The organism is Pseudoalteromonas rhizosphaerae (genome assembly GCF_902498845.1).
Lineage (GTDB): Bacteria > Pseudomonadota > Gammaproteobacteria > Enterobacterales > Alteromonadaceae > Pseudoalteromonas > Pseudoalteromonas rhizosphaerae.
In genome coordinates this window covers 1-57,671 of record NZ_CABVLM010000019.1, presented here as the reverse complement: position 1 = coordinate 57,671, position 57,671 = coordinate 1, and the positions used below count along the sequence as shown (strand labels likewise).

General features: G+C 40.0%; 47 protein-coding genes and 1 rRNA gene (1 of these 48 running past the window's edge). 30 read left to right on the top strand and 18 right to left on the bottom strand.

Annotated features, from left to right (window positions below):
• The 7 genes from PSR9079_RS21385 to PSR9079_RS21355 form a co-directional block, all read right to left on the bottom strand.
• Nucleotides 1-38, bottom strand: the 5' end (the start) of a protein-coding gene (locus tag PSR9079_RS21385) for an EF-hand domain-containing protein (RefSeq protein ID WP_145241750.1). The gene continues 181 nt to the left of window position 1, outside the view; 38 of the gene's 219 nt are visible here — the first part of the coding sequence; it begins with the start codon at nt 36-38; the stop codon falls past the left edge of the window.
• A gap of 77 nt (nt 39-115) precedes the next feature.
• Entirely contained in the window at nt 116-328 is a 213-nt protein-coding gene (locus PSR9079_RS21380; RefSeq protein ID WP_145241748.1) for an EF-hand domain-containing protein, read from the bottom strand.
• Between the two features lie 452 nt (nt 329-780).
• The gene (locus tag PSR9079_RS21375) at nt 781-1,461 is read right to left on the bottom strand and encodes a flagellar brake domain-containing protein (protein ID WP_149983181.1); all 681 of its coding nucleotides are present in this window, start codon (nt 1,459-1,461) and stop codon (nt 781-783) included.
• 50 nt (nt 1,462-1,511) lie between these two features.
• Nucleotides 1,512-2,963: a TrkH family potassium uptake protein gene (locus PSR9079_RS21370; protein WP_145241744.1), complete on the bottom strand. Its 1,452-nt coding sequence runs from the start codon at nt 2,961-2,963 to the stop codon at nt 1,512-1,514.
• A 51-nt stretch (nt 2,964-3,014) separates the two neighbouring features.
• Nucleotides 3,015-3,629 carry a YigZ family protein gene (locus PSR9079_RS21365; RefSeq protein ID WP_149983180.1) on the bottom strand — a complete coding sequence of 205 codons (615 nt, stop codon included), beginning with the start codon at nt 3,627-3,629 and terminating at the stop codon, nt 3,015-3,017.
• A gap of 68 nt (nt 3,630-3,697) precedes the next feature.
• Nucleotides 3,698-5,020, bottom strand: coding sequence for a Xaa-Pro dipeptidase (gene pepQ, locus PSR9079_RS21360; RefSeq protein ID WP_149983179.1), 1,323 nt, complete (start codon nt 5,018-5,020; stop codon nt 3,698-3,700).
• Nucleotides 5,021-5,108: 88 nt separating this feature from the next.
• Complete coding sequence (locus PSR9079_RS21355; protein WP_149983178.1) at nt 5,109-6,995, bottom strand: transglycosylase SLT domain-containing protein; 1,887 nt, start codon at nt 6,993-6,995, stop codon at nt 5,109-5,111.
• Nucleotides 6,996-7,189: 194 nt separating this feature from the next.
• On the opposite strand from PSR9079_RS21355, the gene fadB reads away from it, so the two are divergent.
• From fadB to tusA, 3 genes are all read left to right on the top strand, one after another.
• Complete coding sequence (gene fadB, locus PSR9079_RS21350) at nt 7,190-9,349, top strand: fatty acid oxidation complex subunit alpha FadB (protein WP_145241736.1); 2,160 nt, start codon at nt 7,190-7,192, stop codon at nt 9,347-9,349.
• A 4-nt stretch (nt 9,350-9,353) separates the two neighbouring features.
• Nucleotides 9,354-10,523 (top strand): acetyl-CoA C-acyltransferase FadA, encoded by a 1,170-nt coding sequence (gene fadA, locus PSR9079_RS21345; protein WP_149983177.1) that lies wholly within the window; start codon nt 9,354-9,356, stop codon nt 10,521-10,523.
• Nucleotides 10,524-10,723: 200 nt separating this feature from the next.
• Nucleotides 10,724-10,963: a sulfurtransferase TusA gene (gene tusA / locus PSR9079_RS21340; protein WP_149983176.1), complete on the top strand. Its 240-nt coding sequence runs from the start codon at nt 10,724-10,726 to the stop codon at nt 10,961-10,963.
• Between the two features lie 30 nt (nt 10,964-10,993).
• On the opposite strand, the gene PSR9079_RS21335 is transcribed toward tusA, so the two are convergent.
• From PSR9079_RS21335 to dnaA, 9 genes are all read right to left on the bottom strand, one after another.
• Nucleotides 10,994-12,805 (bottom strand): Lnb N-terminal periplasmic domain-containing protein, encoded by a 1,812-nt coding sequence (locus tag PSR9079_RS21335; RefSeq protein WP_149983175.1) that lies wholly within the window; start codon nt 12,803-12,805, stop codon nt 10,994-10,996.
• Nucleotides 12,806-12,842: 37 nt separating this feature from the next.
• Nucleotides 12,843-13,310, bottom strand: coding sequence for a DUF3015 family protein (locus PSR9079_RS21330; RefSeq protein WP_149983174.1), 468 nt, complete (start codon nt 13,308-13,310; stop codon nt 12,843-12,845).
• Nucleotides 13,311-13,512: 202 nt separating this feature from the next.
• Nucleotides 13,513-13,962 (bottom strand): early set domain-containing protein, encoded by a 450-nt coding sequence (locus tag PSR9079_RS21325; protein WP_149983173.1) that lies wholly within the window; start codon nt 13,960-13,962, stop codon nt 13,513-13,515.
• A 61-nt stretch (nt 13,963-14,023) separates the two neighbouring features.
• Entirely contained in the window at nt 14,024-16,093 is a 2,070-nt protein-coding gene (gene glyS / locus PSR9079_RS21320; RefSeq protein WP_149983172.1) for a glycine--tRNA ligase subunit beta, read from the bottom strand.
• Nucleotides 16,094-16,095: 2 nt separating this feature from the next.
• A complete protein-coding gene (gene glyQ / locus PSR9079_RS21315) occupies nt 16,096-16,998 on the bottom strand; it encodes a glycine--tRNA ligase subunit alpha (protein WP_145241722.1) in 903 nt (300 codons plus the stop codon).
• 143 nt (nt 16,999-17,141) lie between these two features.
• Nucleotides 17,142-19,568 (bottom strand): DNA topoisomerase (ATP-hydrolyzing) subunit B, encoded by a 2,427-nt coding sequence (gene gyrB, locus PSR9079_RS21310; RefSeq protein WP_149983171.1) that lies wholly within the window; start codon nt 19,566-19,568, stop codon nt 17,142-17,144.
• A 12-nt stretch (nt 19,569-19,580) separates the two neighbouring features.
• On the bottom strand, nt 19,581-20,675 hold the full coding sequence (recF, locus tag PSR9079_RS21305; RefSeq protein WP_145241717.1) for a DNA replication/repair protein RecF: 1,095 nt from the start codon (nt 20,673-20,675) through the stop codon (nt 19,581-19,583).
• Nucleotides 20,676-20,681: 6 nt separating this feature from the next.
• On the bottom strand, nt 20,682-21,785 hold the full coding sequence (gene dnaN / locus PSR9079_RS21300; RefSeq protein ID WP_149983170.1) for a DNA polymerase III subunit beta: 1,104 nt from the start codon (nt 21,783-21,785) through the stop codon (nt 20,682-20,684).
• Nucleotides 21,786-21,798: 13 nt separating this feature from the next.
• Entirely contained in the window at nt 21,799-23,190 is a 1,392-nt protein-coding gene (dnaA, locus tag PSR9079_RS21295; protein ID WP_145241713.1) for a chromosomal replication initiator protein DnaA, read from the bottom strand.
• Between the two features lie 507 nt (nt 23,191-23,697).
• Between dnaA and rpmH the strand changes: the two genes are divergently transcribed.
• The 22 genes from rpmH (at nt 23,698) to glmU (ending at nt 47,421) form a co-directional block, all read left to right on the top strand.
• Complete coding sequence (rpmH, locus tag PSR9079_RS21290) at nt 23,698-23,832, top strand: 50S ribosomal protein L34 (protein WP_004335215.1); 135 nt, start codon at nt 23,698-23,700, stop codon at nt 23,830-23,832.
• 7 nt (nt 23,833-23,839) lie between these two features.
• Complete coding sequence (gene rnpA, locus PSR9079_RS21285; protein ID WP_145241711.1) at nt 23,840-24,265, top strand: ribonuclease P protein component; 426 nt, start codon at nt 23,840-23,842, stop codon at nt 24,263-24,265.
• Nucleotides 24,266-24,391: 126 nt separating this feature from the next.
• Nucleotides 24,392-24,667: a membrane protein insertion efficiency factor YidD gene (gene yidD / locus PSR9079_RS21280; protein WP_064668255.1), complete on the top strand. Its 276-nt coding sequence runs from the start codon at nt 24,392-24,394 to the stop codon at nt 24,665-24,667.
• A gap of 8 nt (nt 24,668-24,675) precedes the next feature.
• Nucleotides 24,676-26,310, top strand: a complete 1,635-nt coding sequence (gene yidC, locus PSR9079_RS21275) for a membrane protein insertase YidC (RefSeq protein ID WP_145241709.1) — start codon at nt 24,676-24,678, stop codon at nt 26,308-26,310.
• Nucleotides 26,311-26,436: 126 nt separating this feature from the next.
• A complete protein-coding gene (gene mnmE / locus PSR9079_RS21270; protein ID WP_145241707.1) occupies nt 26,437-27,801 on the top strand; it encodes a tRNA uridine-5-carboxymethylaminomethyl(34) synthesis GTPase MnmE in 1,365 nt (454 codons plus the stop codon).
• Between the two features lie 564 nt (nt 27,802-28,365).
• Entirely contained in the window at nt 28,366-31,662 is a 3,297-nt protein-coding gene (locus PSR9079_RS21265; RefSeq protein WP_149983169.1) for a VPA1262 family protein, read from the top strand.
• A 431-nt stretch (nt 31,663-32,093) separates the two neighbouring features.
• Nucleotides 32,094-32,882 (top strand): isocitrate lyase/PEP mutase family protein, encoded by a 789-nt coding sequence (locus PSR9079_RS21260; RefSeq protein ID WP_179959236.1) that lies wholly within the window; start codon nt 32,094-32,096, stop codon nt 32,880-32,882.
• A gap of 637 nt (nt 32,883-33,519) precedes the next feature.
• Nucleotides 33,520-33,969: a flavodoxin domain-containing protein gene (locus PSR9079_RS21255; RefSeq protein ID WP_145241703.1), complete on the top strand. Its 450-nt coding sequence runs from the start codon at nt 33,520-33,522 to the stop codon at nt 33,967-33,969.
• Nucleotides 33,970-34,397: 428 nt separating this feature from the next.
• On the top strand, nt 34,398-36,287 hold the full coding sequence (mnmG, locus tag PSR9079_RS21250) for a tRNA uridine-5-carboxymethylaminomethyl(34) synthesis enzyme MnmG (protein WP_145241701.1): 1,890 nt from the start codon (nt 34,398-34,400) through the stop codon (nt 36,285-36,287).
• Between the two features lie 15 nt (nt 36,288-36,302).
• The gene (gene rsmG / locus PSR9079_RS21245) at nt 36,303-36,923 is read left to right on the top strand and encodes a 16S rRNA (guanine(527)-N(7))-methyltransferase RsmG (protein ID WP_149983167.1); all 621 of its coding nucleotides are present in this window, start codon (nt 36,303-36,305) and stop codon (nt 36,921-36,923) included.
• Nucleotides 36,924-36,937: 14 nt separating this feature from the next.
• Complete coding sequence (locus PSR9079_RS21240; protein ID WP_145241697.1) at nt 36,938-37,723, top strand: ParA family protein; 786 nt, start codon at nt 36,938-36,940, stop codon at nt 37,721-37,723.
• Nucleotides 37,724-37,740: 17 nt separating this feature from the next.
• A complete protein-coding gene (locus tag PSR9079_RS21235) occupies nt 37,741-38,658 on the top strand; it encodes a ParB/RepB/Spo0J family partition protein (protein WP_145241695.1) in 918 nt (305 codons plus the stop codon).
• A 142-nt stretch (nt 38,659-38,800) separates the two neighbouring features.
• Nucleotides 38,801-39,181 carry an ATP synthase subunit I gene (locus PSR9079_RS21230; protein WP_145241693.1) on the top strand — a complete coding sequence of 127 codons (381 nt, stop codon included), beginning with the start codon at nt 38,801-38,803 and terminating at the stop codon, nt 39,179-39,181.
• A 15-nt stretch (nt 39,182-39,196) separates the two neighbouring features.
• Nucleotides 39,197-40,039 (top strand): F0F1 ATP synthase subunit A, encoded by an 843-nt coding sequence (gene atpB / locus PSR9079_RS21225; protein ID WP_145241691.1) that lies wholly within the window; start codon nt 39,197-39,199, stop codon nt 40,037-40,039.
• A gap of 68 nt (nt 40,040-40,107) precedes the next feature.
• The gene (gene atpE, locus PSR9079_RS21220; protein ID WP_009838908.1) at nt 40,108-40,341 is read left to right on the top strand and encodes a F0F1 ATP synthase subunit C; all 234 of its coding nucleotides are present in this window, start codon (nt 40,108-40,110) and stop codon (nt 40,339-40,341) included.
• Nucleotides 40,342-40,393: 52 nt separating this feature from the next.
• Nucleotides 40,394-40,864 (top strand): F0F1 ATP synthase subunit B, encoded by a 471-nt coding sequence (gene atpF / locus PSR9079_RS21215; RefSeq protein WP_145241689.1) that lies wholly within the window; start codon nt 40,394-40,396, stop codon nt 40,862-40,864.
• Between the two features lie 15 nt (nt 40,865-40,879).
• Nucleotides 40,880-41,413, top strand: coding sequence for a F0F1 ATP synthase subunit delta (gene atpH / locus PSR9079_RS21210; RefSeq protein WP_145241687.1), 534 nt, complete (start codon nt 40,880-40,882; stop codon nt 41,411-41,413).
• Between the two features lie 14 nt (nt 41,414-41,427).
• Nucleotides 41,428-42,969, top strand: coding sequence for a F0F1 ATP synthase subunit alpha (gene atpA / locus PSR9079_RS21205; RefSeq protein ID WP_145241685.1), 1,542 nt, complete (start codon nt 41,428-41,430; stop codon nt 42,967-42,969).
• 60 nt (nt 42,970-43,029) lie between these two features.
• Nucleotides 43,030-43,890 carry a F0F1 ATP synthase subunit gamma gene (atpG, locus tag PSR9079_RS21200; RefSeq protein WP_145241683.1) on the top strand — a complete coding sequence of 287 codons (861 nt, stop codon included), beginning with the start codon at nt 43,030-43,032 and terminating at the stop codon, nt 43,888-43,890.
• Nucleotides 43,891-43,923: 33 nt separating this feature from the next.
• A complete protein-coding gene (gene atpD / locus PSR9079_RS21195) occupies nt 43,924-45,309 on the top strand; it encodes a F0F1 ATP synthase subunit beta (RefSeq protein WP_145241681.1) in 1,386 nt (461 codons plus the stop codon).
• Between the two features lie 13 nt (nt 45,310-45,322).
• Complete coding sequence (locus tag PSR9079_RS21190; RefSeq protein ID WP_145241679.1) at nt 45,323-45,745, top strand: F0F1 ATP synthase subunit epsilon; 423 nt, start codon at nt 45,323-45,325, stop codon at nt 45,743-45,745.
• Nucleotides 45,746-46,062: 317 nt separating this feature from the next.
• Nucleotides 46,063-47,421 carry a bifunctional UDP-N-acetylglucosamine diphosphorylase/glucosamine-1-phosphate N-acetyltransferase GlmU gene (gene glmU, locus PSR9079_RS21185; RefSeq protein ID WP_145241677.1) on the top strand — a complete coding sequence of 453 codons (1,359 nt, stop codon included), beginning with the start codon at nt 46,063-46,065 and terminating at the stop codon, nt 47,419-47,421.
• A 59-nt stretch (nt 47,422-47,480) separates the two neighbouring features.
• Here the strand turns inward: glmU and PSR9079_RS21180 are convergent, their stop codons facing one another.
• On the bottom strand, nt 47,481-48,224 hold the full coding sequence (locus PSR9079_RS21180) for a siderophore ferric iron reductase (RefSeq protein WP_149983166.1): 744 nt from the start codon (nt 48,222-48,224) through the stop codon (nt 47,481-47,483).
• 15 nt (nt 48,225-48,239) lie between these two features.
• The gene (locus PSR9079_RS21175; protein ID WP_149983195.1) at nt 48,240-50,327 is read right to left on the bottom strand and encodes a TonB-dependent siderophore receptor; all 2,088 of its coding nucleotides are present in this window, start codon (nt 50,325-50,327) and stop codon (nt 48,240-48,242) included.
• 129 nt (nt 50,328-50,456) lie between these two features.
• Here PSR9079_RS21175 and PSR9079_RS21170 point away from each other — a divergent pair, with 129 nt between their 5' ends.
• The 5 genes from PSR9079_RS21170 to PSR9079_RS21150 all read left to right on the top strand — a co-directional run.
• A complete protein-coding gene (locus tag PSR9079_RS21170; protein ID WP_246175628.1) occupies nt 50,457-52,043 on the top strand; it encodes a pyridoxal phosphate-dependent decarboxylase family protein in 1,587 nt (528 codons plus the stop codon).
• Nucleotides 52,036-53,352 (top strand): lysine N(6)-hydroxylase/L-ornithine N(5)-oxygenase family protein, encoded by a 1,317-nt coding sequence (locus PSR9079_RS21165; RefSeq protein ID WP_149983165.1) that lies wholly within the window; start codon nt 52,036-52,038, stop codon nt 53,350-53,352. The genes PSR9079_RS21170 and PSR9079_RS21165 overlap by 8 nt, the downstream gene beginning before the upstream one ends.
• Nucleotides 53,349-54,545, top strand: coding sequence for an MFS transporter (locus tag PSR9079_RS21160; RefSeq protein ID WP_149983164.1), 1,197 nt, complete (start codon nt 53,349-53,351; stop codon nt 54,543-54,545). The genes PSR9079_RS21165 and PSR9079_RS21160 overlap by 4 nt, the downstream gene beginning before the upstream one ends.
• Nucleotides 54,545-56,947 carry a GNAT family N-acetyltransferase gene (locus tag PSR9079_RS21155; RefSeq protein ID WP_149983163.1) on the top strand — a complete coding sequence of 801 codons (2,403 nt, stop codon included), beginning with the start codon at nt 54,545-54,547 and terminating at the stop codon, nt 56,945-56,947. The genes PSR9079_RS21160 and PSR9079_RS21155 overlap by 1 nt, the downstream gene beginning before the upstream one ends.
• 607 nt (nt 56,948-57,554) lie before the next feature.
• Nucleotides 57,555-57,671, top strand: a 16S ribosomal RNA gene (locus PSR9079_RS21150); the annotation flags it as partial.

Below are 57,671 nucleotides of genomic sequence, written 5' to 3'. Positions count from 1 at the left end.
AATGCAATAAGTACTATCGCTTTATTTAGTATGTTCATTGGTTATCTCCTTTCACCTGAGATGATGAATAGTGTGTTACGAAGTCCTTTTCATTTTTCCCTGTCAAAAAGCGACATTAAGCTTTTGAAAACTCTGCTTTTGAAAGTTCGCCGTTACCGTCAGTATCAAGCTCTGCAAATTGGCTCATAAGCTCAGCATCAACTGAAGCTTCACTTTGGCTAATTGCGCCATTACCATCAACATCTAATGTGTCAAAGTCTGTTGCAGCAAATGCGGCTGAAGAAGATGCTAGAGCAATAAGTGCCAACGTTTTATTTAATGTGTTCATAATAAATATTCCTTCAATGTTTATGGTTTCGAACGATGTGCTAATCACATTTTCGTTCTGTACAACTAGACTATTACAACTTCGGTGCCACATTTTAAAAAACGTTTAAAATCAAATTGTTAAAAATAAATTTTACTTTTGACTGGCTATTTACGGTGTTTTTTGTTGCTTTTTAGCAACACGTAAACCACCTATGAAATATAGTTTATAAAAATCAATCAATTAGGTTTAATAGAAAAGACACAGATCCGTACTTACAGTGTTCGTATTTATATTTTTATAGGCAAGAAAAGTGACAGGCGCTGAAATTAACCAGCTGAAAATTAGCAACTGAAATAAATAAAAAGCCTATGTTACTGATAATTAATAACAATAAAAATAAATTTAGAGTTCTTTAAGGTGGGTTACGGTATATCCGCTATTTTGTCGCAAAACAGCGAATATGCACAAATTTACACCAGTGGCTCAAGCACTGAAAGGTCAATAAAGTGGTCTTTCATGAAAGTTTTCATCTCGTCTTCACTTGCAGTTAGTTGAATACCAAACTGGGCGCTAGTGGCATGGCTTTTAACACTGCATATTTGTCCGCTAAACTCAGTAACACCTTTATTGTTTTTATCGAGCATAATATGACACTGAGTATTCTTTAATTCACTGAGATCAGCTTTACTTTTTACATCAAACATTACCCCAGTTACTGAGATATCTTTAATAACTCCTTGCATCTCGCGTTCGTCATTAAACTTTATTTTTGCAGCTAATAATGTGGGAATACGAGTTTGTGATCGCAAACTAAATAATTGCACTTCAGTTGGGAAATTTAAATAAATAAGCCGTGCCGGGTGCGACGACACTGACATAACCTGCTGACGAAATGCTATAACTTGCCCGCCACCGGTTTCAAGCACCGCTCTGACGATCACCACAACACCATCTTTTAAATATTCACCCGCGTTACTTAAGCGCTTGGCTGATGGATAATTTAAAATCACAAAACGCTCATGCAATAAACCAACAAATTCAGTTTTAATTCGCTTACTGGCTGTGGGTGTTAATATTTCGACATCAACAATGCTACCAGCACTAATGTAGGCAAGGTTTTCTAAGTTTAATTGTTGTCTTGTTTTTGCCATTTCCTTTCCAACTATAAATAACCTTGTACAAGTGCTCGCTTTTATACAAACTAACCACGCCAGAAGGTCGGTGTAAACAACACTAATAAGGTGAATATCTCTAATCGCCCGAACACCATCGCAATGGTTAATAGCCATTTAGCGCCATCACTAATAGCGCCATAATGCGACGCAACATCCCCCAAACCAGGGCCGAGGTTATTTAAGCAAGCTGCGGTGGCTGAGAACGCCGTTATGTTATCCATACCGGTCCCCATTAACGCTAACATAATAATGACAAATACCAACGCATAAGCAGAGAAAAATCCCCATACGGCTTCAACTACTTTATCTGGTAATGCCTTACGACCAAGTTTAATAGAGTAAATAGCACGAGGATGCACTAACCGATTAAGCTCACGTATTCCTTGCAGATAAAGTAAAAACACTCGGACTACTTTCATACCGCCGCCAGTGGAACCTGCACAACCACCAATAAAGCTCGAAAATATCAGTAAAATAGGCAAGAATAAGGGCCATGCTGAAAAATTATCGGTGGCAAAACCCGCAGTAGTACTAATTGATACCGCTTGAAATAATGCCTGATCGAGCGTTTCGTCACCGTTTGCATATATGTTATTGGACGACAGTACCGTAAAACACACTATCACCAGCGCTAGTTGAATAAACAAAAACACTTTAAACTCAGGGTCGCGGATATACACTCTGAGATTTCGACTCGAAACAGCTGCGTAATGCAAGGTGAAATTAACGGCAGCGATGATTAGAAATATCACGCAAATAAAGTTGATTAATGGACTGTCAAAATGTCCCATAGAAGCATCGTAAGTAGAGAATCCGCCTATTGCAACAGTAGAAAATGAATGACAAATAGCATCAAACCAATTCATTCCGGCAGCCCAGTACGCTAAAGTACACGCGATAGTTAACGACACATAAATATACCAAAGATGTTTTGCGGTATCGGCAATACGTGGCGTCATTTTGGAATCTTTTACAGGCCCTGGAGTTTCAGCTCGATACAACTGCATACCACCAACGCCAAGCATGGGTAGCACTGCAACCGCTAATACGATTATCCCCATACCGCCTAACCATTGCAGTTGTTGGCGATAAAACAATACCGATTTAGGGAGATATTCAATGCCTGTTAACACTGTAGCACCGGTTGTAGTTAGCCCTGAAAACGCTTCGAATACCGCATCCGCTAATGATAAATTAGGTTCTTGTAAAAAAATCAGCGGTAAAGATGCGAATGCCCCTAGAACTAACCAAAATAGCACCACAATTAAAAAACCTTCGCGAGCTTTTAAATCTCCCTGCTCGCGTCTATTTGGATAGTATGCAAGTAAACCAATAATGACACTGAATATAAATGCGAGAACAAATGGCACGCCACCACCATCTTTATAAATGAGCGATACAATTGCCGGCGGCACCATAGTGATACTGAACAGTACAACCAGTTGGCCGAGAATTTTTATGATGGTACGAAATTGCATTGAGCTATCGCTTTTTTATTAAGTAATGATTAGTGCGTGAATGCTATTGTCTTACTCTTTAATACTTAACTCAACCGCGCCATGGCTCAAATCATAAATATCTTTTATGGCTTGTGTGGCTTGGCGGCTATCTATAGTAATAACCCATTCTATATTAGCAGTAAATTGCTTTTCTATGTTAAGTACTTGAAATTGCGTTTTTAGTAACTGCTCTATCGCTCCTTGCGCGCTGTAATCACTACAGCCCACCAGCTCAACACTAGGAACTTTTAATGTAGTTGTTAAATGTGCCAAGGCATTATTTAGCGAGCCGCCATATGCTCTGACTAACCCGCCAGTACCCAGCTTTATACCGCCAAAATAACGAGTAACTACCGCGGTGACTTCTCCAAGCCCAGATCCCATTAATACATTAAGCATAGGTTTGCCTGCAGTACCATTTGGTTCACCATCATCAGAGAAACCATAAACATGACTACCACCAGGATTACCTGCAACATGCGCCCAACAGTTATGACGAGCATCGCTATATTTACTTTCAATCTCACGGATAAACGCTTTTGCCGAGGCTAAATCTGGCGTATGAGCAATATGCACAATAAAGGTGCTTTTTTTTATTTCTTCTTGATGAAAAACGGTTGCTGCTGGGTACTTATATTCTGACATTCTTTGATAAACCCAAATAATGAAGCAAAAAATGGGGCCATATGGCCCCAACTTTTAACACCGGATGATTAATCTAATGCTAAATCACGGGTCATATTTTCTAAGCTATCTTCGTGAACAATAATATTGTCCTCGATACGAATACCACCAAATGGTTTAAACGCTTCAACCTTTTCCCAGTTAATAAACTGTTTGTTGTCAGTTTGCGCTAAATCGCCAAGTAATGAATCGATAAAGTACAAACCAGGTTCAATCGTGAATACTTGGTTTTTCTCAATCAAGCGCGTGCAACGCAAGAATGGATGACCTTCAGGTGGGGCTTGATGTGTACCCTTTTCATCAGCCATAAAACCACCCATATCATGTACTTGTAAACCAAGATGATGACCAAGTCCATGCGGGAAGAAAGTCGACGTAATACCGCGCTCAACGATCTCAGCAGCTGGTAACTTAACAATATTAAAATCACTAAGCACCTGAGCAATACGTTGATGGCAATCTAAGTGCAGTTCACCGTATAACAAGCCTGGTTTCAATGCTTTACCCAATGCAATTTGATGTTGCGTCATTGCGGCAATTAATTCGGCAAACTCGCCCGACTTTTTAAAATCATAAGTACGAGTTATATCTGCAGCATAACCATGAAAGTTAGCGCCAGCATCAATTAAGAACGAATGATGTGCCTTTGGGGCTTGAGGCTCAAAATGAGTGTAGTGCAAAATAGCGCAATTTTCGTTAAGCGCAACAATATTGCCATACGGCATTTCGTTTTCGCTTTGGCGAGTGGCCATTAAATACGCTTGCTGAATATCAAATTCAGAGCCACCGTTAAAAAAGGTATCACGCGCAGCTTTGTGGCCATCAACCGCAATACGATTAGCTTGGCGTAAGCATTCAAGTTCGTATTGAGTTTTATAAGCACGGTGGTAATTAAAGAAATTGAGCACCGGCTCTGGGTTCATAATGCTAAAGCCTAGCGCTTGAGCTACTTCTAGGTATTCACCGATATAAGCGTACTTCGCCTTATCGTATGGTAATAGTTTTTCAACTTGATCAGGCTGTAATAATAGCTCGATATCAAAGTAATCAGCCCAAAAATCTCGTGGCTCATCTGGTACTTTGTGCCAAAAATCGACAGGGCGATAAAAAATCAGTTTTGGTTTATCACTGCCATTCACAACAATCCAACAGTGTGGATTATCGATGACCGGTAACCAAGCTTTAAAATGCGGGTTAACTTTAAACGGATAATACATATCGTCTAAAAACTGACGTTTAGCTTGTCCAGAATGGATCACTAAACCTTCTAATCCTTCACGTTCAATAATAGTACGAGTACGCTGCTGCAGTGTTGCAATATGTTCGGCATATAAAACGGCTAATTTATCCATAGAAAACCCATCTGTTAAATTTAACTTATTTCAAGTCTAACATAGACCCTGTTTAACCCCAATGCAGATGCGCTAAAGCACTTGTGCCTTAGCCACCCATCTTCATATCCAATATTGGTGCCAATATATTTCCTTCGCGCCCTAAACGCGTGTGATAAACCTGACGATATGCAAACACATTTTTTACGTACTCCCGAGTTTCACGATACGGGATAAGCTCAATCCATAATTCAGCAGGTATGGCTTCATCTGGTAGCCACTTTTTGATTCTATGGTAACCGGCGTTATACGAGGCAGTTGCTAGTATTTCGTTGCCATGGTTTTTCTTTTTTAAGTATTCTAAATACTCTGTACCTAAACGTATATTGGTCTTAGGTTGACTTAAACGGTTTCCTGAAACAGTGCTTTTATTGACATACTTTGCTGTACTTGGTAATAGCTGCATTAAGCCACGCGCATTAGCATGAGAACGCGCATCAGGTGCAAAAGAGCTTTCACGGCGCGAAATAGCAATGCTCCAAGTAACATCTATATGATTACGTTTACTATAACGTTCAAATAAATCTTGAAAAGCAAATGGGAAACGTAACTCTACATAATCCCATGCCTTAATTTGCGCTAAAGTATAAATAGTACTGTCGTACCAATCTAATTCTGCTGCGAGTTTTGAAGCCGCGAGCTTTTCTTCATCGCTAGAAGTGCTTGTTAAATAATTCCATTCGCGACGAGCCGAAGTAAACCGCTCAAGTTCATACATCGCTTTAGCACGTTTAAAACCAGGGGCATTAGCGACCTCATGCATTAATTTGTCGCTCACTAACAAAGGTTGATTATTGAGCTCAATAGGTAAACCCAACCGCGCAGCAGCCAAAAAGCCATAATAATCACGCTCTTTTGCGACTATTTGCCAAATAGCTTTAGCACGCTGTGTATCACCTCGTTGTTCTAAACTATACGCTAACCAATATTGCTGACCCAGACTAAGATTTTCTTTACCTGTAAAAAACGCCACAATGCCCGACCAATCTTGGGTTTTTAGCATATTGCCTAACTGCCATTGCATTAATTTACGATCTTGGCGATCTTTGGGCACTTTACTCAACCAAAAACGCGCCTCAGGGTGGCCACTTGATGCCAGCGATAAAGCAAAACTATAATAAACATCAGCCTTTTGCTCGTCAGAATAGTTAAACATTTTGTCTAGCTTTTCCCACGCCTTAAGTGCCAAGGTTTTATCTCGCCAAATTAAGCGTTTAATTCCATAGTGTGCAATTTCACTTTCTTTAACTGTTTTATGCTTATAACGGTACATTCCTGCTACTGCACTGGGATCGCTGCGAACTTTTCGGTAAAAGTCAGCCAAGTATTGCTCATTTTTCGGTAATAAGGTTTTTAAGTATGGCAGTAAGCTTTGCGAGCCACCTTGTGCCGATAACGTAATGCGTTGCCATATTTGCTCTTGGCTCATATAACCTTTTTTACGCCAAACATTAAATAGTGAATCGCATTCTTCTGGCTGTGATTTCCCGACTGTCCATAAATTTGTTACTTGACTCATTATCGCTTGTTCCGGCGCCCCTAAATCAAGCTGATACTGCAGGTAAGTGCAAGTCAGCTCACTATTTGTAGTCTCACGATAATTATTGATAAAAGCAGCTTTGCGGTTTTGCTTTTGCAAATTCTGCAGCCATGCTTTGCGCACTGGCCACTCTAAAGGCGTACTTTGATAAATAGTTAAATAACGCTCTATTTCAGATTGATGCTCAATATCAGGATGGCGCTGCCAATAGAGTTGCTCTACATAAGGCTTTAATGGATGGTCTAGCTGTGCAACGACTTCCTTAAACTCTTGATAACTAGCATATTTAACTTTTTTTTCAGCATCTAAAAATGCCTCATGCTCCGTATTAGCGTAGGCAGAAAATAAAGGAAATAATAATGCTGCTGCCGTTACACTTAAAAATTGTTTTTTCATGATGACCTTAAATATTCAAAGGTAAATAAAAGACAAACACTTCGCCTACACCTTAGCACCAAACAAGCTATATTTTAACCAGTAGTAAGACACCACAGTAAATTTTTCGTTGCATTTTTAATTTAAAGCAAGCACACTGATTGAAATGCAAACTCATCGTACCAGTCTTAGTTCACTAACTAGGGAGAATAATAATGTTATATAAAAGCGATTCCTTTGAAGTTGCTTTCATCAAGGATAATATCGCCGAGTTCAAATTTTGTGTTGCAGGTTCTGTAAACACTTTGTCTCAGCAAACCTTGAAAGATTGCGCCTCTGCATTAAAAGAATTAGCCGCAAACAGTGATATCAAAGGCATGATTTTTACCAGTGATAAAGAACACTTTATTATTGGCGCCGATATTTTCGAATTTTTACCTACCTTTACTAAACCAGAAGCTGAATTAGTAACGTGGATCAAAGATGCCACTGATGTTTTTGACGCGCTAGAAGATTTACCATTCCCAACTTTAAGCGCTATAAATGGCTTAGCACTTGGTGGTGGTTGTGAGTGGGTACTCGCTACCGATTATCGTGTTGCTAGCACTGATGCTAAAATTGGCCTACCAGAAGTAAAACTTGGCATCATGCCTGGATTTGGCGGCACAGTTCGCTTACCACGCATTGTTGGTGCTGATAATGCGATGCTTTGGATCACCTCTGGTGCCGAAAACCGCGCAGCTGATGCTTTAAAAGTAGGTGCTGTTGACGCAGTAGTTAGTACTGACAAACTTATAGAGTCAGGAATTTCAACGCTTGAATTAGCAATCTCTGGAAAACTAGATTGGCAAGCTAAGCGACAAGTAAAATTACAACCACTTAAATTGAACCGTGTTGAGCAAGGTATGAGCTTTGCAATGGCTGAAGGTATGGTTATGGGTAAAACCAAAGGCCACTATCCTGCTCCTATTATGGCAGTTCGTACTATTAAAGCAGCAGCAAACTGTACTCGTGATGAAGCAATGGCGATTGAAAATGCCAACTTTGCTAAATTAGCACGCACTCCAGAAGCCGCAGCCCAAACGGGTATTTTCTTAGCAGATCAATACATCAAGGGGAAAGCGCGCAAACAAGCTAAAACCAGTGATGTAGTAATTAAACAAGCTGCAGTACTTGGTGCTGGCATTATGGGTGGCGGTATCGCTTATCAGTCAGCTTATAAAGGAACACCTATTATAATGAAAGACATCCAACAGGATGCGCTTGATTTAGGTATGGGTGAAGCATCTAAGCTATTAGGTCAAAAAGTTCAACGCGGCCATATGGCGATGGACAAAATGGTAGCAACGTTAGGTAAAATCAAACCAACTCTTAATGATAGCGATTTACAAAGCGCTGATATCATTGTTGAAGCAGTTGTCGAAAACCCTAAAGTTAAACAAGCCGTTTTAGCAGGTCTTGAAAAAGACATGCCTGCAGGCACTATCCTAACGTCTAACACATCAACTATTCGTATTGATGAATTAGCCACGGCTCTTGAAAAACCTGAAAATTTCTGTGGTATGCACTTCTTTAACCCAGTACCAAAAATGCCACTGGTAGAAATTATTCGCGGTGAGAAAACCTCAGAGCAAACTATTAACGCCGTTGTTGATTACGCCTTAAAGTTAGGAAAATCACCTATCGTTGTTAACGATTGCCCAGGATTCTTTGTAAACCGTGTATTATTCCCATACTTTGCCGGCTTTAGTAAATTAGTTGTTGAAGGCGCTGATTTTGCCAAAGTAGATAAAGTAATGGAAAACGTATTTGGCTGGCCAATGGGTCCTGCATACTTACTTGATGTTGTTGGTATTGATACGGCTTACCACTGTACTGGCGTGATGGCAGATGGTTTCCCTGAGCGCATGTCACGTGCCGAAAAAGATCCGGTAACAATATTCGCTAACGAAAAGCGTTTTGGTCAAAAGAACAAGGCGGGTTTCTACCAGTATGCTCCGGATCGTCGCGGTCGCTTGAAAAAAGCTCAAGATCCACAAGCAGTTGAGCTACTTAGTGCAATCACTGATGCACCGAAAGAGTTTGATAAACAAGAAATTATCGACCGTTGTATGATACCAATGATCAACGAAGTGCTACTGTGTTTACAAGAAAACATTGTTGCTTCTCCACAAGAAGCTGATATGGCACTTATTTATGGTATTGGTTTCCCTCCATTTAGAGGCGGCGCGTTCCGTTACTTAGATCAAACTGGACTAGCTAACTTTGTTGCAACAGCTGACAAATACGCTCATCTAGGTGCGATTTACCAAGTATCTGAACAAACTCGCAAATGGGCTGAAGAAGGCCGTATTTTCTATAAGGTGGAAGGATAAGACCATGAATACTCCAGTAATTGTAGATTGTATCCGCACGCCAATGGGCCGTTCAAAAAACGGTGTATTTAAACATAAGCGTGCCGAAGATTTAAGCGCCCACTTAATGAAGGGCTTACTTGATCGCAACCCAGCCGTTGATCCAGCATCGATTGACGATATCTATTGGGGTTGTGTACAACAAACTTTAGAGCAAGGTTTTAACGTTGCTCGTAATGCCGCATTACTTGCCGGCATTCCTCACACAGTGCCAGCGGTAACAGTAAACCGCTTATGTGGATCATCAATGCAAGCATTACACGATGCTGCTCGCGCAATCATGACTGGCGCTGGTGATACCTACATCATTGGTGGTGTTGAGCACATGGGTCATGTGCCAATGACCCACGGTAACGACTTTCACCCAGGCTTAGCAACTTCAATTGCACAAGCATCTGGCTCAATGGGCTTAACCGCAGAGTACCTTGCAACTATTCACGGTATTACCCGTGAGCAGCAAGACCAATTTGCATACCGCTCACATCAACGAGCTCATGCAGCAACGGTTGAAGGACGTTTCCGCCGCGAAATCCTCGCAATGGAAGGTCATGACGCAGATGGTTCACTGATTTTAGTTGAAGATGACGAAGTAATTCGTCCAGAAACAACTGTAGAAGGCTTATCACAGCTTCGCCCAGTATTTAACCCTGCATCTGGCTCAGTCACTGCCGGTACGTCTTCAGCTCTTTCTGACGGCGCATCTGCTATGTTAGTAATGAGCGAAGAAAAAGCCAAAGCTCTAGGCTTACCAATTCGTGCACGTGTTAAAGCCATGGCGGTTGCAGGTTGCGATCCATCAATCATGGGTTACGGCCCAGTACCAGCAAGTAAAAAAGCATTAGCACAAGCCGGTATCACTATTGATGATATCGATGTTGCTGAGCTTAACGAAGCATTCGCAGCACAATCACTACCAGTATTAAAAGACCTAGGTCTTGCTGATGTAGTTGATGAAAAAGTGAATTTAAACGGCGGCGCTATCGCTCTGGGTCATCCTTTGGGTTGTTCTGGTTCACGTATTAGCACCTCGTTAATCCACTTGATGGAAGATAAAAATGCACGCTATGGTTTAGCCACTATGTGTATTGGTTTAGGCCAAGGCATCGCAACGGTATTTGAACGTGTGCAAGATTAATAAAATGTATTAAGTAATACCTTGGTGATAAAAAGCCGCGTTGATTAAATCAACGCGGCTTTTTTATAATTAATTTTTTGCAGCTAAGTTATGTCGCTTTATAAGCACAAGTGAAGTGACTTTATTTATCAGGCTGAGGTCGTTAAACTAGCAGCCTTAAACTAATCGTTAAGCGCTAAATAAACAGTAAAGGTTATGCAATGAGTTTTGAGAATCCCGATCACCAATTAGATGCCATTGGCCTACGCTGTCCGGAGCCTGTAATGATGATCAGAAGCGCGGTACGTAAAATGGAAAATGGCGAAACTTTATTAATTATTGCCGACGACCCATCCACCACCCGTGATATCCCCAGCTTTTGTATGTTTATGGATCATACACTGTTAGAAAAAGAAGTAGATGCAGTACCGTATCGATATTTAGTGAAAAAAGGGCTATAAATCAATAATTAACCATAATTAAAACATTCATTAATCCCAGTAAAAGTTTAATTTCAGCTGCCACTGAAACTCTGTTGCATGTTTATAACCAAATCGTATATCGAAATCTTGATTGATAGGCACTGATAGCTCGATGTTCGTTGCAATACCGCTTAACTGTTGGTGATAAAACTTCTCAATTGATGTTCTTAGTTTTAAATTAGAAGTTACAGTCGTTAAAAACCCTAGCTCTATTGAAGTATCCAGCCATTGTTGGGTGCTTTGTAATTCACCAGCATAACCATTAATCATACCGTAAACTAGCGACTGATTAGCATTTAATAACCATGACTTTCCAACTCCTGCCATGGCAAATGTACTTGAGCAACTAAAGCACTGACTGCGATTTCTTTCATAACCTACATTTATCTGCCATGCCCAACCGCCTTCATTTGGCCACTGGCTATAGGCTGGGTTAAATGATTCTAGATCTAAAAGATGTAATTTTTCTAGATATAACTGCGAATCAAATAAAGCAACTTCAACATCCAACATCTCTAAATTAGAGTAAGGAACTCTGGCAATATCAGAAGCTAATGAATCAAAATAACTTAATCTGAAACCTAAATTTAGACTTTGTTCATTTTTATACACAGTCGAAGAAATAGATATATTTGAGGGTTTCTGAGCTGAATGCGGTGCATGTTTATCATAATTAATAAAAGAGGTTTCTTTACCTGGAGGTAGGACTAAACGAGCTTTAATAAGAGCTTTTTTTAACTTTTCAATGTGTTCAACATCATATTTTTTTATTTGCTGCAACTGAACAAACTCAAAAAGAGTTTCAATAATTCGTTTTTTAGTTACCACATCTAGATTTGTAAATGTCGGCTCAAAAAGTATATTTTGCGAATGATAAATAGCTAAAGCCAGCTTGGAGTCTTTCGCTGAAAGATTGTTTTCATATTGATGAAAAACACTACTTCTTGAAGGAGTAAACTCAATCTGTTTTACTAGCTTTTCGTTATTATATTGAGCACTATTTAAGCGAGAAAAAATAGTCGCAGGAATAACCCAAGGCGAAAGCTCATTCGTTAACTGCTCCCCTATAATTAATTCAACAACCCTTGCGATATGAAATGCACAGTTTTCATCCGCAAAATAGTAAGAATACTTAGCCCCCATAATTTCCCATAAATGATTAGTTAAAAAGAGGACGTCTTCTTGGCTAAAGTTAAGCTTATATTCCCATATATCTCTCAGCTCTATTTCACCATAGTTATGTTGATGACGGTAAAATAGTTGATCAGAAAAACCGGCCTCGTAACCGCCAAATAACCCTTTCGTAATATAGACCAAACCGTTTTCATTATCAGGAACTAGTGCGCCATAATTTAAGCTGTAATCTAGTAACTTATTGTGCTCTGGCGTTGATCTATTTAGCTTTAAAAGCATATGACCATAAAGCGAAGCCGGATTACTCATATACCCTGAAGCAAAGACTAAACTTACAGAGTGAATCGGTTGTTTATCTCTCCACTCTATAAGTTCGGTGCATTCAACCTTTGGCTCTGAGAATTCAAGCCCTTGTGATTGTAACCACTGATATCTAGCAGGATATTTGCATTGCATTTGTGCGTCTTTATTAAATGCATCAATCGTTGCTTTTAACTCGGATGAAGGGTTATTTTTGCCATTTTTTGAGATAAAAAATGAATCACTCTCAATATAACTTTGAGGAGCTGATGCGTTTTTATAATGCCCTAATTTCAACCAGGTTGGATGCTCGGAAAGTGAGCTAGATGAATAAGATGAAAACGTAGCAAACAGTGCTAGTGCTGGTAAGTATTTGATTGTAGTCATAAGTATGAGTAGGTGCTGACACCTACTCTATTAACAGTTAAATAACTGGGCAAGTAGCTGCAAACTGTGTAGTCACTTTGCTTTCAACAATTGCATATAATGCTTGAGGGTCTTGAGCAGGTTTAGTCGCAAAATCGCTACGGATAGCATTTACAATTTGACCATGAGAACTAGCGTCACAACCACGCACATTTAACATTGCAGTAACATACTCACCTTCACCTTCAGCAATTTCTTGCTCAAGTACAGGGAATGTTTGTTGAATAAATAGAGCTGTTTTTGCACCTGCGCCTTCACAGCTACCAACAGATGATATATTTGAAGATACTGCTGTAGTACCTAAATCCCAAATAATATTTGAAATTGCTGCTGCGGTTCCATTCTCTGGGAATATCATTGCGCCGATACCACAATCCTGCCAAGGGTTAACGCCCTCTTTAGCCTGTAATGGAGCAGCTATAAAAGCCCCCGCTAAAACAACTGCTGTTACTGTAGTTTTTAACATCTGTAATCCTATTTTAATTTTTTTTATTCATATAAACGAGCAGAGTATAGTGATATCGAGCTCTTTATAGATTTTAAAGAAGTTTTGATATAATACTCAAAAATGATTGACTACGATTAACGCAAAAAATCCATAACAATATTAACAGGATGTAATTACTTTTGTAAATATAATCAGTGTACTCAAACCTCAATTTCTACTCTCACTTCTTGGTTATTGTTACTTTTGGCTGATCGTTATTATGATAATCGATACTAACGATGTAGCTGCCTTTAATTGCAGGAGTGAAGCTAAAGTAATTATAGGTAGTATTGCAATCTGCTTTGACGCTTTGCCCTAACGTCAGTGATTGACCGGTTGGATCTTGTTCACTGAATCCGCAATTATAACCTGCGCTCCAATCCATATCGGCAATTTTAAATTCATACACTTTACCCGGTGTTGAAAACTTTACTTGTGCTTGATAAAGCGCAGGCGCGACTTGAGTAAATTCATATTGCTTTTCTGCATCCCATAAATTGAAGTCGCCGCGGAGATACATTGTACGGTCAAGTTCTTGGCCTGGCAGTACATCGCTAAGATCTGGCATTTGTATTTGGCTCGAACAAGCACTCAATAAAGCAACTAGAGCCACTGTTAATATACGTTTCATAGGTATTCCCTCTAATACTAAAAAGCCAGCATAGCTGCTGGCTTTTTAAGCGAAGCTGAATTTATTTCTGTAATACAGAAATATCAGCAATATCTAAAAATAAACCACTCAGTTGACTTAGTAATGCTAAACGGTTTTGCTTAACGGCTTCATCGTCTGCCATTACCATCACGTTGTCGAAGAAGTTATCAACACTTTCACGAATACCCGCAAGCTGGGCAAGCGCTTCTTGATAGTCGCCAGCGGCGTATAACGGCGCTAATTCAGTGGCAAACTTAGCAACTTGTGCCGCTAATGCCTTTTCGGCATCATCGCTTAATAAGCTCTCGTCAACAGTGCCTTGCGTTGTAATATCATTTTTAGCCAGAATATTACTTACCCGTTTATTAGCTGCTGCAAGCGCTTCTGCGGCGTCTAATGTACGGAAGTGACTAACCGCTTTAACACGACGGTCAAAATCAACTGGCTTAGTTGGGCGACGCACTAGTACTGCTTGAATAACGTCTACTTCAATGCCTTCGTCTTGATACCAAGCGCGGAAGCGCCCTAGCATAAATTCAAATACATCGGCTGATACATTTAAGTTAGTTAGCTTATCGCCAAACAGGGTTTGTGATTTTGCGACTAGATCTAAAATATCAAGTGGTAGTTCTTTTTCTACCATGATACGCAGCGCACCAATGGCAGCACGACGAAGCGCAAATGGATCTTTATCACCCTTTGGTGCTTGGCCAATACCAAAAATACCTACTAGTGTATCGAACTTATCGGCAATCGCTACTGCGCAACTAATTAAGTTTGTAGGTAAATTATCACCGGCAAAACGCGGCATGTATTGCTCGTTTTGGGCAATGGCAACATCTTCGGCTTCACCGTCATGGCGTGCATAGTGCATCCCCATCACACCTTGTACGTCAGTAAACTCCATCACCATTTCGGTCATTAGATCGGTTTTACTTAATAAACCAGCACGCTTAGCAAGTGTTTTATCGGCACCTAATTGCTCAGCAATGTAACCAGCAAGTTCACTAATACGCTCTGACTTATCTTTAAGCGTACCTAATTGCTGTTGGAACAATACGCTATTAAGTGACTCTAACCGGCTTTCAAGAGTTTTCTTTTTATCTGTTTCAAAGAAGAACTGCGCGTCAGCTAAACGCGGGCGCACTACTTTCTCGTTACCAGCAATAACTACGCTTGGGTTTTTACTTTCGATGTTTGAAACAAACAAAAACTTATTAAGTAGCTTGCCGTCTTGATCAAGTAATGGGAAGTATTTTTGATCGTCTTTCATAGTGTAGATCAGCGCTTCGGCTGGTACATCTAAAAACGCTTCTTCAAATGTTGCAGTAAGAGTTACTGGCCATTCAACCAATGAAGTTACTTCTTCAAGTAAATCTTCATCCATAGCTACTACTGCATTAACGGCTGTTGCTGCAGCTTCGATTTGGCTACGAATTTGTGCTTTACGCTGCTGGTAATCAGCAACAACATGTGCAGACTTAAGCACCTCAAAAACATCATCAGCGTGTTTGATTGTGATTTTTTCTGGATGATGAAAACGATGGCCTTGCAGTTGGTTACCCACTGCTTTACCAAGGACTTCGCCTTCAATTAGCTGATCGCCAAACAAAATAGTTGCGGTATGAACAGGACGAATAAATTGTGTTTTATTCGCCCCCCAACGCATTGGTTTAGGAATCGGAAGTTTAGCTAACGCTTTATTTACCGCATCAGCCATCAAGGCTGTGGTTTCTTTGCCTGCTACTTTAGCAATGTGTAACAACCATGCACCTTTATCGGTCTCGAGTGTTTGCGCTTCACTTACTTCAATACCACAACCACGAGCCCAACCCATTGCAGCTTTGGTCGGCTTGCCATCGGCATCAAATGCAGCCTTCGTTGCAGGGCCACGTTTTTCTACTTCTTTGTCTTGTTGCTGAGATTCAAGTGCTGTTACTTGTAAACCTAAACGACGAGGAGATGCATACCAGCTTACGCCTTGGTGAGCTAGTTCTAAACTCTCAAGCTCGGCGGTTAAGTTTGCTGCAAATGCTTCAGCAAGTTTACGCAATGATTTTGGTGGCAACTCTTCGGTGCCAATTTCTACTAATAAATTTTGTGCTGACATGCTTACTTATCCTTACACAACGGGAAACCAAGCGCTTCGCGTTTGTCATAATAACTTTGTGCACACGCTTTAGATAATGCACGAACGCGCAAGATATAACGCTGGCGCTCTGTCACCGAAATAGCATGACGTGCATCCAATAAGTTAAATGCGTGTGATGCTTTCATTACTTGCTCATAAGCAGGTAATGGTAAGCTTGCTTCAATTAGCTTTTGGCTCTCAGCTTCGCATTTATCAAACTGGGCAAATAAATCGTCAACATTTGCATGCTCAAAGTTATAAGTTGATTGCTCAACTTCGTTCTGATGGAATACATCACCGTAAGTAACACGGCCCATTGGGCCATCAGCCCATACTAGATCGTAGATGCTATCTACGCCTTGAATGTACATAGCTAAACGCTCAAGACCATAAGTGATCTCACCAGTAACAGGAGAGCACTCTAAGCCCCCTACTTGTTGGAAGTAGGTAAACTGGGTTACTTCCATACCGTTTAACCAGATCTCCCAACCAAGACCCCATGCACCTAGCGTAGGTGATTCCCAGTTGTCTTCAACGAAGCGTACTTCGTCAGTAAGGGTATCAATGCCAACAGCCGCTAATGAGCCTAAATATAGCTCCTGGATGTTATCTGGTGATGGTTTTAATACGACTTGGAACTGGTAGTAATGTTGCAGGCGATTTGGATTCTCACCATAACGGCCATCGGTAGGACGACGACATGGTTGCACATACGCGCTCGACATTGGTTCAGGACCAATAGACTTTAAAAATGTTTGCGGATGAAATGTGCCTGCACCAACTTCCATATCAAGTGGCTGAATAATGACACAGCCTTGCTGTGCCCAGTAATCCTGTAAAGCCAGGATCAAACCTTGAAAGGTTTTAACGTCATATTTTTGCATATTTGGCTTTTAGTATCTGCTGTGATGTAGCGTGAAAATTACCTTCAGTATACCTTGTGCGTAGTCATGTTTTAAGCAGTTTGTGCAATTGAGAAAATAAAAAAGGAGCCTAAGGCTCCTTTTTTGTAATTACTATAATTTAATTATACGTCTAAGTTAACTACACGTAGTGCATTCGTTTCTATGAACTCACGACGCGGCTCAACTTGGTCACCCATCAAGGTTGCGAATAATTGGTCTGCACCAACAGCATCTTCAATGGTTACTTGTAACATGCGACGCGCCGAAGGATCCATGGTAGTTTCCCACAGCTGACTTGGATTCATCTCACCTAGTCCTTTATAGCGCTGGATATATAGCCCACGCTTAGATTCTGCGATCAACCATTCCAATGCATCCACAAAGTTATCAACAGCTAGTGTTTTCTCTCCACGTTGAATATAAGCACCTTCACTTAAGATATTGGCAATGTTAGTACCAGTTACTGCGATGCGTTTATAATCACGTGAAGAGATAAAATCATGGCTCAGTACGTGTGCCTTATCAACACCGTGTTGGCGAATATTGATAACTGGGTAATATAAGTTACGCTCAGTATCATGCTCTGTTGCAGCAGCGAAGATAGTTGCATCTTCATCACGTGCGACTAAGTCATCGACTAACGTTTTGGTCCACTCGATTACTTTAGCTTCATCGGCTAAATCAGTTTCGTTTAGCTCTGTTTGATAGATCAAACGTTCCATAACCGTATTCGGGTATTTACGTTTTAAGCGTTCAATAACTTTAACGGTGTTTTGATAATCATGAACGATAGCCTCTAAAGCTTCACCTTCAAGTGCAGATGCATCAGCACCGGTATAAAGTGCGGCACCATTTAATGCTAATGAAGTTAGGTATTCGACAAGCGCTGGATCATCTTTAATATAGCGCTCTTGTTTACCTTTTTTCACTTTATAAAGTGGTGGTTGAGCAATATAGATATAACCACGTTCAACGATTTCTGGCATTTGACGGTAGAAAAAGGTCAATAGTAACGTACGAATGTGCGAACCATCGACGTCAGCATCGGTCATGATAATGATGCGGTGATAGCGTAATTTTTCAGGGTTATACTCATCGCGACCAATACCACAACCAAGAGCTGTAATTAACGTGGCAACTTCTTGTGAAGATAACATCTTATCAAAACGCGCTTTCTCTACGTTTAGTATTTTACCTTTAAGCGGAAGAATCGCTTGATTCTTACGGTTACGACCCTGCTTAGCTGATCCGCCAGCAGAGTCCCCTTCCACTATATATAGTTCAGACAGGGCTGGATCTTTTTCTTGGCAATCCGCTAACTTACCAGGTAAACCTGCTAAGTCCATTGCGCCTTTACGACGAGTCATTTCACGGGCTTTACGCGCCGCTTCACGAGCACGAGAAGCATCAATGATTTTACCAACAACTATTTTTGCATCTACTGGATTTTCTAATAAGAATTCAGTGAATTTCTCAGCCATTGCTTGTTCTACAGCTGATTTAACTTCGCTTGAAACTAGCTTATCTTTGGTTTGTGATGAGAACTTAGGATCAGGAACTTTAACACTAACAACTGCAGTTAAGCCTTCACGGGCATCATCGCCTGTTGCATTACTGGTTGTTTTAGCTTTTTTGTTAAAGCCTTCTTTTTCCATATAGTTGTTAAGTGTACGAGTTAGCGCAGATCTAAAACCGGCTAAGTGAGTACCACCATCACGTTGTGGAATGTTGTTTGTAAAACAGTAAATGTTTTCTTGGTAAGCATCATTCCACTGCATTGATACTTCAACGCTAATACCATCTTCTTCACGTTCATGAGTAAAGTGGAATACACCTTTATGAATAGGTGTTTTATTACGGTTTAAATACTCAACGAAGGCACGAATACCCCCTTCATATTTAAAGTGGTCAGTTTTATTTTCTTCGCGTTCATCATTTAAAATAATACTCACACCTGAATTCAGGAATGATAACTCGCGTAAGCGCTTAGCTAAAATATCGTAATGGAAATCTAAGTTTGTGAAAGTCTCACCACTTGGCCAAAAACGAAGTTCAGTACCTGTGGTTTCTGATTCGCCAATTACAGCTAGTGGCGCATCAGGAACACCCATAGTGTAAAATTGCTCATGTAGCTTGCCTTCACGACGAACCGTTAGCTTTAATTTTTCTGAAAGCGCATTTACTACTGAAACACCAACACCGTGTAAGCCGCCTGATACTTTATATGAGTTATCATCAAACTTACCACCAGCATGTAGTACAGTCATAATTACTTCAGCAGCTGACACGCCTTCTTCTTCATGAATTGAAGTTGGAATACCACGGCCGTTATCTCGAACAGAGACAGAACCATCTAAATGAATTGTGACATAGATGTCATCACAGTGACCTGCTAAGGCTTCATCGATAGAGTTATCAACGACCTCAAACACCATATGGTGTAAGCCTGTGCCATCATCGGTGTCCCCTATATACATTCCAGGACGCTTTCTTACTGCGTCTAATCCTTTTAGTACTTTAATACTCGACGAATCGTAATTCTCAGACATGGTTAATCCCACTTATCTTGTTATTAGGTTGCCATGTTTCACGTGGAACATTTGTAGTTCTCGTTGCATGGGTTCCACCACAGCAGAAATACTTTCAGATTGAATTGTAGAGATAAATATTTGAGAGCTACAGTGCGACAATAACTGTCCTACTTTCTCTTTCGTATCTTCCCCTAACTCTGAAGGTAGATCATCTATTAGCAATATTGATTGCTTTTCTGTCTCTGACTCAATCAAACTATTTTGCGTTACTTTTAACGCATAAAGCAATAGCTTCAATTGACCGCGTGAAAAGGTGTTTTCCACACTATTGCCAGCGACACTAAAACTGAAATCAGCTTTATGCGGCCCTTTATTTGTAAAACCTTGGCGACTATCACGCTCAAAGCTTTGTTCGAGAGCGTCGGCTAGAGATTCATTTTCTTTCCAACCAGCATAAAAACTTATTTCTAAATCGCGTATAAGCGTTAATTCTGCACACATTTTATCAAAAAATTGCTGCTTAAACCTACTTATATACGCAATTCGTAAATTATTTATTTGGTCTGCCAGTCTAACAAATTCTTTATCCCAAAACTTGATTTGATCAAAATAATTCTTAGGCTTACTTTTCAATAATGCATTACGTTGCTTTAATACTTTATTGAAAGATTGCCACAAATAAAAAAAGTCTTGTTCCACGTGGAACAATCCTAAATCTAAAAATTTTCGGCGTTCTTTTGGACCTCCAAAAAACAACGAATAGCTTTCTGGGGTGATCACTTGTACTGGCATTAACTGGGCAAGTTCAGACACTCGACGACTAGACTTACCCTGTATTTTTAATTCTGTCTCACCACTTAAAGTCTTACTAATACCGATTGGAATTGATAAGTTATAAAGTGATTTACGACCATGAATGGTGAATTTTTCTTTATGGTGCGTAATGATACTTTTGTGTTTTGGGGTGCGGAAAGACTTGCCATGAGAAAGGTAATAAATAGCCTCAAGAAGGCTGGTTTTGCCACTGCCATTTTCACCATAAATTATGTTAATACCATTCACTGGCTCTACAGTGAGCGCCTCAATATTCCGAAAATTATTGAGGCTCAAATGACTTAAACTCATAGTGCCTTATAAGCGCATTGGCATAACAACGTACATGGCTTCTTCATCGCCAGCACCTTCTATCAATGCACTACTATTTGAATCAGCAAGCGTAAATAAAACGTCTTCTGTTTTTAATGTATTTAATACATCTAAAACATACGATACGTTAAAGCCAATTTCTAAGTCATCACCTTGATAGCTTACTTCAACCACTTCCTCAGCTTGCTCTTGCTCTGGGTTGTTGGCGGTAATTTTTAATAGTCCGTTCGATAAGTTTAACCGCACACCTCTAAACTTCTCGTTCGATAAAATAGATACCCGTTGAAACGCACTGCGTAACCATTCACGATTTGCGGTAATAACTTTATCACCACCACGTGGCAATACTCGGCGGTAATCAGGAAAACGCCCATCAACTAATTTACTCGTAAAAGTAAACTCTGTATCTAAAATACGAATATGATTTGCACCAAATTGAATTGTCACCAACTCATCATCAGCAACCATTAGACGCATAATTTCTTGTACGCCTTTACGCGGAATTATTAGCTGACGTTGAGTGTTTAACGATTGCGTTAATTGTTTTTGCGCAATTGCTAAACGGTGACCATCAGTAGCCACTGTTTTTATATCAGTATTATCTACTTCAAACGACATACCATTTAAGTAATAGCGTACGTCTTGATTGGCCATCGAAAAGTGGGTGCTTTCAAGTAACTTTCGCAGTTCTAAGCGCGTTAGTTGAAATTCAACTTCACCATCCCACTGCTCAAGATTAGGAAAGTCTTCCGCAGCGAGTGTAGTTAATGAAAAGCGGCTTTTTCCACTGGTCAGTAATAGTTGGTGATCTTGACTGCTCAACGTTAAATCTGAACCGTCTGGCAGACTTTTACAAATATCGAGTAATTTTTTAGCTGGCAAAGTCAATTTTGCATCAGCGGTATCATCGCCAACAAAAACCTTTGCGACAAGTTCAATTTCAAGGTCTGTGCCTGTCATTGAAAGTTCGCCATTTTCAACCTCTAACAAAACGTTAGATAAGATAGGCAAGGTATGCTTGCGCTCAATTGCGCCAGATACTTGCACCAAAGGTTTTAAAAATTGTTCTCTTGATATAGTTATTTGCATAATAAAGTCAGCCCTAAGATGACAATGTTCTTATTAGGTTTTGATAATCTTCTTTCACTTCGTGGCTTTCATCACGTAGTGATTTAATCTTTCTGCACGCATGCAATACTGTAGTGTGGTCGCGGCCACCAAAGGCATCACCAATCTCAGGTAAGCTGTGATTGGTAAGTTCTTTAGACAATGCCATAGCAACTTGACGAGGTCTTGCGATAGAGCGGCTGCGGCGCTTAGATAGCAGGTCTGAGACGCGAATACGATAATATTCAGCAACCGTACGTTGAATATTGTCTATCGTGACCAGTTTGTCCTGCAAAGCGAGTAAGTCACGTAATGCTTCTTTTACAAAGTCGATCGAAATTGGTCGACCAGTAAAGTTTGCATTAGCAATCACACGATTAAGCGCGCCCTCTAACTCACGCACATTTGAACGTAATTTTTTAGCGATAAAAAAGGCCACTTCGTGAGGTAAATTAATTTTACTCTGCTGGGCTTTTTTCATCAAAATAGCCACTCGCGTTTCAAGCTCTGGCGGCTCAATCGCGATGGTTAAACCCCAACCAAAACGTGATTTAAGGCGATCTTCAACCCCTTCAATCTCTTTTGGATAACGATCTGAGGTTAAAATAATTTGTTGGTTACCTTCAAGTAATGCATTGAAAGTATGAAAGAATTCTTCTTGTGAGCGTTCTTTGTTAGCAAAAAACTGAATATCATCGATCATTAAAGCATCAACACTGCGGTAATAACGCTTAAATTCTTCAATAGCATTATTTTGCAGGGCTTTAACCATATCTTGCACAAAGCGTTCTGAGTGCATATAAACAATTTTTGCATCTGGCTTATTTGCCATAATGCCATTGCCAACCGCATGTAATAAATGCGTTTTACCTAAACCCGTTCCACCATATATAAATACCGGGTTAAAGGCAGCACCAGGATTATCCGCAACTTGCGTCGCAGCAGCTTTTGCTAACTGGTTAGATTTACCTTCAACAAAACTATCAAAGGTGTAGTTTTCTTTAATGTTTGATTTGTAACCAGACTTAGGAGCAGGCTCAACCACAGCTTTAGCTGCTTTTGGTTGCTGCTTTGCTGCCGGCTGATTCATCGGGGTCGCAGAGCCAGTTGTTGCAGGCGCGATCACTTGCGCATTGTGGATTGGCTTGCTACCTACATCAAAGCGTAACTCTGGCGCTTCATCCTTACAAATCTCAACAAGTAATTCATTAATTCGGTTTAAGTACTTTTCTCTTACCCAATCAAGCACAAAGCGATTAGGTGCATAAATCGTCAGGGTATCTTCGGTACTTTCTGCTTGTAGTGGTCTTACCCACATACTGAACTGCTGCGAAGGCAGTTCATCTTGCAATACATATAAACAACTTTGCCAAACCGACAGATACACAGTTAAACTCCCAAAGACTTAGTATTTATTCCCGGTCATCTTTAGTGGCCGGAAATCATACATTTATTACTATTATTTAGGCAATTTATTAACCCAAGACCGAGTATTATGAATGCACTTTATCCACAAGTACAAGATTGATTTTTTTGAAAAATATGATCTGGCTAAAAAAAACAAGCAAGACGTTGATTTTTAATAGCAATTATTTTTAACTTCAAAGTATGATCATAGCAAAAAAGGGCTTGGATCGCGATCAAATTATGTGATCTATTTTACTTACCCCAAGCTTTTATGCACTTTTTATACAGAGCCTGTGGAAAACTTCTTTAATATAAGGATCCTAGCAGATCCTGCCAACAGATCTATTATCACCCCTCTATTATAAATGCGATTATGGTTGACTTTAAGGCACTTCATCGATAATATCTCGCGCTCGCAATGGCACCTGTGCCAGGATCGCGACCTGCATAGGATGTTTTAACCTTTAACCGATCGGATGGAATTGTTATGAAAAGAACTTTTCAACCTAGCGTTTTAAAACGCAAACGTGCACACGGTTTCCGTGCTCGCATGGCAACTGTAAATGGCCGTAAAGTATTAGCTCGTCGCCGCGCTAAAGGCCGCAAAGTTCTTTCTGCTTAATATATAAGTGGAAGACTTTAACTTTGGCAGGGAGTTACGTCTGTTAACTCCCTCGCATTACTCTCGCATCTTTAATGAACCCGCTCGGGCCGCAACTCCTTTCTTTACCTTATTAGCAAAACCCAATGACCAAGCAAAACCTCGCTTAGGACTCACTGTCGCTAAAAAACGGGTTAAAAAAGCTTGCCAACGAAACCGTATTAAACGTCTTGCTCGCGAAAGTTTTCGTTTAAACCAACACACTATTGATAATGTCGATATTGTGCTGATGGTTAAAAGTGGTATTGATGAACAGTCAAATGAAGAGCTAACTAAACAACTCACTAAATTATGGCGCAAGATTAACGAACGCTGTAAACCTGGTGCACCAAAACCACCGCCGTTTAAAAAACGCCCCAACAAATCGGCTAAATCCAATAAACAGAGCCAATAGCAATAGAATTACATGGTTAATTAAGGTATCTTTAGCTCACCTTTTAATCATGCATTTAAAATTCCATTTTGGGCGTTTAAATTCATGGTATCCATTCACTAAATATTACGCAGAGGCTTGAACATCATGAGGTTACTAAAACCACTTGTTGCTTTTCCTAAGCGCTGTTTAGTGTTATTAATTCGTGGTTATCAAAAGTGGATTAGTCCGCTGTTAGGTCCGCATTGTCGCTTTAATCCAACCTGCTCTAGTTATGCTATTCAAGCAATTAATTTGCATGGATCTGTAAAAGGGAGTTGGTTAGCGGTTAAACGCATATTAAAATGTCATCCTTTACATTCAGGTGGGGATGATCCCGTACCTGAAAAATTAACCCATATTAACCACCAACACGAGAAATAAGAGCTGTTATGGAATCGCAACGCACGTTTTTATTCATCGGCCTGATGCTTGTATCGTTTTTATTGTTCCAAGAGTGGAATAAAGACTACAACGCACCAAAAGTCGATCCTAGTGCCAACACACAAACACTACAAACTAATTCCCCTGACTCTGATGATTATGTTCCATCATCAACCGATGGTGAATTACCTACTGCAGCAACAACCGCGAAACGTTCAGTTATTGAAATTACGACTGACGTATTCAAAGTTAAAATTGACACCCGTGGTGGTGATATTGTTGAAGCTGACTTACTGCAATACGAAGAAACAAAAGGCAGCGAAACGCCTTATATGTTACTTGGTGAGTTTGATGGTAAACAATATTTCTCTCAAAGTGGTTTAATAGGCTTAAATGGCCCAGATGCATCTGCAGAAGGTCGCCCGGTTTATCACTCTGAGCAAAAAACATTTGCTTTAACAGGTGACGAACTTCGCGTACCACTTACATTTACTGATAGCAAAGGTGTTAGTTTTACTAAAACGTATGTATTCAAAAAAGGTCAATACGATGTTGCTTTAGAATACTCAGTAAATAACACCACCGCAGAGCCAATTCAAGTACAGCTGTATACGCAAGTAAAACGCACAGTACAAGATAAAGGCAGCTTAGTTGACCAAAACTACTTAGGTGCTGCCTATGGTTCTGCTGAGGAAAAGTACGAGAAATATAGCTTTTCTGATATGGCCGACAAAAACCTTAGCATTAATACCCAAGGTGGTTATATTGCTTTTATTCAGCACTACTTTGTAAGTGCGTGGGTTCCTTCGCAAGAACAGCAAAATACCCTTTACAGCTTAATTGCTAAAGGCAACGCAGCAATTATTGGTGCTAAAGGTGAGCCGATAAATGTACAAGCGAACCAACAAGCAACTCTTGGTGCAACTTACTATATGGGCCCTAAAGAGTCGGATATACTTGAAGCTATTCATCCGAACTTAGATTTAACTGTCGATTACGGTTGGTTATGGTTTATCTCACAGCCGTTATTTATACTATTAAAATGGCTACATAGCATACTAGGTAACTGGGGTGTGGCAATTATCGCCATTACTGTGATTGTTAAATCAGCAATGTACCCACTTACCAAAGCGCAATATACGTCAATGGCGAAGATGCGTGCCCTACAGCCTAAAATGGCTGCATTAAAAGAAAAGTTTGGTGATGACCGTCAAAAATTCGGCCAAGCAACCATGGAAATGTACCGCAAAGAGAAAGTAAACCCTATGGGTGGCTGTTTCCCTATTTTGCTGCAAATGCCAATTTTCTTAGCGCTATTTTATGTATTCTTAGAATCAACAGAACTGCGTCATGCTGAATTTATTTTTTGGTTAACTGACTTATCTGCGAAAGACCCATACTACGTACTACCAATCTTATTTGGTGCCAGTATGTTTATTACTCAGAAGCTACAACCAATGACGGTAACTGATCCGATGCAACAAAAGATGATGACCTTTATGCCGGTTATCTTCTCAGTGTTCTTCCTTTGGTTCCCATCTGGTCTAGTACTTTACTGGTTAGTATCAAACCTTATCTCTATCGCACAGATGCTGATCATCTATCGCGGTATGGAAAAGCAAGGAATAAAAGTCAGGGGCTAATTTGCTCAGTTACTTAAATTAAGGCGACCATTGGTCGCCTTTTTTATTGCCCGCTATTCGCCAGTCATAACTGCATAGGTTACAATACGCCCATACCATTACTCTTTAAGTTGGCAAACTATTAGCATGATCAATCAAGACACAATTGCAGCACAAGCAACCGCACCTGGTCGTGGTGGCGTTGGTATTATTCGCGTTTCTGGCAGTTTAGTAAAAACCGTCGCCGAACAGATTATTGGTCGTTGCCCTAAGGTGCGTTACGCCGATTACGTGCCATTTAACAGTCTTGCTGGCGAGCAACTTGATCAAGGTATTGCTATTTATTTTGCCGGGCCAAACTCTTTCACTGGCGAAGATGTACTTGAACTACAAGGCCATGGAGGTCCTGTAGTACTGGATATGCTACTTAAAGAAATTAGCCAAATTGAAGGTGTGCGATTAGCAAAGCCAGGCGAGTTTTCTGAGCGCGCCTTTATGAACGACAAAATGGACTTAACCCAAGCAGAAGCAATTGCTGACTTAATTAATGCCACTTCAGAACAAGCAGCCAAAAGCGCCTTACAATCACTCCAGGGCGAGTTCTCTAAGCACATTGATACCTTAGTTGAAAAAGTCATTCACTTGCGTATGTACGTAGAAGCGGCCATTGATTTTCCCGATGAGGAAATAGACTTTTTATCTGACGGTAAAGTCTCAGGTGATCTAAATGCCATTATCACCCAGCTAAGCAATGTGACCAATCAAGCAAAACAAGGCAGCATTATGCGTGAAGGTATGCGCGTGGTGATTGCTGGGCGCCCTAACGCAGGCAAATCTAGTTTACTAAATGCACTTGCAGGGCGTGAAGCCGCTATTGTTACTGAAATTGCCGGCACCACCCGTGACGTACTACGAGAACACATTCACATTGATGGCATGCCGCTACATATTATTGATACTGCAGGCCTGCGCGAAAGCCCAGACCGCGTTGAGCAAATAGGCATTGAACGCGCATGGGATGAAATAAAACAAGCCGATCGCGTGTTGTTTATGCTTGATGGCACTGATACCAAAGACACTGACCCACATGCTATTTGGCCAGAGTTTATGGCCAAACTACCTGCCGGTATGGGCGTAACCGTGATCAGAAATAAAGCCGACTTATCGGGTGACGAAGTAGGTATGAGCGAAAACCAGCAATATCCAGTGATCAGCTTAAGTGCTAAAAATGCTGATGGTATAGAGTTAGTTCGTACTCACTTAAAAGCATGTATAGGTTTTCAGGGAGCTACCGAAGGCGGTTTTATGGCCCGTCGTCGTCACTTGGATGCACTCGATAGCGCAGCTCATCATTTACAAACTGGCAAAGACCAATTAGAGATGCATATTGCCGGTGAGATCCTCGCTGAAGAACTACGTTTAACACAAAACTACTTAAACGAGATCACCGGTGAATTTACCTCTGACGATCTACTTGGCAAAATTTTCAGCTCATTTTGTATCGGTAAATAACAAGGTAAACTAAAGGAAACAAACATCCAATTAAATTTATAATACCTAATATATTCATACATTTAATAACTGCTTAATCTTTCAATAGTTTCCTTTAGTTACATAATATGGGTCTTGAATGGCCCACCACTCTCTTTGTTATGGGCCACTATTGGTCCACCAAAGATGAAGTTATTATAGATCGTAAACGAAAAGAGGCTATGACCACCCTACCAAGTCTATTTCAATAAAGGATATTAGATTGGTAAATATGGGAAACTGGGAAAATATAATAAAAACAGATAAATATAAATTCATTTACCTTCCCTCTTTCCCGTCTTTATTTGAAAAGCCAGTTGTATCCAGGAGGTATGAAAGCGCCGAGTGCTTAGCGCCGCATACCTCTTGGATAACCTTCACTACGCAGAGAAAAGCCAGTCAAACTAGAAATCGCCCGAAGGGTTGCGAAGCAAGGGATCCCGATTTATGGCTTTACAGGGTTTGAAAGGAGTGGTTAGCACTAAATTCACTACGGTATTAGTAATGTGATATAAACATTTTATATTCATGTTACAGGGAATAGCTATGTCTTTTAAATTAGAAAATTTATTGAAGGATCCCCGTCTTGCACGGTTATTCTCATCTCAACACAAGCATTGTGCATTTCAGTTTTGGGTTTTACAGCTACAAAATGATGATATTTCTGATAATCGACTGATTTACGGTAGGTTACTACCATATTCTTTTTCAAATAATTCTTGGTCGTTTAGCCATAACGATAATTTTCGCTCTTTTGGTACATTTAAAGCTACCGTAACTAAACTTAATTTATATATTGATAGCTCTTTATGCGGAGAATTTTTACAAATGGCTTGTGAGGGCCGAACTATAGAGAGTATAAATAAAGCTTTAAAATTAAAAACTCACCAAAAATTTAACCCACGTTTCGGAGAAACAATACTTGCTGATCAAAGTGCCGTTTATCGCCCAATATCCTATCTGCTAAATCGTGATGCTCACTTACAAGGCGCTCTAACAAGTCCACATGGTAGTGCTGGCGCTTTAAGTGCCTCAATAAGTAGATGCAATAAGCAATCTTTATTTCGTTGGGAGGATAACTACAATAAAGAACTCACTTCAATGATAGTTAACCTTTTAAATGAAGATACGGGAATGGACTTTGGAGGAAAGGATATTAGTCGTTTTTGCGATATTGAGCTCTTAGTATTTCCCACAATTGATGAAAATGAAATATCTCTCCTGGATGTTACTTGGAATAGAGGGTGTGATTTAAATGTTCGATTTAACTCTTCTCAACTACCAACTTTAGACTGCTTTCAGTTTCAATTAACAATCGAAAATAACAATCAAGTTGTGTGCTCTAAAGTTTTGTTATCCAAATCTGATAATGAATTATTTGAATGCTCTTTCAAGTTAGAAGATCCATTATGCGACATAGCCGACAGCGCTAGAATTGATATTTTTTCTTTTAAAGAAAATGAATACGGCGAAGGTGAATTATGCTGTAGCTGGAAATTGCATTATATTCGTGAGGCAAACATTCAGATGCATCTGGTTGGAAATCATTCAAGCCCAGTCAAATTTGATTGGCTTGAAAAAACTACAACACCTCAAACTGCAGACCGAGTATCCTCAGCTTTGTCTCTTTCTAAAAGTGATAACCTATCACCAAACAAAGTTGGAGGACGTAAAGTTGATAAATGGGTTCCCGAAAAGAAGGAATTAAACAATTTATTCTCAAAACTTTACCCTCCTAAATCCGACGGTAATTTTTTTCTGAGATGGGGGCAAAGTAATGGAGAAGGACGTATTCAATTTGTTGAATGGTTTAAAGCTTTACTACAAAAAAATGCAAAGCAACACATTGCTATTTTTGACCCATATTTTGAAGACGTAGGTGTTAGTCTACTGACACTTTCAGCTATTCATGGATCCGAATACTCGATTTTTCGCAGTTTGCCAAAAACCAAAGACAACTCCTCTCAAGGGAATATTGGTTCTAATGATTCTATTAATAGAGGTGTTGACAACCTCATTGCCAACTGTGAGCACAACAGAAAGCTATTAAAACGAAGTAAGGTTACAATATATGGAATTAAAGAGGGGCGTTTGCATGATCGGTATATATTGGTAATTGGAAAAAATGGGCTTCCAGTTGAAGGCTATCATTTATCTAATTCATTTCAGACAGCTGCAGAAAACTATCCGTTATTAATAACCCCGATCCCTACAGATGTTTTATACAAAACAAATCAATATACATTTGAACTTATTCGAGAAGCTAATAATCCCTTAGAGCAAGGAAATGAGCAAAAATTAATTTCTGTATTATTTAATTCAAGTTCAGAAGCTTTATCTGAAAAAACGAAGCTATATGACCCTTTAAGTATCTTGGACAGAGAGATAGCAGGAACAGTATTAAGTATTTGGTTCCAGCAACCATCACTAAAAGGGTTGTCTGGAGACGACTTAAGAAGTGAAATGACGGCACAAGGAATTCTTCAACGAGAGTCCCTAATTAGCTTAACTAATACGGGATTATTTAACTGTTTGGAAGAAATTGAAGGCGAACTTTCAGATTTTATGGCTTCATGGGAAGTTATAGCGGATATACTTGCCCACATTCCAACTGGCGATTCAAGCATTGATGAGCTCAAATCCGAAACAAAGTTTTTGGCGTTTTTATCTGAATTTCTATCTTATTCACTTCGAAAAAAACCGAGCTTTGATCACCAAGAGACATCAGTGATAGCCCCCAACTACTTTAAACAAACATTACATGAGTTTATCCATAGCTCGCTCCAAATACAGCACTTTGTTCAGTCAACAAAATATAAGCCGCTCACATGGGCTGAATATTATGCTGTAAAATATTTATGGAAATTTAGCCCTGGAGCCCTGATTGCGTTAGTTGAAAGAGAATCAAAACTTATAGCTACTGAATACCAATTAGAGGATGTTGTTAGATTATCAATATTGGGACAAGTCGTAAGTGAGATTTCACTAAGCTCAGAGTTCGATGCAATATCGGAAAAACAAAATGCAGCACTAATAAAGAGTAACATTGCGATGCTGAAATGGTTTGGGTGGAATTCGCTTGAACAACAGCTACAGTCATCTGTTGATTTATCAATAGATAAATTATCAGATTTAAGTAACTCAGAACAATTGTTGTTTTTAGGTTGGGCAATAAATAAAAATGCAAAAAACCCTAAAAACCAACTGTTTTATGAGAACCAAATTAACCTACTTTACGAATTGTTACCTGATCAAATTCCCTTTTGTGACCTAGAAAGTATTATTGATTCTTTAAGAGGGCATATGTATCAGCTTGGTTGGGCTGAACCTTGGTTATTTAAAGACGTAATAGAACCATTACTTCACGAAAAACGAGTTAGCTTTGAGGAAGTATGTAAAATTTGGCTTGAAGATTTAATTAAATTATTAAACGACCAAAACTCAAATCATTATTTTTCTTCTGAGCACGACGGGCAAACAACTAATGTTTGCGCTTACCTATGGGCAAATAGTGAAACAGTCTTTCAAAACGATTGTATTAAAACACTCAAAACTATTTTAGAAGCACAACGAAGAATTATTCAACAGCCGTTAGCCAGCACATCCAATTGGTATAAATGGGATGAAGCTCTCAAAATTTCATTATGGATTCTGGTATTTGCAAAATGGGGTAAATACTATCTGAATAATTTGAATATTTTTAATCATGAGCAACTGGATCTTTTATTAGAGAACGCACACTCTCTTGCTTTGAAACGGCCAACATCAGAATGGAGAGCTCAAAGTGAATTGTTCGAATATATGGAAAAAATTGATGAACTGATAAATGAGCTCTCAAAGTGAGTAAATATAGCGGATTGCCCATGAGTCATCCCTACTCGAAAAAGGTAAGAACGACTCGCAGAGTCACCTATCGAGCCCACGGCTCATAATGCCTCGAACCCAATCCGCCTTGAATAATTGCAGGGCCAGAAGAGGGATAGAGATTTGAGCTCACCAAAAGGTGTTGCAATCTCTGATCACTGTGATAATTTTAAATATGAACTAGCTTGAAATGAGCATCAATAAAAAGGGCGTATTAAATGCCCGTAACACGTTCCTGAGGAGCTGCATTCGCAGCATTATGGGTCACACGGCCACCCCCTATAAATAACAGTAGTTCGCGCTGTATTTCAACATAACTCACACTAAAATTTACGTTCAGTGCCGAATTTGGCCAGCGTAGTCACCGTAATCTTTTTATAGTCATAATGAAATTCACTTTTGAGATCATTATGAATAAATACCAAACCTTTCATCAATTACATAAACAAGAGCAATTATTTTTATTACCAAATGCGTGGGATCCATTAAGCGCTCGTATATTAGCTGATGCTGGTTTTGCTGCTATCGCCACAACAAGTTGGGGGATGGCCCAATCTCGAGGTCAAGAAGATGGCGAACAATGCTCATTTGAGGAGTTTATAAGTCAGCTAAAACCAATAATCGATGCTGTTAATATTGCTGTTTCCGTGGATATTGAATCAGGTTACAGTAATGACGTAAGCACTATTTGTCAGCATGTTTTGGCCGTAGCCAAATTAGGTGCTGTCGGTATTAATATTGAGGATTCAGATAAAAAAACAGCTCAGTTACGCTCCCTAGAACACCAAGTAGAGATCCTTAAAGCGATTAAAAATACACTTAAAAAGTATGGTTTTTCACAGCTATTTATCAATGCTAGAACTGATTGCTACAGCCAAAATATGGCTTCTCTTGAACATGTAATAACTCGATCTTTGGCTTATCAAGACGCTGGCGTTGATGGTATTTTTATCCCTGGATTATCCGATTTAACAGCAATAAAGCAAATAACAGCGACACTTAAGGTGCCACTTAACGTGATGGCACAGCCATTAAAAAGTGATTTCCTTTGCGATAATAGTAGTAATAGCAGCTCATTATTTGCACATGGCGTGCAAAGATATACGCTTGGTAATGCACTATTTGATGCCACAAAAGCCTATATTTTTACCGCTAGCAGTACTTTTAATAGCACAAAAAGTAGCGATCATTTATTCTAATCGGAGTTTTAAAAGCTATTTATACAAAATTAAAATCATAATTAGTGATAAAAATAGCAACTAATTTAGAAATTGATCAGCACAAGCTCAAATTGTTATCCACAATTTGGGCTTTTTTGATCATTTTTAACTGAGAGGCATATAAAAAGTACTCAATTTATTAGCTCAAACAGTATAAATCGAGCAATAAACCCACTAAATCAACTTTAATTGCCATTAATTACTTATTTAGCACCCTACTTGAAATATTTTTTGGCATTTCATAAATTAATTTATAGCCAAAACGATCGTTATCAACAGGCGATCTATCCACATTCTGATCACTCGTTTTAAAACTCTTAATGAAACGAAAATTCACCACTCATAAAACATAAAATCAATAGCTTAGTAAAATAAAAATAAGATCTTATGTTTTTACTACCCAGCTTTCCCACTTTTTATCAACAGCTTGATCAGAAGATTACATATTGGAATACTTTATTTTATTTATATATATCAAATGATTACGAATTAAAAATAAAAACCATCAAAAATTGTACCTTAAATACTTATACAAACTTCCATTCAAGGCTTTACTGCTGAGTAAACTCAGTTATCATAAGCCTATAACTAAGCAGTTGTGTGATCAAATAGAATTATGAACTCCGTTAATATCATTATAGGCAGCCAAATGGGATCTGCTGAGTATGTAGGTGAGCAACTAGCAGAGCAGTTAGTTACTCAAGGGATCACTACAGAAGTTCATGATCAACCTAACTTTTCACAGATAAACCAAGAAAATACTATCTGGTTATTGTGTACTTCTACTTATGGTGCTGGTGATTATCCTGAGAACCTTTTATCCTTTGTTGAAGATATTAATCAAGTTAATGATTTAAAAGGATTAAAGTTTAGTGTTATTGGTTTAGGTGACACCAGTTATGATACCTATAACCTCGCTGGCCGTAATCTAGAACAACTTTTAGTAAGTAAAGGCGCGCACTGTATAGCAGAGCGCTTAGAGTTGAATATTCTTGATGAAGAACTACCAGAAGACACCGCATTAGCTTGGTTACCAAGCTGGATCGAGCAAATAAACCGTATTTAATTAAGATCACAGTTTAGATCCAAATTTAAAGTTACCCACAATTTACTGAGTATTTAGATCAGATTGTGGATAAGCTATGATCTAACTGCGTTTTTAGACTATGTTATCCATTGGATAAGATCTGATCCAATACCCCCTGTGCATAAAGAGCCTTTTTGATCAGAGCTTATAATCAGTTAGATCCGATCATATTAACACCTTTAGATCCGATCTAACTTTATGTTTTAATAAGTAAACTAAACCTTATCAACAGAAATCATGCTCAGTAGTAGTAACAGTAATAAAAGATCTCTTTAAAAGATCCTTTATATTATTAGAGATCATTTACTTAGATCTTGGCCACAGTTTAATCATTTATCTTCTGTAAATTTATAGGTAGAATACGCTCCCCCTTGAAAGTTTGCTGGTTGATTAAGTAGGATCCCGAAATGATTTTTCACGAAAATTTTGATGTTATTGTTGTTGGTGGTGGACATGCAGGTACAGAAGCTGCGTTAGCTGCTGCACGTATGGGTATGAATACCCTACTGCTGACTCACAATATGGATACCCTTGGTCAGATGTCATGTAACCCAGCAATTGGCGGTATTGGCAAAGGTCATTTGGTTAAAGAAATTGATGCACTAGGTGGTGCAATGGCCCAAGCAATTGATAAAGGCGGTATTCAATTCCGTACTTTAAATTCTTCAAAGGGACCTGCAGTAAGAGCTACTCGTGCACAAGCAGATCGCGCTTTATATAAAGCTGCTATTCAAGATATTTTACAACACCAAGATAACCTGAAGATCTTTCAGCAATCATGTGATGATCTGATTGTTGAAAATAATAAAGTAACAGGTGTTGTTACTCAAATGGGACTGCGTTTTAGCGCACCTTCTGTGGTATTAACCGTAGGCACTTTCCTTGGTGGCCAAATTCACATTGGCTTAGAAAACTTCAAAGGTGGTCGCGCTGGTGATCCACCTTCAATTGCATTAGCAAATCGTTTACGTGAATTACCATTTCGTGTTGATCGCTTAAAAACTGGAACGCCACCACGTATTGATGCCCGTACAGTTGATTTTAGTAAAATGGAACAACAACCTGGTGATGCTATAACACCGGTGTTTTCATTTATGGGTAAGCAGTTAGATCATCCACAACAAATTTCTTGCTTCATCACATACACCAATGAAAAAACTCATGATGTGATCCGCAATAATTTACATCGCTCACCTATGTACTCAGGTGTTATTGAAGGGATTGGTCCACGTTACTGTCCTTCTATTGAAGATAAAATTGTTCGCTTTGCAGATAAAGACAAACATCAAATTTTTGTTGAGCCAGAAGGCCTAACATCTTATGAGCTTTATCCAAATGGTATTTCAACTAGTTTGCCATTTGATGTGCAATTAGAGATTGTGCAATCAATCACTGGCTTTGAAAATGCACATATTTGCCGTCCAGGCTATGCTATCGAGTACGACTTTTTTGATCCACGCGATTTAAAGAAATCATTAGAGACCAAATTTATTGATGGTTTGTTCTTTGCTGGACAGATCAATGGCACTACAGGCTATGAAGAAGCCGGTGCACAAGGCTTAATTGCCGGTATGAATGCAGCATTGCAAGTGCAAGGTAAAGAGCCTTGGACACCACGCCGTGATGAAGCTTATGTCGGTGTATTAATCGACGATTTAACTACACTAGGTACCAAAGAACCGTACCGTATGTTTACTAGTCGTGCTGAATACCGTTTGTTACTACGTGAAGACAATGCTGATATTCGTTTAACAGCAAAAGGTCGTGAACTTGGTTTAGTTAACGATGAACGCTGGCAAGCATTTAATGAAAAAATGGATATCATTGCAAAAGAATCTCAACGGATCAAAGAAACTTGGATCCATAAAGATCACGCTGTAATTGATCAAGTTAATGGCTTACTTAAAACACCATTAACCCGAGAGGCAAGTTTAGAAGAATTATTACGTCGCCCTGAGATCCGTTATAACGATCTAATGGCGATCGAAGGATTAGGATCTGAGTTTGATCATGCAACAGCGTTAGAGCAAGTTGAGATCCACACTAAGTACGCAGGTTATATTGCTCGTCAGCAAGAAGAGATCAATAAGCAACTTCGTCATGAGTTAACTATTTTGCCTAAAGATTATGATTACTCGATCGTATCGGGTCTATCAAATGAAGTGGTTGCTAAATTAACTGAGGCGCGTCCTGATACAATCGGTCAAGCATCACGTATTTCAGGTATCACGCCTGCTGCTATTTCGCTATTATTAGTTTATCTGAAGAAGCAAGGCTTACTACGTAAAATTGCGTAGTCATTAAGGAATACTGTGTTACAGCAACAATTAACTACTTTGTTAGCGCAAACTGATATTGCGCTAACTGAAAAACAACAGCAACAATTGGTTCAATATGTTGAGTTACTCAATAAATGGAACAAAGCTTATAATTTAACCTCAGTGCGTTTACCTGAGGATATGATGATTAAGCATATTATGGATAGCTTAGTTGTTGCACCTCACCTACCCGGTCATCATTATATTGATGTTGGTACGGGTCCTGGCCTTCCGGGTATCGTATTAGCTATTGCATTACCTGAGACACAATTTATTTTATTAGATAGTTTAGGTAAACGCGTGCGTTTTTTAATGCAGGTAAAACATGAGCTAGGTCTGAAAAATGTAACCCCGGTGCAGTCTAGAGTTGAAGATTATCAACCAAGTGTTAAATTAGATGGTGTATTGAGTCGTGCTTTTGCATCTTTACAAGATATGGTTGACTGGTGTTCGCACTTGATTGATCATTCAGGTAAGTTTATTGCCTTAAAAGGCGTATTTCCAAGTGAAGAGCTAGAATCTTTACCTGCAGGTGTTAAGTTCGAGCAAAAAATCACCTTGGAAGTACCAAAATTAGATGCGCAAAGACATTTAATTATTCTTTCTAAAGACTAGGGATCAGAGATACTGTGGCAAAAGTCATCGCAATAGCAAACCAAAAAGGTGGTGTGGGTAAAACCACCACAGCAGTTAATCTCGCGGCATCAATGGCTGCAACTAAACGTAAAGTGTTGCTTATTGATCTCGATCCGCAAGGCAATGCAACCATGGGTAGCGGCGTAGACAAATACGGCGATGTGGCAACAATTTATGATTTATTAATCGAAGATAAACCAATTGAAGAAGTTGTTACTAAAGAAACCTCTGGTGAATATCATTTAATTGCTGCCAATGGTGATGTTACCGCCGCCGAAGTTAAACTGATGGAGCTTTATGCTCGAGAAGTACGACTACGCAATGCCCTTGAAAAAATATCTGATCAATATGAATTTATTTTTATCGACTGCCCACCATCACTGAACATGCTTACGGTGAATGCAATGGCGGCCGCGGATTCAATTTTAGTGCCTATGCAATGTGAATATTATGCGCTTGAAGGCTTAACCGCATTAATGGACACAATTACGCAATTAGCCAAGTTAGTTAATCCAAAACTACAGATTGAAGGGATTTTACGTACTATGTACGATCCGCGTAATCGTTTGGCCAATGATGTATCTGAGCAGCTTAAACAACATTTTGGCGATAAAGTATACCGCACCGTGATCCCACGTAATGTACGTTTAGCTGAAGCGCCGAGTTTTGGTGCACCCGCAATGTATTATGACCGGGCATCAAGTGGCGCTAAAGCGTATTTAGCACTTGCCGGTGAAATGTTACGCAGAAAAGAAAAAATATCCCCAATCGTCGCCTAACTTGAGGTAAAAAGAACATGTCTGCTAAAAAACGCGGTTTAGGCCGAGGACTCGATGCTTTATTAAGCTCGTCAAAACCAGCACCGAGTGCCCGCACTGAACAACCCAACGTGAGTGAGCAGGATGTAATTGTTCAGCCAACCAGTAGTGAACTGCAAAAGCTACCGATTGAGTTTTTACACTCAGGTAAATATCAGCCACGTAAAGACATGTCCGAAGAAGCGCTTGAAGAGCTAGCAAGCTCAATTCGATCGCAAGGGATTATTCAGCCAATTGTAGTTCGTCCAGTAGCAGAAAACAGTTATGAGATAATTGCTGGTGAACGTCGCTGGCGTGCTGCACAAATAGCTAAGCTAGACGTAGTACCATGTATCATTAAAGATGTGCCTGATGAAGCTGCGGTGGCCATCGCATTGATTGAAAATATTCAACGCGAAGATCTAAATGCCATGGAAGAAGCGGTTGCATTGCACCGTTTGTTAACTGAGTTTGAATTAACTCACCAACAAGTGGCAGATGCCGTAGGCAAATCACGCACCACGGTAACTAATTTATTACGACTAAATAACCTTAATGATGATGTTAAAATATTGTTGGAACATGGCGATATTGAAATGGGGCATGCGCGTTGTTTATTAGCCCTTGAAGGTGAAGCACAATCTGATGCTGCTCGACTGGCTGTAGCAAAGGCTTTAACTGTACGCGAAACAGAAAAATTAGTTCGTTCAATTATTGAACCTGCCCCTAAAAAAGAAACTTTCGAAAAAGATCCAGATGTCAAACAGTTAGAACAACAATTAGCCGAAAACTTGGGTGCTAAAGTTGAAATTAACTACAACAAAAAAGGCAAAGGAAACTTAGTTATTTCGTATACTAACTTAGAAGAGTTAGATGGAATTTTAAGCCGTATAAATGCAGAGAATTCCGAGCATTAATAAATATCATGTCCAAAAAGAGACATTCGTCGCAAATTTGCACCACAATACACCGACTCAAGTTGCAAAACTGGTAGGAATCAGTATAATTTCGCCAGTTTTCATGCCCTGACAATTAGATTGCCACTAAGGTTAACTAAACGTGACAAATAAGTTAGCGAGGCCATATCGGCTTGCCGCATTAAAATTAATATGTCTTCAGGGTGTTGTAGCATTAGTTGCTGCTGTAATCATTTTTGTTGGTTGGGGAGTAGATGCCGGCCTTTCAGCTATCGCTGGAGGCACTGTAGCGGTGCTCCCTAATTTTGTATTTGTTATCTATGCATTCCGTTATATGGGTGCTAGTAAAGCAAAACAAGTGTTTGCCTCGTTTAAACGCGGCAACGGATTAAAATTTTTGCTAACAATCTTTTTGTTTGCGCTGATATTTAAACTGTATCCGGTAATCTTTTTGCCATTTTTTTGTAGTTTTATATTAGTGATGTTCGTTGGATTGTTCGCGCCAGTTTTTTTTAATCATTAACTTTTGGGATATAACATGGCTGCAGGTGAAGAGCTAACTCTAACGGGTTACATCAAGCACCACCTAACCAACGGTCAGGTGCGTCTATCCGACGACCCTAACAATTGGTGGATGGTACTTAATGTCGATACCCTAGCATGGTCTATCGGTTTAGGATTGATCTTTCTATGGATCTTCAAGCGCGCTGCGAATAAAGCAACGCTTGGTGTTCCTGGTAAATTTCAGTGCTTTATCGAGATGGTCGTAGAATTCGTTGACTCTAACGTGAAAGATACCTTTCACGGTAAAAGTAAACTAATTGCCCCTCTTGCTCTGACAATTTTTGTCTGGGTATTCTTGATGAACTTAATGGATTTAATACCTGTTGATTTCCTACCAACTGCTGCGGCATTGATTAGTGGTGAGTCTTGGGATGTTATTTCAAGCGGTCAATCGCATACTTATATGAAAGTGGTACCTACAACCGATCTTAACTTAACGTTAGCAATGGGTTTAGGTGTATTCGCACTTATCATCTTTTATTCGATTCGCGTTAAAGGCGTTATGGGTTTTGTTAAAGAACTTACATTACAACCGTTTAACGTTAAGAACCCAGTGGTTCAAGCACTATTTATTCCAGTAAACTTGTTACTAGAGCTAGTAACCTTGTTTGCTAAGCCAATCTCATTGGCACTACGTTTATTTGGTAACTTATACGCAGGTGAATTGATCTTCATTCTGATTGCAGCGATTGGCTTATTCCAATTACCACTGCACTTCGTATGGGCTGTGTTCCACATTCTCGTAATCGTATTGCAAGCATTCATCTTCATGATGCTAACAATTGTATACCTGAGCATGGCGTCAACTGATCATTAATCAGACGTCAGTTCAATAAAGATTTTTTTACTTAAACTTTAAACTTTGAAAATTAATCGGAGAAAACAATGGAAATCGTACTAGGTCTTAAATATATCGCTGTAGCGTTACTTATCGGTTTTGGTGCTTTAGGTACTGCTATCGGTTTTGGTAACTTAGGTGGTAAATTCCTTGAGTCTGCTGCTCGTCAACCTGAGCTTGCACCACAACTACAAGTTAAAATGTTCATCGTAGCGGGTCTTATCGATGCTATCGCGATGATCGGTGTAGGTATTGGTCTATACATGTTGTTCGCACTTTAATATTGAAAAAATACTTTATCCGCGATCAACTATTGACTAAGGAGGAGTGGTTGTGAGTTTAAACCTTACTCTACTCGGCGAATTAATAGCATTTATCGTTTTTGTTTGGTTCTGCATGAAGTTTGTGTGGCCACCACTTAACGGTGCTATTGAAGCTCGCCAGAAAAAAATTGAAGATGGTTTAGCGGCCTCTGATAAAGCTGAAAAAGATCTTGAACTTGCTCGTAAAAAAGCAACTGCAGAACTTAAAGAAGCTAAATCACAAGCTGCTGAAATCATCGAGCAAGCTAAGAAGCGTGCAACGCAAATCGTAGACGAAGAGACATCTCGTGGTCACGACGAGCGCGAAAACATCATTGCTCAAGGTCATTCTGAAATTGAAGCCGAGCGTAACCGTGTTAAAGAAGAACTGCGTAAGCAAGTTGCTACTTTAGCGGTTATCGGCGCACAGAAGATTCTAGAGCGCGAAATCAATGAAGCCGCGCACAGCGACATTGTTGAAAAACTTGTAGCTGAGCTTTAATAGGAGGGTCTGAGCATGTCTGAATTGACTACAATCGCTCGCCCATACGCTAAAGCGGCCTTTGAATTTGCCGTTGAAAAAGGCGTAGTTGAGAGTTGGAATGATATGTTGTTTTTTGCTTCAGAAGTGGCGAAAAATGAACAAGTCGCTCAATTCCTAACTGGAAGCGCCTCTGCTGATAAGCAATCAGAAATTGTTATTTCTGTTTGTGCAGAGCAACTCAACGAATACGGTCAGAACCTTGTAAAGGTGATGGCTGAAAATGGACGTTTGACCGCCCTACCAGCTGTTGCACAATTGTTCTCTGCTTTTAAAGCAGATTACGATAAAGAGATTGATGTTGACATCACCTCTGCAACAACCCTTGCTGCAACGCAGCAAGAAACACTGGTAGCGGCACTTGAAAAACGTTTCGCACGCAAAGTTAAGCTGAATTGTAGTGTTGACGAATCACTTGTTGGTGGCCTTATGATTAAGGCTGGAGACACAGTAATCGACGGCACTGTTCGCGGTAAATTAAACCGTTTAGCCACTACACTACAATCGTAATTGGGAAGAAGAGCATGCAACTTAATTCCACTGAAATTTCTGATCTGATCAAACAACGTATTGAGAAGTTCGAAGTTGTAAGTGAAGCTCGTAACGAAGGTACAATTGTATCTGTTACTGACGGTATCATTCGCATTCACGGTCTTGCTGACTGTATGCAAGGTGAAATGATTGAGCTTCCAGGCAACCGTTATGCTATCGCACTAAACCTTGAGCGTGACTCAATTGGTGCAGTAGTAATGGGTCCATACGCTGACCTTACAGAAGGCGTAAAAGTATACACAACTGGTCGTATCTTAGAAGTTCCTGTTGGTGCTGGTTTACTTGGTCGTGTTGTAAACACACTAGGTGCACCTATCGACGGTAAAGGCGCTTTAGATAACGACGGTTTTGAACCTGTAGAAAAAATTGCACCGGGTGTAATCGAACGTAAATCAGTAGATGAGCCAGTACAAACTGGTTATAAATCTATCGATGCGATGATCCCAGTGGGTCGTGGTCAACGTGAACTTGTGATCGGTGACCGCCAAACAGGTAAAACTGCACTAGCAATCGATGCAATCATCAATCAAAAAGACACAGGCGTTAAGTGTGTGTACGTAGCGATTGGTCAAAAAGCATCTACTATTGCTAACGTAGTACGTAAATTAGAAGAGCACGGTGCATTAGCAAATACTATCGTAGTTGTTGCATCTGCTTCTGAGTCTGCGGCACTTCAGTACTTAGCACCGTTCGCGGGCTGTACTATGGGTGAATACTTCCGTGACCGTGGTGAAAACGCATTAATCGTATATGATGATTTATCTAAGCAAGCAGTTGCTTACCGTCAAATCTCATTGCTACTTAAGCGTCCACCAGGTCGTGAAGCATACCCAGGTGACGTATTCTATCTTCACTCTCGTCTTCTTGAGCGTGCATCGCGTGTAAACGCTGAGTACGTTGAAAAGTTCACCAATGGTGAAGTGAAAGGTAAAACAGGTTCATTGACGGCATTGCCAATCATTGAAACTCAAGGCGGCGACGTTTCTGCGTTCGTACCGACTAACGTTATCTCTATCACCGATGGTCAGATCTTCTTAGAAACTGACTTATTCAACTCAGGTATCCGTCCGGCAGTAAATGCTGGTATCTCGGTATCGCGTGTTGGTGGTGCTGCACAAACTAAAATCGTTAAGAAACTAGGTGGCGGTATTCGTCTAGCCCTAGCTCAGTATCGTGAATTAGCTGCGTTCTCGCAGTTCGCGTCTGACCTTGATGATGCAACTCGTGCTCAGCTTGAGCATGGTGAGCGTGTAACAGAGCTAATGAAGCAGAAACAGTACGCGCCAATGTCTGTTGCTGAAATGTCTTTGTCGTTATTTGCAGCAGAGAAAGGTTACCTTCAAGATATCGAAATCGTTAAAATCATGGATTTCGAAGCTGGGTTACTTTCTTATGCAAACAGCACATACGCAGAGCTTATGGCTCAAATCAATGAAACTGGTAACTACAATGCCGAGATCGAAGCGCAGCTTAAAGAACTTCTAGAGAAGTTTAAATCTACGCAAACTTGGTAATTTAGTTATAAATGGTGCGCTTTAGTTCGCTAAAGCACACCTTGATTCGGAGAAAGAGTCATGGCCAGCGGAAAAGAGATTAAAAGCAAGATCGGTAGTATTAAAAATACTCAAAAGATCACTAGCGCTATGGAAATGGTTGCTGCGTCTAAAATGAAAAAGGCACAGGAACGAGTGGCTTCAAGCCGTCCGTACGCTGAAAATTTACGCAAAGTGATCGGTCATGTTGCTAATGCTAACCTTGAATATCGCCATCCATATATGGAAGAGCGTGAGGTCAAGCGCGTTGGTTATATCGTCATTTCTACCGACCGTGGTTTATGTGGTGGCTTAAACTCTAATGAGTTTAAGAAAGTATCTTTAGATATCAAAGCGTGGAAAGAAAAAGGTGTTTCTGCTGATTTCGCAGTTATGGGCTCAAAAGCCGGCACTTTCTTTAACCGTTTTGGTGGAACAGTACTTGCCAAAAAATCAGGGTTAGGCGATGCGCCTTCTATTACCGACGTAATTGGTCCGGTAAAAGTAATGCTAGAAGCATTCAATGAAGGCAAATTAGACCGCTTGTATGTGGTTTACAACAAGTTTGTAAATACCATGAAGCAAGAGCCAACAATCGATCAGTTGTTGCCTTTGCCAAAAGACGAAAGCAAAGAACTTGCACACCGTTGGGATTACATTTACGAACCAGATCCAAAAGCAATTTTGGATACATTAATGGTTCGTTTTGTGGAATCTCAAGTATACCAAGGTGTAGTTGAAAATGCTGCCTCTGAACAGGCCGCCCGTATGGTTGCAATGAAAGCTGCAACTGATAACGCAGGCGACCTTATGGATGAGTTACAGCTTGTTTATAACAAGGCTCGCCAAGCGGCAATCACACAAGAAATTAGTGAGATTTGTTCTGGTTCAGCAGCAGTTTAATGCTTCGGGCAAAGATTAACGAGAGGAATAGACATGAGTTTAGGTAAGGTCGTCCAAATTATCGGCGCCGTTGTGGATATTGAATTTTCACAAGACAGCGTGCCAGCCGTATATGACGCGTTAAAAATAACAGATGGTGATTTAGCTGGTTTGACTCTAGAAGTTCAACAACAGCTAGGTGGCGGTGTGGTACGTACTATCGCACTAGGTACTACTGACGGTTTACGCCGTGGTGCATTAGTATCAAACACAGGTGAAGCGATTCAAGTTCCAGTTGGTAAAGCAACGCTTGGTCGTATCATGAACGTACTTGGTGAGCCAATCGATGAAGCTGGTCCAATCGGCGAAGAAGACCGTATGTCTATTCATCGTGCAGCGCCTTCATACGAAGAGCAATCAAGTTCAGTAGAACTTTTAGAAACTGGTATCAAGGTAATCGACCTTGTATGTCCATTCGCTAAAGGTGGTAAAGTTGGTTTATTCGGTGGTGCCGGTGTTGGTAAAACCGTAAACATGATGGAACTTATTCGTAACATCGCAATCGAGCACAGCGGCTACTCAGTATTCGCCGGTGTTGGTGAGCGTACTCGTGAGGGTAACGATTTCTACCATGAAATGAACGATTCAAACGTACTTGATAAAGTATCGCTTGTATACGGTCAGATGAATGAGCCTCCAGGTAACCGTTTACGCGTAGCGTTAACAGGTCTTACTATGGCTGAAAAGTTCCGTGACGAAGGTCGCGACGTACTTTTCTTCGTAGATAACATCTACCGTTACACACTTGCTGGTACTGAAGTATCTGCACTTCTTGGTCGTATGCCATCAGCGGTAGGTTACCAGCCTACACTTGCTGAAGAAATGGGTGTACTGCAAGAGCGTATCGCATCTACTAAGACGGGTTCAATCACTTCAATCCAAGCGGTATACGTACCTGCGGATGATTTAACGGATCCATCTCCAGCAACAACGTTTGCTCACTTAGATGCAACAGTAGTACTTTCGCGTGATATCGCGTCACTTGGTATCTACCCAGCGGTAGACCCACTTGATTCATCTTCACGTCAACTTGATCCATTAGTAATTGGTCAAGAGCACTACGATACAGCACGTGGCGTTCAGACAGTTCTTCAGCGTTATAAAGAACTTAAAGACATCATTGCAATCCTAGGTATGGACGAGCTTTCTGACGAAGATAAGCAACTTGTATCTCGTGCACGTAAAATCCAACGTTTCCTATCTCAGCCATTCTTCGTGGCAGAGGTTTTCACAGGATCACCGGGTAAATACGTGTCACTTAAAGACACAATTGCTGGCTTCAAAGGCATCTTAAACGGTGAATTTGATGATATGCCAGAGCAAGCGTTCTACATGGTTGGCTCTATCGAAGAAGCTCAAGAAAAAGCCAAAAACATGTAATTAGGAGGGTAGTATGGCAGCTATGACTGTACATCTTGACGTAGTAAGCGCAGAGCGGAAGTTATTCTCTGGTCTGGTTGAATCGATTCAAGTAAGCGGTAGTGAAGGTGAACTAGGTGTAAACCCAGGACATGCGCCACTATTGACTGCCCTTAAACCTGGTATGGTACGTTTAGTAAAGCAATTTGGTCACGAAGAAGTAATGTATGTTGCTGGTGGTACTCTAGAAGTGCAACCGAACATAGTGACTATTTTGGCTGATGTAGCGGTTCGTGGTGAAGACCTTGACGAACAAGCAACAGAAGCAGCTAAACGTGAAGCTGAAGCGCAAATGGCGAATTCTTCAGCCGCTGAATTAGATTATCAACAAGCAGCAGTACAACTTGCAGAAGCAATTGCACAGCTACGCGTTATTCAGCAATTACGTAAAAAGTAAGCCTATCTGGTTTTCAAAAAGCCCACTTTATGTGGGCTTTTTTGTGCTTGAAATATACTGCATTGTTATCTTATTAGAACGCTATCATTTTTCTAAACTCTACTTTTACAGCTCTTTATCATTATTTTTACTTATATCCTTCATCGATCCCCGTTACAATATAACTAATACAAAGCAAGTTGTGATTTCAGCTTAGATTCAGTGGCTACTGCTAGATTGCCATTGAGTAAGTGCACATGATGTGACTTACGTAATCTTTTTGAATTTACACGCGCTTATTCATTTCAATAAAACAAAGAAAGAAGGAAATTGTTTTAATGTCACTTACTACTGTAATTCTTGCTGCGGGTAAAGGTACTCGTATGCGTTCTGCTCTACCTAAGGTGTTGCACAAAGTTGCCGGTAAACCTATGGTGCAACACGTTATCGATAATGCTAAAGCACTCGGTGCGACATCTACTAACTTAGTTTTTGGTCATGGCGGCGAATTATTACAACAACAACTTGCTGACAACGATGTAAACTGGGTACTTCAAGCTGAGCAGCTTGGTACTGGCCATGCGGTGGCACAAGCAAACCCACATATCAATGATGAAGACACTGTATTGGTTTTATACGGTGACGTACCACTGACAAAGCAATCAACCCTTGAGCGTTTATTGGCTGCTACACCTAAAAACGGCTTAGCCGTGCTTACTGTTAATTTAGCTAACCCTAATGGTTATGGCCGTATGTTACGTGTTGATGGCAAGCTAGTGGGTATTGTTGAGCAAAAAGATGCAAGCGCAGAGCAATTACTTATTAACGAAGTAAACACTGGCATTATGGCTGTAAACGGTAAACTGCTGAAAAGCTGGTTAGGCAACTTATCTAACGAAAACGCGCAAGGTGAATACTACCTCACAGATATAGTCGCAATGGCGCACAGTGAAGGTGTAGAGATAAGCTCAGCACAACCAGATCATCCAATGGAAGTTGAAGGTGCAAATAACCGCGTACAACTTGCAGGCCTTGAACGCGCATATCAGTCGTGGCAAGCCGAACAGTTAATGCTTAATGGTGCAACGCTTGCCGATCCTGCTCGCATTGATGTACGCGGCGAAGTGACAACGGGTGAAGATGTATTAATTGACGTAAACGTTATTTTTGAAGGTAAAGTTACTCTTGGTAATAACGTTGAAATTGGCCCTAACTGCGTACTTAAAAATTGTACGATTGGCGATAACGTAATTATTAAAGCTAATACCTTAATTGATGATGCAAGCGTAGCCGACAAGTGTACTTTGGGGCCTTATGCACGTCTGCGCCCAGGTGCGATTATGGAAGAAGACTCGCATATTGGTAACTTTGTTGAGATGAAAAAAACCCGTTTAGGCAAAGGCTCTAAAGCAAATCATCTTTCTTACTTAGGCGATGCTGAAATTGGCGAAAAAGTAAATATTGGTGCCGGTACTATTACCTGTAACTACGATGGCGTAAATAAAGCCAAAACCATTATTGGTGATAATGCCTTTATTGGCTCTAACTCATCGCTTGTTGCACCGGTAAACATTGGCGCAACAGCAACTGTTGGTGCAGGTTCTGTGATCACCAGCACGGTTGAAGATGAACAGCTAGCAATCGCACGTTCAAAACAGCGCAACTTAACTGGTTGGAAACGCCCAGTTAAAAAGTAAGCGCAGTAGTGTTTACCTTAGCTAGAAAAGCGAGTTTATACTCGCTTTTTGCTTTTTATTTAGCTGTAACATACTGCTATTAACTCCTGTTGCATCCGTTGAACTTTAATTTGCTGAGGTTGTTTTGGGCAATTAGCGCACTTTGCAACATTACCTATTTGGTAATGCAAACAACATGTTTTTCGCGTTAATGCTAATGAGTCTGAGCAAGCTGTAAGCATAATAAACTCCCCCGCCTCTGAGATATCGAGAGCATGCAACCAGTGCGCTGCCATTACATGAATATTAAACTGCGGCTTTCGCTTTGCATGAAGTATTAGTATTGCTAATAGCGTGTCAGCTAATAAGGACATCGCCAAACGCTCATTAAGCCTTGCAACGAGGTTTAAATCTGTGAGTAACTTAACAACATAGCGTTTCAAGTGGGCAGCCATATCCGTTACTGCCTGTTGCTGGTTTTGATGGTACTGCGCTTTTATAGTGGATAGTTGCAGCCCTGCAATAACACCTTGCTGATAGTGTTGCTTAAAGTTTTGCAAAGAAAAACTCATATTAAGTTCATGAACGCTGATAAGCGCTAAATAGACAGGTTGCCAATACAGCATTCCCCAGCTTTTGATTGCCCAATAACTGCGCCCAGCAGCGGGGTATTGCTGCTGCCAATACTGGTGTAACCTTGCAACCAGCAATGAACTGGATTGTATATCGAGCCAATCTGTTGATTGTTCTGGTACATTTAAAGCACTGTGGTAGCCCTTAGCAAGCTTTAACAGCTTACTAAGGGCGAGTTGTTCAGCGTTCATAACGAGTTTAAATACTTAAAATGAGGCGTTTAAACTAAGTTCAACACTGCGCTCAGCGCCCATCCAACAGCCATTTATATCAAAACAAGCACCCACATAACGTTTGTCTGTTAAGTTACTCACGGCTAAACCGATTTTATAGCTGTCGTTAAAACGATAGCTAGCGGCAGCATCAAGCAAGGTATAACCCGGTACTGTATCGGAATTTAAGGCATCTAACTGACTTTCACCGACATAACGTACACCGCCATTAAATTCCAGTGCATCGTTAAAGAAGTAATTTAACCACATTGAGGCTTGTTGCTCAGCTACCCAAATTGGTGTTTTACCTTCCAATGCCGGGTTTTGTGGATTATCTATTACCTCAACATCCATATCTGTTAGATTTACAGTAACATCAAGAGTGTCAGTGAGTTGCTGATAAACACTGATCTCAAAACCCTTAGATTGTACTTCACCATTTTGTGTGTATTTCATAAAGTCTGGAGTGTTAACCACCACATCTTGTTTGCGCAAATCAAAAAAGGCCGCGGTTACTTTAGTTGTTGCATCATTGTTGTGATATTTCATCCCGACTTCAATTTGCTCTGCGGTCGTTGGTTTAAATGCTTTGCCAGTTAAGGTATCTACCCCCGAAGTGGGCTCGAATGATTCTGAGTAACTGGCATAAGGAGCAATGTTATTATCAAAGGTATAAATTGCTGCCATACGAAAAGTGGTATCGCTTTGATCGATTTCTTGACTACTAGATATACCGCTTTTCGTATCATCTGTAACACTGTAGTAATTATCATAGCGAAGGCCAGCAATCACTGTCAGCGCATCGAGCTTTATCTCATCTTGAAGATAAAAACCGCGTTGAGATTGCTCTAAACGGCTAAATTGACGATAGTTATCTAAAGCGGCTGTAGTAGCTGCATTAAACTGGCTGTGATCTGGATTTGATAAATCAAGTGTTGGCGTATTTGCACCAAAAGTATCGGCATAGTCAAATGTAGAATCAAGGGTTTGATATTCAAAGCCAAATAATAGCTGATGATTAGTATTCGCTAAACCAAATTGCACAGCGAGTTGGTTATCAACCACGAAGCCTTCAGCGTCTTCAATGGTTTTATAGGCAGTACGAGTTAAAATTTTATCTGCATCCGCTAAGCCGAAGTCATAGCTATTTTGTTGCGTGGCATCGGCATTGGTATAACGAAAGTTTTGCAAAAACGAAATTGAATCTGAAAATTCATGATTTAATTTATACCCGATCATAGTGACTTCACGAGCAAACTCAGCCCAGTTTTCATCGCCAGCATACGCATCAGCATCTAACTTACCGTAACTGGCTTCGTAAAGTGTGCCTTTCGCGGGTAATGGCGTTGATGGCACCATTTTAGGATCGTCTTGATAATATAAGTTAAGGTTTAAGCTTGTTTGCTCACTTATCTCAAAAGTTACTGAGGGCGCAATGGTGATTCTTTCTTCTTCGGTTGTTTGCTGTTGGCCGTCGCGGCTACGGGCAATTGCAATAAAGCGATAATTAACGCCGTCGGTAATAGCGCCTGTGCTATCTAAAGCTAATTCAGCCAAGCTATTGCTACCAATTCGGGCTCTAATATTGTGCTCAGAGGATGCTTGTGGCGTTTTTGCTGTTTGGTTAACCATGCCACCTGGAGGTGCCGATCCGTATAAAACCGATGCTGGGCCTTTTAAAATTTCGACACTTTGTGTTGCATACGCATCTACTTGTGGAGCTAAGTTATAAGCTAGGTTGTATTGCAGCGGTAAACCATCGTAAAAATTACGGTAACTTTCAAAACCACGAATCGTATATTGGTCAAAAATTGTTACTGTACTGCGATTTTCAGGTGTGATCCCAGAAACATAGCGCAATGCTTCATTAACGGTATCTACTTGGCGTAACTCTAGTAATTTATTGTCGTAAACCTCAAAACTCATAGGCGATTCAATCGGCGTCAAACTCGATTTGGTCCCTGTTGAACGATAACTTTTTCCATATACTTCAATATTTTCTATGTCGTCTGCGGCTGGCTTTTCTGCAGCAAACCCATAGTTACTCATTAAACATAATGATATTGCAGATAGTCCAAACATTGATTTTTTTAACACAATCACTCCTTAAATTTTACTAGAATTAAACCATTGACACTCTATTGGAAACGCGATTAGTATACATTCTCATTTAGATTTATCAATTGTTTTCAATTAAAGGTGATCGTGCTCATGGTTCAGTTAAATGTGTTACTGGCGGATTCACAGCAGCAAGCTTCAACTAATGAAGCAAGTTCAATGCTTAATTCAATGTTTAATAAGGAAAATATAGATAATTTTAAAATAGGTCTTGAGCAGGTTATGCAATTGTTGGAGCAAACAATCGCAACACAACAAAAACCATTTAGCGGTATATTACCGCAGGAGCTAGCTAAAAAATTTATTGGTATTGACCTTAATCAACCGCTGTTTGATATACCGGACGCACTAGAAGAAGTTGCTCAGCTTTATCTTAAAGATGCTGTTTATTTTAATAATCCACGCTATCTCGCGCATTTAAATTGTCCGATTGTTTATCAAAGTATCCTTGCTGAATTGCTCGCTACTTCGATTAATACTGCTGTAGAGACCTGGGATCAAAGTGGTGGTGCCACTTTTATTGAACAAAGTATCGTAGATTGGACACTCTCAAAACTAGCGCTTGGTGAGCTGGCTGATGGCGTATTTACCAGTGGTGGTACGCAATCTAATTTGATGGCGATGTTGTTAGCTCGTGATTTTCAGTGCCAGTTATATGCAGGGCATACTAATAAACAGCAAGGTTTACCACACGACTTTAAACGACTAAAAATTTTCACCTCAAAAGTTAGCCATTTTAGTATTCAAAAAGCCGCCGCAATTTTAGGACTTGGTTACGATGCTGTTGTAAGTGTTCCGTGTGATGAATATTTTAGAATGGATATGACCGCTTTAAATCAGGCGATCGAACACTGTCAGCAACAAGGCGATATCGTTATGGCCATCGTTGCAACAGCTGGAACAACTGATTTTGGTAGTATCGATCCATTAACGCAGATAGCTGAAATAGCTAAGCGCTGTGGTGCGTGGCTTCATGTTGATGCTGCTTATGGCGGGGGCTTATTAATCACGCCCAATAATAAACACAAGTTAGCGGGTATTGAATGCGCAGATTCGGTCACTATTGATTACCATAAGTCATTTTTTCAGCCTGTTAGCTGCAGTGCTTTTTTTGTAAAAGATAAGCAACATCTATCAGTTGTTACTTATCATGCCGAATATTTAAACCCATTAAGTCAGCAACAAGCGGGAACGCCAGATCTATGCAATAAGAGCATTCAAACCACACGACGTTTTGATGCGTTAAAGTTGTGGTTTTCACTGCGTACGGTAGGAGCTCAAAACTTAGGTGTAGCATTTGAACAAGTGATGCATTTAGCACGACAAGGTTATTTGTTATTAGCCTCTGAAGCAGATATTGAAATTATTCATCAGCCGCAGTTAAGTACACTAGTATTTCGTTTTGTTGGCGATAGCGGTGCTACAGATAGTGAATTGGACGCCGTAAATAAATATATTCGTAAACAGTTATCTCGCCAAGGTGAGGCGTTGATCGCGGCAACTAAGGTAGCAGATAAACAATATTTAAAGTTCACCTTACTGAACTGTGCCACCACTATCAATGATATCCAGCAAGTTGTAAGGCTTATAAAGCAATATGGTTATCAATACTTAGCAAGTGATTTAGCGAACGAACATGCTCCTTTAAGTCTTGCACTGGAGGAAGTTAGCTATGGATAAGTCTATTTATGATGTTATTGGTATTGGTTTAGGGCCATTTAATTTAAGTCTGGCATGTTTAACTGCGCCACTTGAAGGAGTCAGCAGTCTCTTTTTAGATAAAAAAGCTGAGTTTAATTGGCATCCAGGCATGATGCTTCCTGAGGTAAGTTTACAAACCCCCTTTATGTCTGACTTGGTAACGCTTGCTGACCCAACTAGCCCTTATAGCTTTTTAAACTATATAAAGCAGCAAGGTCGACTGTATTCTTTTTATATTAGAGAAAACTTTTTCTTACTTCGCCAAGAATATAATCAGTATTGCCAGTGGGCAACAAAGCAGCTGCCTAATATACGTTTTAATTCAGAGGTTCAGCATGTTGAGTACAGCCAAGACGAAGATATTTATATAGTACAAACAGCAGAGCAAGTGTATCTAGCTAAACATTTAGTGTTAGGCACCGGGCCGGTGCCACGTCATCCTCAATGTGCTCAAGCATTTAAGTTGCAAGAGGGGGTTATTCATTCTAGCAACTACTTAGCCAATAAAAGTCAATTACAGCAAAAACAGTCGATCAGCATTATTGGTAGCGGGCAAAGTGCCGCTGAGATTTTTTATGATTTATTACAAGAGATTGATCAGCATAATTATCAACTAAATTGGCTTACTCGTTCTTCACGGTTTTACCCGCTCGAATACACTAAATTAACGTTAGAAATGACCTCACCAGAATACGTTGATTATTTTTATCAATTACCAGAACAAAAACGCCAGCAGTTAAATCGTCGTCAGCATAATCTCTATAAAGGTATTAATAGCGAATTGATCAACAATATTTTTGATTTGCTGTATAGCAAACGGCTAACAGCTAAATTGCCAGTAAGCTTGCACACAAACTCGGCATTGATTGATATGACCTACCTGAGCCACCAGCAGGGTTTTGAACTTAGCTTAGAGCAAACTGAACAGCAGCAAGGTTATTCACTAAACACCCAAGGCGTTATTTTTGCAACGGGTTATCAGTCTTACCAACCGAGCTTTTTAGCAGGGATCAGTCATTGCATTGATAGTGACGACGCGGGGCTTTATCAAGTTGCTCGTAATTACTCAATAGACAAGCAGCATCAACGTATTTTTGTACAAAATACAGAGCAACACACCCATGGTTTTGTGACTCCTGATTTAGGCATGGCATGTTATCGCAACTCTTGTATTATTCGTGCGATCACCGGACATGAACATTATCCAATAGAACGTAAAATAGCTTTTCAGGAGTTTACTGCGCCCAATTATGAGTTAAGCGACGAAGTAGAGCAGTTTCGCGCATGAGTAAGCAGTTTAAAGTTTTGTTGATCGCGATAACGGTATTTGCAGTGCTCAGTGATTCAATGTTATTGCCGTTTTATCCTACTTTCTTTAGTGCGGTATTTAATATAAGTGACCCTGCCTATGTTGGCACTTACATTGCTGGCAGCTGCTTTGTTGTCATGGTCTGTTTTCCTATTTGGGCCTTCATTAGTAAATACATTAATGTGCTACCTTTATTGGTTTATAGCCAAATTGCTGCGGGTGTATTTAGTGTCAGTAGCTTTTTTGCTAGCGACTTAAATTGGTTTTGGTTTTCCTCCATGGCTATGTTTGCTTTTAAAGCCAGCTATTTACTGGTTTATCCATACTTAATGAGCTTGGAAGCGAAAACAAATCACGTTGCGACGATTGCAATGCTTAGTGTTGTGGTGCACTTTGGCGCTATACTTGGCGCACTTGCTGGTGGCTTTGTGTTATCGGCTCTTCCTGGCAAAGCCGCATTTTTAATAATGGCTCTAAGCGATTTTACTCAGGTTTTTGTGTGCGCCTATCTCATAAGATTAGCGCCTAGTAAAAATCAGTCGCCTCCAGTAGCAAAAACATCAATCACTTCATCAAGTCGTTGGCCTGTATATCAACTTGGCATTGTTATGTTGTGCTTTTACTTTAGTGCTTTTTTGATCCGGCCTTTTTTTGCGGCATATTGGCAAAGTATTAGCGACACCTCCAGTATCGTCCTAGCGAGTGTTGTGTTTTCTATCCCTGCTTTTATGGCATTGCTTGCGCTGTGCTTTAATCAGTGGCGGCAGCAAACAAATCGCAACCCCATCAACTTATTAGTTGTCTTTATGTTGATCATTACAGGCGTTGCATTACAAGCCAGCCCTCTTTACTTAGTAGTGATCGCAGGACGCTGCCTGTTCGGTCTATCGCTATTCATTATTATTGTGCGTCTTGATCTGCTGCTTTACCAAGTGAGTACGCCAGACAAGTACGCTGAAGATTTTAGTAAAGTCAGTTTTTGCCAAAGCTTAGGTGTACTTTTAGCTTCTTACTGCGCGGGTTTGCTGGTTAAAAGCTCTGGTTTAGTAATACCTTTTTGGGTCGCCGCTGGTGGGCTCGCTATATCCGCTTGTTGTTTATGGCTACTGAGCAAGCAAAGTCGACGCCATACTCCTTGCGCCAATCTGGCATCCACCACGAGGGCTCAATAATGTCCATTACAGCAGCTGTTTTTTGTCAGCAGTTTACTAATATCGCAGAGCTTAGCTTAAGGCCATTTAGCCTAGCACAAGATCTCGCGTTAATTCACCAGTGGGTTACTCAGCCTCATGCACAGTTTTGGGGCATGCAGGAACTTACCATTGAGCAGTTACAGCAAGAATATCAAAGCTTGTTAGCACATAGTGATATTTATATCGGCTACGCAAACAATAGCGCGTGTTTTTTAGTTGAGTTATATGACCCTCTATTAGATGAAATAGGTAATCATTACCCCGTCAAAGCAGGTGATATTGGCATGCACATTCTGATTGCCCAAAGCAATAACAAAGTGCATGGCTTTACTTGGTCGGTGTTTCAACTGGTGATGAATTTCATTTTTGCTAATGACAAAAATCAGCGCGTTATTGTTGAACCTGATATTCGCAATAACAAAATTCATTGTTTGAATACTAAAGCCGGCTTTCGTTATCAATCTGCGGTTAGATTAACTCATAAAACCGCACATCTCGCATTTTGCACGCGTGATAACTTTTATCACGCATTAAATAAGGATAATACTATGAAGCACATTCCCCTGAGCCCAGAGCAAGCCGTCAGTCATTTAACTCCACAGCTATGGCGGCATGTAAATAGGTTACATGTTCGCAAAGCTTTGAGTGAGTTTGCTCATGAGCGGCTGATAAAACCGCAATTGACCAATGAAGATGCAGATTGGCAATATTTTGAGCTCAGTACAGACAAAGAAACCATTGTTTATCGCTTTAAAGCCAAGCTGGGGTATTTGAATCACTGGCATATAGCAGCAGACTCAATTGAAAAACAAATAGATAACCAAGTAGCCGAGCTCGATTCAATCGCCTTTATTTGTGAGTTACAACATAGTTTAGGTATCAGCCAAGCTATGCTGCCTACTTATTTAGAAGAGATAGCCAGTACTTTATATGGCAGTGCTTATAAGTATCAGCTGCCAGCATTGACTGCCGAGCAACTCACCACTGCGGATTTTCAACAGGTAGAAAGTGCGATGACGGAAGGTCATCCTTGCTTTATAGCAAACAATGGTCGAATAGGGTTTGATACCAATGATTATCGCCAATACGCACCAGAGACTGGCGCGCACTTACAGCTGGTTTGGCTAGGTGCGCATAAAGATAGAGTGGTGTTTTCGACCACCGATGATTTAGATTATCAAACACTCATAACGCAAGAGCTATCAACGAACACCATAGAGTCATTTAAGCAAAAGCTATTAGCGCGTCGAGTAAATAGTGACGATTACTTCTTTTTCCCCGTTCATCCTTGGCAGTGGTTTAATAAACTCGCGTCGTTATTCTCTAACGATATTGCTGATCAGCATTTGGTTTGCTTAGGATACAGCGAAGATGAATATCAGCCGCAGCAGTCTATTCGTACTTTTTTCAATAAAACACATCCGCATAAACGCTATGTAAAGACCGCACTGTCAATTTTGAATATGGGATTCATGCGTGGTTTATCGCCTTATTATATGAGTGCAACTCCCGCAATTAACGATTGGGTAGCACAAGTAGTATCACAGGATCCGTACTTAGCTGGATCCGGTTTTACAATTCTGCGTGAGGTTGCAGCAATTGGTTATTATAATCACGCTCTAGAAGCCGCAACCGATCAATACAGTCCATATCGAAAAATGCTTTCTGCACTTTGGCGTGAAAGCCCAATGCCAAAGATAAAGAGTAATCAGCGCTTAATGACCATGGCGTCGCTGCTGCATATAGATAATCAAGGACAAGCGTTATTACCTGCTTTGATAAAATCAGCCAAGATAGGTACTCATATATGGATTGCTAAATATCTAAAAGCATACTTAGATCCACTCCTTCATTGTTTCTACTCCCATGACTTAGTCTTTATGCCTCATGGTGAAAACTTGATCCTGTTACTTGAGAACAACATTCCAGCCAAAGCAATAATGAAAGATATTGCCGAGGAGATAGCTATTCTTAATAAAGATTTAGTACTGGCGGATAATATTCAACGCTTAACTGTGGATGTGCCCGATGAATTAAAAGTGTTGTCAATTTTTACAGATGTGTTTGATTGTTTCTTTAGGTTCGTGGCTGATATCCTTGATCAGCAAAACGACTATTCAGAACGAGACTTTTGGCAACAAGTTGCAGAGTGTGTAATTAGCTATCAACAATCACACCCAGAACTAAAAGATAAGTTTATCAAGTATGATCTATTTAGTGCTGATTTTACCTTGTCGTGTTTAAACCGATTACAGTTAAGTAATAATCAGCAAATGATAGATTTGGCAGATCCGGCAAAAAATCTTAAATTTGAAGGAAAATTAATCAATCCGATAGCCGCATTTAATCCAATTAAAAAAGATAACAGTGCAACAGTTTAATAATTGCTATTTAGCTATGAGATGGATCAGGTCTGTATGCGCAGCTTGGTTGCTCTCATAGCTGAAAATTTAAGCGAAAATAACGCTGCAACGCCTTGTTTGTATGCCTTTTGAGCAAATAGTTAATTAATTTAATAAAACTGAAATAAAGCGTTGACGGCCTCAAGAATATCCCTATAATGCGCATCCACTGACCCGGCAGGCAGCAATGAAAAGCGCTGAACAAACGGTAAGTAAGTCGAGTAAAACTTAGCTTTAAAATCTTTTAAAAGAAACTAAAAATTAAGTGTTGACAAAAAAATAGGAAAGCGTAAGATTCGCTTCCCTTGAGTTGCTAAGGCAACTCAAACGTTCTTTAACAATATAAAGCAATCATCTGTGTGGGCACTCGTACAGATTGAGTTCTAACAGTCGAACTACTACGGTAGTAAGACACAAAATTTAGAGTCTCAATTGAAACTGAGTGACCAACAGCAATAACTTACTTAGGTTTTACTTAAGAAAAGAATTGCAGCACAGTCAATTCAATATCGAAAGATATTAAATAAATTCAGAATTCATTGAGCAGGTTCTTCATTCTTTATTGGATGAGAACAGAAAAAACTTTTAATTGAAGAGTTTGATCATGGCTCAGATTGAACGCTGGCGGCAGGCCTAACACATGCAAGTCGAGCGGTAACAGAGAGTAGCTTGCTACTTTGCTGACGAGCGGCGGACGGGTGAG

Excerpts from the sequence above, each read along its gene's own strand:
- PSR9079_RS21380 (WP_145241748.1), bottom strand. The coding sequence starts at position 328 with ATGAACACATTAAATAAAACGTTGGCACTTATTGCTCTAGCATCTTCT.
- PSR9079_RS21375 (WP_149983181.1), bottom strand. The coding sequence starts at position 1,461 with ATGGCAAAAACAAGACAACAATTAAACTTAGAAAACCTTGCCTACATT.
- PSR9079_RS21370 (WP_145241744.1), bottom strand. The coding sequence starts at position 2,963 with ATGCAATTTCGTACCATCATAAAAATTCTCGGCCAACTGGTTGTACTG.
- PSR9079_RS21365 (WP_149983180.1), bottom strand. The coding sequence starts at position 3,629 with ATGTCAGAATATAAGTACCCAGCAGCAACCGTTTTTCATCAAGAAGAA.
- pepQ (WP_149983179.1), bottom strand. The coding sequence starts at position 5,020 with ATGGATAAATTAGCCGTTTTATATGCCGAACATATTGCAACACTGCAG.
- PSR9079_RS21355 (WP_149983178.1), bottom strand. The coding sequence starts at position 6,995 with ATGAAAAAACAATTTTTAAGTGTAACGGCAGCAGCATTATTATTTCCT.
- fadB (WP_145241736.1), top strand. The coding sequence starts at position 7,190 with ATGTTATATAAAAGCGATTCCTTTGAAGTTGCTTTCATCAAGGATAAT.
- fadA (WP_149983177.1), top strand. The coding sequence starts at position 9,354 with ATGAATACTCCAGTAATTGTAGATTGTATCCGCACGCCAATGGGCCGT.
- tusA (WP_149983176.1), top strand. The coding sequence starts at position 10,724 with ATGAGTTTTGAGAATCCCGATCACCAATTAGATGCCATTGGCCTACGC.
- PSR9079_RS21335 (WP_149983175.1), bottom strand. The coding sequence starts at position 12,805 with ATGACTACAATCAAATACTTACCAGCACTAGCACTGTTTGCTACGTTT.
- PSR9079_RS21330 (WP_149983174.1), bottom strand. The coding sequence starts at position 13,310 with ATGTTAAAAACTACAGTAACAGCAGTTGTTTTAGCGGGGGCTTTTATA.
- PSR9079_RS21325 (WP_149983173.1), bottom strand. The coding sequence starts at position 13,962 with ATGAAACGTATATTAACAGTGGCTCTAGTTGCTTTATTGAGTGCTTGT.
- glyS (WP_149983172.1), bottom strand. The coding sequence starts at position 16,093 with ATGTCAGCACAAAATTTATTAGTAGAAATTGGCACCGAAGAGTTGCCA.
- glyQ (WP_145241722.1), bottom strand. The coding sequence starts at position 16,998 with ATGCAAAAATATGACGTTAAAACCTTTCAAGGTTTGATCCTGGCTTTA.
- gyrB (WP_149983171.1), bottom strand. The coding sequence starts at position 19,568 with ATGTCTGAGAATTACGATTCGTCGAGTATTAAAGTACTAAAAGGATTA.
- recF (WP_145241717.1), bottom strand. The coding sequence starts at position 20,675 with ATGAGTTTAAGTCATTTGAGCCTCAATAATTTTCGGAATATTGAGGCG.
- dnaN (WP_149983170.1), bottom strand. The coding sequence starts at position 21,785 with ATGCAAATAACTATATCAAGAGAACAATTTTTAAAACCTTTGGTGCAA.
- rpmH (WP_004335215.1), top strand. The coding sequence starts at position 23,698 with ATGAAAAGAACTTTTCAACCTAGCGTTTTAAAACGCAAACGTGCACAC.
- yidD (WP_064668255.1), top strand. The coding sequence starts at position 24,392 with ATGAGGTTACTAAAACCACTTGTTGCTTTTCCTAAGCGCTGTTTAGTG.
- yidC (WP_145241709.1), top strand. The coding sequence starts at position 24,676 with ATGGAATCGCAACGCACGTTTTTATTCATCGGCCTGATGCTTGTATCG.
- mnmE (WP_145241707.1), top strand. The coding sequence starts at position 26,437 with ATGATCAATCAAGACACAATTGCAGCACAAGCAACCGCACCTGGTCGT.
- PSR9079_RS21265 (WP_149983169.1), top strand. The coding sequence starts at position 28,366 with ATGTCTTTTAAATTAGAAAATTTATTGAAGGATCCCCGTCTTGCACGG.
- PSR9079_RS21260 (WP_179959236.1), top strand. The coding sequence starts at position 32,094 with ATGAATAAATACCAAACCTTTCATCAATTACATAAACAAGAGCAATTA.
- PSR9079_RS21255 (WP_145241703.1), top strand. The coding sequence starts at position 33,520 with ATGAACTCCGTTAATATCATTATAGGCAGCCAAATGGGATCTGCTGAG.
- mnmG (WP_145241701.1), top strand. The coding sequence starts at position 34,398 with ATGATTTTTCACGAAAATTTTGATGTTATTGTTGTTGGTGGTGGACAT.
- PSR9079_RS21235 (WP_145241695.1), top strand. The coding sequence starts at position 37,741 with ATGTCTGCTAAAAAACGCGGTTTAGGCCGAGGACTCGATGCTTTATTA.
- atpB (WP_145241691.1), top strand. The coding sequence starts at position 39,197 with ATGGCTGCAGGTGAAGAGCTAACTCTAACGGGTTACATCAAGCACCAC.
- atpE (WP_009838908.1), top strand. The coding sequence starts at position 40,108 with ATGGAAATCGTACTAGGTCTTAAATATATCGCTGTAGCGTTACTTATC.
- atpH (WP_145241687.1), top strand. The coding sequence starts at position 40,880 with ATGTCTGAATTGACTACAATCGCTCGCCCATACGCTAAAGCGGCCTTT.
- atpA (WP_145241685.1), top strand. The coding sequence starts at position 41,428 with ATGCAACTTAATTCCACTGAAATTTCTGATCTGATCAAACAACGTATT.
- atpG (WP_145241683.1), top strand. The coding sequence starts at position 43,030 with ATGGCCAGCGGAAAAGAGATTAAAAGCAAGATCGGTAGTATTAAAAAT.
- atpD (WP_145241681.1), top strand. The coding sequence starts at position 43,924 with ATGAGTTTAGGTAAGGTCGTCCAAATTATCGGCGCCGTTGTGGATATT.
- PSR9079_RS21190 (WP_145241679.1), top strand. The coding sequence starts at position 45,323 with ATGGCAGCTATGACTGTACATCTTGACGTAGTAAGCGCAGAGCGGAAG.
- glmU (WP_145241677.1), top strand. The coding sequence starts at position 46,063 with ATGTCACTTACTACTGTAATTCTTGCTGCGGGTAAAGGTACTCGTATG.
- PSR9079_RS21180 (WP_149983166.1), bottom strand. The coding sequence starts at position 48,224 with ATGAACGCTGAACAACTCGCCCTTAGTAAGCTGTTAAAGCTTGCTAAG.
- PSR9079_RS21175 (WP_149983195.1), bottom strand. The coding sequence starts at position 50,327 with ATGTTTGGACTATCTGCAATATCATTATGTTTAATGAGTAACTATGGG.
- PSR9079_RS21170 (WP_246175628.1), top strand. The coding sequence starts at position 50,457 with ATGGTTCAGTTAAATGTGTTACTGGCGGATTCACAGCAGCAAGCTTCA.
- PSR9079_RS21165 (WP_149983165.1), top strand. The coding sequence starts at position 52,036 with ATGGATAAGTCTATTTATGATGTTATTGGTATTGGTTTAGGGCCATTT.
- PSR9079_RS21160 (WP_149983164.1), top strand. The coding sequence starts at position 53,349 with ATGAGTAAGCAGTTTAAAGTTTTGTTGATCGCGATAACGGTATTTGCA.
- PSR9079_RS21155 (WP_149983163.1), top strand. The coding sequence starts at position 54,545 with ATGTCCATTACAGCAGCTGTTTTTTGTCAGCAGTTTACTAATATCGCA.